The organism is Fundicoccus sp. Sow4_F4, from assembly GCF_052116145.1.
In the GTDB taxonomy this organism is placed as follows: domain Bacteria; phylum Bacillota; class Bacilli; order Lactobacillales; family Aerococcaceae; genus Fundicoccus.
On record NZ_JBQKLQ010000011.1, the window covers coordinates 1 to 55872 of the forward strand.

At 42.6% G+C, this 55872-nt stretch carries 49 protein-coding genes; 11 read left to right on the forward strand and 38 right to left on the reverse strand.

Features of this window, described 5'->3' with window-relative positions; all coding sequences use genetic code 11:
• Nucleotides 1–250 precede the first annotated feature (250 nt).
• The 4 genes from ACTQ5J_RS12625 to ACTQ5J_RS12640 form a co-directional block, all read right to left on the reverse strand.
• A complete protein-coding gene (locus ACTQ5J_RS12625) occupies nucleotides 251–1921 on the reverse strand; it encodes a Rib/alpha-like domain-containing protein (protein ID WP_441753481.1) in 1671 nt (556 codons plus the stop codon).
• A 165-nt stretch (nucleotides 1922–2086) separates the two neighbouring features.
• A complete protein-coding gene (locus tag ACTQ5J_RS12630; protein WP_441753483.1) occupies nucleotides 2087–4624 on the reverse strand; it encodes a peptidoglycan amidohydrolase family protein in 2538 nt (845 codons plus the stop codon).
• 971 nt (nucleotides 4625–5595) lie between these two features.
• Nucleotides 5596–5826, reverse strand: coding sequence for a DUF2922 domain-containing protein (locus ACTQ5J_RS12635; RefSeq protein ID WP_441753484.1), 231 nt, complete (start codon nucleotides 5824–5826; stop codon nucleotides 5596–5598).
• A 4-nt stretch (nucleotides 5827–5830) separates the two neighbouring features.
• Nucleotides 5831–6040 carry a DUF1659 domain-containing protein gene (locus tag ACTQ5J_RS12640; RefSeq protein ID WP_441753486.1) on the reverse strand — a complete coding sequence of 70 codons (210 nt, stop codon included), beginning with the start codon at nucleotides 6038–6040 and terminating at the stop codon, nucleotides 5831–5833.
• Between the two features lie 154 nt (nucleotides 6041–6194).
• On the opposite strand from ACTQ5J_RS12640, the gene ACTQ5J_RS12645 reads away from it, so the two are divergent.
• Complete coding sequence (locus ACTQ5J_RS12645) at nucleotides 6195–7241, forward strand: acyltransferase family protein (protein ID WP_441753487.1); 1047 nt, start codon at nucleotides 6195–6197, stop codon at nucleotides 7239–7241.
• A 258-nt stretch (nucleotides 7242–7499) separates the two neighbouring features.
• Nucleotides 7500–8399 (forward strand): hypothetical protein, encoded by a 900-nt coding sequence (locus ACTQ5J_RS12650; RefSeq protein WP_441753489.1) that lies wholly within the window; start codon nucleotides 7500–7502, stop codon nucleotides 8397–8399.
• 38 nt (nucleotides 8400–8437) lie between these two features.
• Here ACTQ5J_RS12650 and ACTQ5J_RS12655 read toward each other — a convergent pair whose 3' ends face one another.
• From ACTQ5J_RS12655 to ACTQ5J_RS12730, 16 genes are all read right to left on the reverse strand, one after another.
• Nucleotides 8438–9937, reverse strand: a complete 1500-nt coding sequence (locus tag ACTQ5J_RS12655) for a prolyl oligopeptidase family serine peptidase (RefSeq protein WP_441753551.1) — start codon at nucleotides 9935–9937, stop codon at nucleotides 8438–8440.
• A 167-nt stretch (nucleotides 9938–10104) separates the two neighbouring features.
• Nucleotides 10105–10488 carry an SMU1112c/YaeR family gloxylase I-like metalloprotein gene (gloA2, locus tag ACTQ5J_RS12660; RefSeq protein WP_441753491.1) on the reverse strand — a complete coding sequence of 128 codons (384 nt, stop codon included), beginning with the start codon at nucleotides 10486–10488 and terminating at the stop codon, nucleotides 10105–10107.
• Nucleotides 10489–10502: 14 nt separating this feature from the next.
• Complete coding sequence (gene phnE / locus ACTQ5J_RS12665) at nucleotides 10503–11312, reverse strand: phosphonate ABC transporter, permease protein PhnE (RefSeq protein ID WP_441753492.1); 810 nt, start codon at nucleotides 11310–11312, stop codon at nucleotides 10503–10505.
• Nucleotides 11313–11324: 12 nt separating this feature from the next.
• Entirely contained in the window at nucleotides 11325–12161 is an 837-nt protein-coding gene (gene phnE, locus ACTQ5J_RS12670; RefSeq protein ID WP_441753494.1) for a phosphonate ABC transporter, permease protein PhnE, read from the reverse strand.
• Nucleotides 12161–12934 (reverse strand): phosphonate ABC transporter ATP-binding protein, encoded by a 774-nt coding sequence (phnC, locus tag ACTQ5J_RS12675; protein WP_441753496.1) that lies wholly within the window; start codon nucleotides 12932–12934, stop codon nucleotides 12161–12163. Before phnC ends, phnE (ACTQ5J_RS12670) begins: the two co-directional genes overlap by 1 nt.
• Before the next feature lie 261 nt (nucleotides 12935–13195).
• Nucleotides 13196–14221, reverse strand: coding sequence for a phosphate/phosphite/phosphonate ABC transporter substrate-binding protein (locus ACTQ5J_RS12680; RefSeq protein WP_441753498.1), 1026 nt, complete (start codon nucleotides 14219–14221; stop codon nucleotides 13196–13198).
• A 1021-nt stretch (nucleotides 14222–15242) separates the two neighbouring features.
• Entirely contained in the window at nucleotides 15243–15827 is a 585-nt protein-coding gene (locus ACTQ5J_RS12685) for a YczE/YyaS/YitT family protein (protein WP_441753499.1), read from the reverse strand.
• 551 nt (nucleotides 15828–16378) lie between these two features.
• Entirely contained in the window at nucleotides 16379–17332 is a 954-nt protein-coding gene (locus ACTQ5J_RS12690; RefSeq protein ID WP_441753501.1) for an ROK family protein, read from the reverse strand.
• 8 nt (nucleotides 17333–17340) lie between these two features.
• Nucleotides 17341–17955 carry a DUF624 domain-containing protein gene (locus ACTQ5J_RS12695; RefSeq protein ID WP_441753502.1) on the reverse strand — a complete coding sequence of 205 codons (615 nt, stop codon included), beginning with the start codon at nucleotides 17953–17955 and terminating at the stop codon, nucleotides 17341–17343.
• A gap of 47 nt (nucleotides 17956–18002) precedes the next feature.
• Entirely contained in the window at nucleotides 18003–19652 is a 1650-nt protein-coding gene (locus ACTQ5J_RS12700; RefSeq protein WP_441753503.1) for an ABC transporter, read from the reverse strand.
• Nucleotides 19653–19726: 74 nt separating this feature from the next.
• On the reverse strand, nucleotides 19727–20602 hold the full coding sequence (locus tag ACTQ5J_RS12705) for a carbohydrate ABC transporter permease (RefSeq protein WP_441753505.1): 876 nt from the start codon (nucleotides 20600–20602) through the stop codon (nucleotides 19727–19729).
• A gap of 12 nt (nucleotides 20603–20614) precedes the next feature.
• Complete coding sequence (locus tag ACTQ5J_RS12710) at nucleotides 20615–21487, reverse strand: ABC transporter permease (protein ID WP_441753553.1); 873 nt, start codon at nucleotides 21485–21487, stop codon at nucleotides 20615–20617.
• Between the two features lie 216 nt (nucleotides 21488–21703).
• Nucleotides 21704–22750, reverse strand: coding sequence for a LacI family DNA-binding transcriptional regulator (locus ACTQ5J_RS12715; protein ID WP_441753555.1), 1047 nt, complete (start codon nucleotides 22748–22750; stop codon nucleotides 21704–21706).
• 63 nt (nucleotides 22751–22813) lie between these two features.
• On the reverse strand, nucleotides 22814–24922 hold the full coding sequence (locus ACTQ5J_RS12720; RefSeq protein ID WP_441753507.1) for a glycoside hydrolase family 3 N-terminal domain-containing protein: 2109 nt from the start codon (nucleotides 24920–24922) through the stop codon (nucleotides 22814–22816).
• Nucleotides 24919–26361: a 6-phospho-beta-glucosidase gene (locus ACTQ5J_RS12725; RefSeq protein ID WP_441753556.1), complete on the reverse strand. Its 1443-nt coding sequence runs from the start codon at nucleotides 26359–26361 to the stop codon at nucleotides 24919–24921. The genes ACTQ5J_RS12720 and ACTQ5J_RS12725 overlap by 4 nt, the downstream gene beginning before the upstream one ends.
• A 138-nt stretch (nucleotides 26362–26499) precedes the next feature.
• Nucleotides 26500–27243, reverse strand: coding sequence for a MurR/RpiR family transcriptional regulator (locus ACTQ5J_RS12730; protein ID WP_441753509.1), 744 nt, complete (start codon nucleotides 27241–27243; stop codon nucleotides 26500–26502).
• Between the two features lie 744 nt (nucleotides 27244–27987).
• Here ACTQ5J_RS12730 and ACTQ5J_RS12735 point away from each other — a divergent pair.
• On the forward strand, nucleotides 27988–28194 hold the full coding sequence (locus tag ACTQ5J_RS12735; RefSeq protein WP_441753510.1) for a hypothetical protein: 207 nt from the start codon (nucleotides 27988–27990) through the stop codon (nucleotides 28192–28194).
• Between the two features lie 357 nt (nucleotides 28195–28551).
• Here the strand turns inward: ACTQ5J_RS12735 and ACTQ5J_RS12740 are convergent, their stop codons facing one another.
• From ACTQ5J_RS12740 to ACTQ5J_RS12760, 5 genes are all read right to left on the reverse strand, one after another.
• Entirely contained in the window at nucleotides 28552–28830 is a 279-nt protein-coding gene (locus ACTQ5J_RS12740; RefSeq protein WP_441753511.1) for a hypothetical protein, read from the reverse strand.
• Between the two features lie 457 nt (nucleotides 28831–29287).
• Entirely contained in the window at nucleotides 29288–30322 is a 1035-nt protein-coding gene (locus ACTQ5J_RS12745; RefSeq protein ID WP_441753513.1) for an acyltransferase, read from the reverse strand.
• Nucleotides 30323–30480: 158 nt separating this feature from the next.
• On the reverse strand, nucleotides 30481–31050 hold the full coding sequence (locus tag ACTQ5J_RS12750) for a cysteine hydrolase family protein (protein WP_441753514.1): 570 nt from the start codon (nucleotides 31048–31050) through the stop codon (nucleotides 30481–30483).
• Nucleotides 31051–31395: 345 nt separating this feature from the next.
• The gene (locus ACTQ5J_RS12755; protein ID WP_441753516.1) at nucleotides 31396–32532 is read right to left on the reverse strand and encodes a glycosyltransferase; all 1137 of its coding nucleotides are present in this window, start codon (nucleotides 32530–32532) and stop codon (nucleotides 31396–31398) included.
• Between the two features lie 165 nt (nucleotides 32533–32697).
• The gene (locus tag ACTQ5J_RS12760) at nucleotides 32698–33363 is read right to left on the reverse strand and encodes a hypothetical protein (protein WP_441753517.1); all 666 of its coding nucleotides are present in this window, start codon (nucleotides 33361–33363) and stop codon (nucleotides 32698–32700) included.
• Between the two features lie 158 nt (nucleotides 33364–33521).
• Between ACTQ5J_RS12760 and ACTQ5J_RS12765 the strand changes: the two genes are divergently transcribed.
• Together ACTQ5J_RS12765 and ACTQ5J_RS12770 are read left to right on the forward strand one after the other, a co-directional pair.
• A complete protein-coding gene (locus ACTQ5J_RS12765; protein ID WP_441753519.1) occupies nucleotides 33522–34778 on the forward strand; it encodes a GHKL domain-containing protein in 1257 nt (418 codons plus the stop codon).
• Nucleotides 34778–35518, forward strand: a complete 741-nt coding sequence (locus ACTQ5J_RS12770) for a LytR/AlgR family response regulator transcription factor (RefSeq protein WP_441753557.1) — start codon at nucleotides 34778–34780, stop codon at nucleotides 35516–35518. Before ACTQ5J_RS12765 ends, ACTQ5J_RS12770 begins: the two co-directional genes overlap by 1 nt.
• 116 nt (nucleotides 35519–35634) lie before the next feature.
• Here ACTQ5J_RS12770 and ACTQ5J_RS12775 read toward each other — a convergent pair whose 3' ends face one another.
• Nucleotides 35635–35997, reverse strand: a complete 363-nt coding sequence (locus tag ACTQ5J_RS12775; protein WP_441753521.1) for a DUF488 domain-containing protein — start codon at nucleotides 35995–35997, stop codon at nucleotides 35635–35637.
• Between the two features lie 160 nt (nucleotides 35998–36157).
• On the opposite strand from ACTQ5J_RS12775, the gene ACTQ5J_RS12780 reads away from it, so the two are divergent.
• The 3 genes from ACTQ5J_RS12780 to ACTQ5J_RS12790 all read left to right on the forward strand — a co-directional run bounded on the left by ACTQ5J_RS12780 (nucleotide 36158) and on the right by ACTQ5J_RS12790 (nucleotide 38150).
• Complete coding sequence (locus ACTQ5J_RS12780) at nucleotides 36158–36853, forward strand: AzlC family ABC transporter permease (protein WP_441753522.1); 696 nt, start codon at nucleotides 36158–36160, stop codon at nucleotides 36851–36853.
• Nucleotides 36846–37172 carry a branched-chain amino acid transporter permease gene (locus ACTQ5J_RS12785; RefSeq protein ID WP_441753523.1) on the forward strand — a complete coding sequence of 109 codons (327 nt, stop codon included), beginning with the start codon at nucleotides 36846–36848 and terminating at the stop codon, nucleotides 37170–37172. The genes ACTQ5J_RS12780 and ACTQ5J_RS12785 overlap by 8 nt, the downstream gene beginning before the upstream one ends.
• Before the next feature lie 69 nt (nucleotides 37173–37241).
• Nucleotides 37242–38150, forward strand: a complete 909-nt coding sequence (locus ACTQ5J_RS12790; protein ID WP_441753525.1) for a glutathione S-transferase C-terminal domain-containing protein — start codon at nucleotides 37242–37244, stop codon at nucleotides 38148–38150.
• A 48-nt stretch (nucleotides 38151–38198) separates the two neighbouring features.
• Here ACTQ5J_RS12790 and ACTQ5J_RS12795 read toward each other — a convergent pair whose 3' ends face one another.
• Entirely contained in the window at nucleotides 38199–38579 is a 381-nt protein-coding gene (locus tag ACTQ5J_RS12795) for an iron chaperone (protein ID WP_441753526.1), read from the reverse strand.
• A 130-nt stretch (nucleotides 38580–38709) separates the two neighbouring features.
• Between ACTQ5J_RS12795 and ACTQ5J_RS12800 the strand changes: the two genes are divergently transcribed.
• Entirely contained in the window at nucleotides 38710–39657 is a 948-nt protein-coding gene (locus ACTQ5J_RS12800; RefSeq protein WP_441753528.1) for a nuclease-related domain-containing protein, read from the forward strand.
• Nucleotides 39658–41688: 2031 nt separating this feature from the next.
• On the opposite strand, the gene ACTQ5J_RS12805 is transcribed toward ACTQ5J_RS12800, so the two are convergent.
• Complete coding sequence (locus ACTQ5J_RS12805; protein WP_441753530.1) at nucleotides 41689–42618, reverse strand: helix-turn-helix domain-containing protein; 930 nt, start codon at nucleotides 42616–42618, stop codon at nucleotides 41689–41691.
• 110 nt (nucleotides 42619–42728) lie between these two features.
• Between ACTQ5J_RS12805 and ACTQ5J_RS12810 the strand changes: the two genes are divergently transcribed.
• A complete protein-coding gene (locus ACTQ5J_RS12810) occupies nucleotides 42729–42860 on the forward strand; it encodes a hypothetical protein (protein WP_441753532.1) in 132 nt (43 codons plus the stop codon).
• Nucleotides 42861–43075: 215 nt separating this feature from the next.
• On the opposite strand, the gene ACTQ5J_RS12815 is transcribed toward ACTQ5J_RS12810, so the two are convergent.
• The 9 genes from ACTQ5J_RS12815 to ACTQ5J_RS12855 all read right to left on the reverse strand — a co-directional run bounded on the left by ACTQ5J_RS12815 (nucleotide 43076) and on the right by ACTQ5J_RS12855 (nucleotide 52165).
• Nucleotides 43076–43246 carry a hypothetical protein gene (locus tag ACTQ5J_RS12815; RefSeq protein ID WP_441753533.1) on the reverse strand — a complete coding sequence of 57 codons (171 nt, stop codon included), beginning with the start codon at nucleotides 43244–43246 and terminating at the stop codon, nucleotides 43076–43078.
• A gap of 283 nt (nucleotides 43247–43529) precedes the next feature.
• Nucleotides 43530–44204, reverse strand: a complete 675-nt coding sequence (locus ACTQ5J_RS12820; RefSeq protein ID WP_441753535.1) for an ABC transporter ATP-binding protein — start codon at nucleotides 44202–44204, stop codon at nucleotides 43530–43532.
• Nucleotides 44204–45334 (reverse strand): ABC transporter permease, encoded by a 1131-nt coding sequence (locus ACTQ5J_RS12825; protein WP_441753537.1) that lies wholly within the window; start codon nucleotides 45332–45334, stop codon nucleotides 44204–44206. Before ACTQ5J_RS12825 ends, ACTQ5J_RS12820 begins: the two co-directional genes overlap by 1 nt.
• A gap of 248 nt (nucleotides 45335–45582) precedes the next feature.
• Complete coding sequence (gene argS / locus ACTQ5J_RS12830) at nucleotides 45583–47283, reverse strand: arginine--tRNA ligase (RefSeq protein ID WP_441753538.1); 1701 nt, start codon at nucleotides 47281–47283, stop codon at nucleotides 45583–45585.
• 432 nt (nucleotides 47284–47715) lie between these two features.
• A complete protein-coding gene (locus ACTQ5J_RS12835) occupies nucleotides 47716–48363 on the reverse strand; it encodes an SGNH/GDSL hydrolase family protein (protein WP_441753540.1) in 648 nt (215 codons plus the stop codon).
• Nucleotides 48364–49098: 735 nt separating this feature from the next.
• A complete protein-coding gene (locus ACTQ5J_RS12840) occupies nucleotides 49099–50307 on the reverse strand; it encodes a hypothetical protein (RefSeq protein WP_441753542.1) in 1209 nt (402 codons plus the stop codon).
• Nucleotides 50304–51110 (reverse strand): hypothetical protein, encoded by an 807-nt coding sequence (locus ACTQ5J_RS12845; protein WP_441753543.1) that lies wholly within the window; start codon nucleotides 51108–51110, stop codon nucleotides 50304–50306. The genes ACTQ5J_RS12840 and ACTQ5J_RS12845 overlap by 4 nt, the downstream gene beginning before the upstream one ends.
• Complete coding sequence (locus tag ACTQ5J_RS12850) at nucleotides 51094–51795, reverse strand: ABC transporter ATP-binding protein (RefSeq protein ID WP_441753544.1); 702 nt, start codon at nucleotides 51793–51795, stop codon at nucleotides 51094–51096. The genes ACTQ5J_RS12845 and ACTQ5J_RS12850 overlap by 17 nt, the downstream gene beginning before the upstream one ends.
• Complete coding sequence (locus tag ACTQ5J_RS12855; RefSeq protein WP_441753546.1) at nucleotides 51788–52165, reverse strand: GntR family transcriptional regulator; 378 nt, start codon at nucleotides 52163–52165, stop codon at nucleotides 51788–51790. Before ACTQ5J_RS12855 ends, ACTQ5J_RS12850 begins: the two co-directional genes overlap by 8 nt.
• Nucleotides 52166–52376: 211 nt before the next feature.
• On the opposite strand from ACTQ5J_RS12855, the gene ACTQ5J_RS12860 reads away from it, so the two are divergent.
• Nucleotides 52377–52757, forward strand: a complete 381-nt coding sequence (locus tag ACTQ5J_RS12860) for a RidA family protein (RefSeq protein ID WP_441753547.1) — start codon at nucleotides 52377–52379, stop codon at nucleotides 52755–52757.
• A 678-nt stretch (nucleotides 52758–53435) separates the two neighbouring features.
• Here the strand turns inward: ACTQ5J_RS12860 and ACTQ5J_RS12865 are convergent.
• Nucleotides 53436–55872, reverse strand: a 2437-nt coding sequence (locus tag ACTQ5J_RS12865; RefSeq protein ID WP_441753549.1) for a carboxypeptidase regulatory-like domain-containing protein, incomplete at its 5' end; no start/stop codon positions are given.

The window sequence follows — 55872 nt, forward strand, 5'->3', positions numbered from 1 at the left end:
ATCTCTTGTCACGCGTTTTCAGTGCTTGCAAAAGACGTGGCGGAAGATGACACGACGACTTATAGAGAGTTATGATTAACTCCCATAATAATAGCAACCTCCAGCTAATTAAGTCTATAAACTAGCGATAGAATCAATTAGCTGGAGAGTTTACCTCACGATCAAATCAGCACATCCTAGTAAGCCTTACCATGTCTAGAACCTCAAAAAAAGACGCCATACTTTTCAGTCGGCGCCTTGAATATATTGGTTAATCATTTCCACGACGTTTACGATAAGCTACTATAAGTGAAGCCACTCCCGCTAAAAGCGCTAAGCTTCCTAAGCCATAAATCAAGAGATTACTTGTTTCTCCTGTGTTTGGCAACTGTGGCTGATTAGTTAATTTACGGTAAACATAGGTGACTGTATTTTTCGTTTCATCTTTGTCAACGATGCCTTTTTCCTGACCAACAATTGAATCTAACGTGTAACCTTCAATCGCTACACGAGTTGAGCCATAAGTTGTGCCTATTTCACGGGCATTTATTTGTGAAGGTAATAGAAGATTACCTTCTGTGTCAACGAAATGCACGATGACACGGGCATGTGTCGCTACAGGCGCCTCAGTCTCAGTAACAGTAATTGGCACAGCGACTGTGTCCATTGATCCATCAGCGTATGTAATCATCACATTCGCAAAACTAGCCGCTGCAACGGTATCAAAGATGGTATCATCTTCCCAAGTATACTGGGCATCATTGGGTAATTCGTCGATATTTTCAATCGCATGTTTCGCCATCGGTACAATGCCTTTTTTGGTCGTTATCAGTGCCACCGGACGCGGTGTGTATAGTGACGCATCAGATTCTGGTGTTAACTCGTCCACAATTGTCACAACCACTGCTAACTCGTCGATTGATTTGTCAGGATAAGTCACTAAGACAAATGTTTCCACCGCTTCACCCAACTGCTTAAAGATACTGTCATCTTGCCAAGTAAATTGAGTATTCGTAGGTAACTCGTCAAGGTTAGCAATCGCATCAATCGCTAACGGTACAATACCGAGTTCAGTCGTAATTGCTTGAGTTGTCGGTGTATAACGTTCTGCTTCTGTTTCTTCTTCTGCCGGTTCTCTAACGCTCACCAAGACTGGCAACATATCACTTGAACCATCGCCGTAAGTGACAATCACATTCTCGTAAACTTCCGTTTTCACTTCGCTAAAGACGATCTCATCTTGCCAAGTCACGACAGCATCTGTCGGTAAATTTTCAAGATTAACAAGCGCATCGCCCGGCACGGGGACAACAGCTAAGTCTGTGATTAGATGGTCAATTGCAACGGGTGTGTATAAATCTGCTTCTGTTTCTTCTTCCTCCGCCTCAACTGTCACTAACAAAGACATCTCATCATAAGAGGTATCTGGGTAAATAATCTTGAGTGTTGCCGTTAGATGCTCTCCTGCTGTATCAAAGACAGATGGGTCTGCCCATTCATAGACGGTGCCTGCTGGCAACACCACAAGATTTATAATATATTGGGAAGCTTCTGGTACCTCACCTGCCGCTGTGACTATTAACTCGGTCGTTGCGATTGGTTCGTTTAAAGCCGCATCATTCAATTCTTCAACCACTTTAATATCTACTTCAAGCAATTCTTCGGTTGCATCCTCATAAGTCACCACAACCGTTGCCACCTCTAAATCCGCTACTGTATTGAAAACGGACGCGTCTTGCCATTCGAAAGTCGCTGGATAATCCCCCGCGTCTTTAATGGCTGTATTGGCTTCTGGCACTACATTCACTTGAGCGATTAATAGTTCTACTACTTCGGGTTCAAAGGTTTCTGCATGTGTCTCTTGTGCAACAACTGTCACATTACCTAGCACTAACACCACTGACAAGAAAACAGTTAATAGTTTCTGCATCACTGCTTTCATTTTGAAGACCTCCTTTATTTAAAGAACTCGATTCTTTCTCACCCTTATTATACCATTTCTTGAAAACGCATACACAGAACTTTTGATGAATAAAACTAGAAGAATGTATGACCATAACAAAATAGCTCCCCGCAGTGAGTTGCGAAGAGCTATTTGGACTGGCTTTTAATGGTTTGCGAATGCTTCGTTTAGGCGGTACCAATACGTTGGCATGCCCGCGTAGCTTGTATAACCTTCGATAGGAGTCGTCGAAATGCCATTATCACTGTAGTTCGCATGGATAATACTACTGTTGTTGAGGGCAAGACCCGTATGGCCGCCTGCACCTAGTGAACTACCTTTGTAACCTGCGACAAATAAATCGCCTGCTTGAACTTCGTCACGGCTAATTGGCGTCAACAGACTGCCTTCAAGCGCGTAAAGAGATTCAGTTGTCCCTGGCCAAGTACCATCGTCAAGGTAACCACCGGCCATCAAGGCGTAGAAAACGGCACTTGAGCAGTCGTAACTATCTGGCCCCATACGGTTCGTCATTGAGTAAGTCACTTGACCTTCTCTTTCCTGGAACCAGTCAATCACTGCTTGCTTATTAGCTGAATCGACCGCTTCAGTACCATTTGCTTCTTTATCCTTAGTGTCTTGCGGTGTGTCTGGCGACTGGTTACCGCTAGCGTTTGGATTTGACACGATAATTTGATCGCGTGGATGAATCACAGAGCTTGTAGATAAGTTATTCCACTCAGACAGTTGGCTAAGCGAGACGCCATACTGACGGGCAATCGCGTATAAATAGTCACCTCGTCCAACGGTATGTGTTTGTTGCGCTGCTTGTGTTGGCGTGTCAGACGGTATACTAGTATCAGTTTCCTTTGGCGCCTGGTCGCCAGCGTTTGATGTTGCGTTTGGATTCGACACTATTAAGTGTTGATTCGAATGGATTAAATTACCTGACAAGTTGTTCCACTCTCTTAAGTCGTCGAGTGAGACATTATGCCGTTGAGCAATTGACCACAAGGTGTCTCCACGTGAAATCGTGTAAGACGTTGTTTGTGGAGTATTTGCTGGCGTATTGTCTCCTTCAGCTTGTGGTTGATTGGGTGACGTGTTCGCGGCGAGCTTGTTAGAAGTCGTGTCGCTAGTTACTTGATTCCCTACATTCTGTTGACGTTTCTCATCACTCGTGCTTGTCGCATTATTTGGATTTGAAACAATTAAAGAGGCGTTAGCAATAATCATGTCACTCGACAGGTTATTCCAGTCTTTTAGTTGTGTAACTGTCACTTGATGACGGCGTGCCAATGACCACAAGGTATCGCCACGGTTAATTGTATAACTTGGTTTGTCATTAGTAGCGCTCGTCGTAGCCAGCGTTTGAAGTCTATCGGATGCTTGAGTCGTCACTTTTTGGCTAGACGTCGTACTGGTTGGATTGGGATTGCTTGATTCTTGTTTAGGCAAGGTCGTCACTGAATTTTCTGTTGAGTCAGATGACACAGACTGTGTTGGTTCGCTTTCGGCTGGTAATGACTTAGGCTCACTTTCTTCAGTTGCTTGAGATTGCTCTTGCGGATAAATATCTGATGAATCTTCAGTTTCTGACGAGCTTTCAGTGTTTATCGGGTTTTCTATGTTAGTTGGCTCTTCTATGTTAGTTGGCTCTTGCGCAACTTCTTCCGGATAAGTGTCTTCTTCTGATTCTATTTCTACGTTAGAAGGATCTTCTTCAGTTGCGTTATCCTCTTCCTCTGTGATTTCATCTGCAAACAGTTCCCCTGTCGTTTCTTCTTCAGTCAAATTAGCTTCAGGCAATTCAATCGTTTCAGCTTCTTCATTTATAACAAGGTCTTCTTCTAGATCTGTTTCACTGTTTTCACTCGGAAGTTCTGATGTTTCAACTTCTTCAGATGACTCCGTTTCATCTAATTCGTCAGCATCTTCTGCTTCTACTTCGTCAATAACAACAGGTTCTTTTACTTCTGGTGTAGCCACTGACTCTTCAACTTCAAACTCAACAATTGCTGTGTCGATTTCTGTATTTTCGATTGACTCTGCAATCGGTGTTTCCGCTTCATGTTCTTCTCCTGAGTCGTCGTAGGACTCTTCAGTCATTACAGTTTCAGGTGTGGTTTCAATAACTTCTGCTTCTACTGCTACTTCTGCTTCTGCTTCTGCTTCTACTGCTACTGCTACTGGCTCTGAAACTATTTCGATTTCGTCTAATACTACTGACTCTTCGCTAGGCGTTTCAACTAGTAAATCGACAGCTGAATCTGCTTCAATTTCAGTGAATGGTTCGTCTCCAACGGGAGCAGTTTCTTCGATTTCCACAACTTCTTCCACGACATTTGCAGAACCTGTGGCAGCAGATTCATCATTAACAACTTCTTTAATAATTTCTTCAGTGACAACTGCTTCAACTACAGTGGCTTCAGTTGGTTCAACCACTTCGGCTACTTCCGCGATTGTTTCTTCTATAAGAGAAGTCACTTCTTCTGACGCAGGCTCTGTATAAACCTCCGCCTCAACGACTTCCTCGCTTAGCGCTGATTGTTCGACAGTCCAACCTTCTTCAGGGATATATGCAACGTCTTCTTGTGCCGCAGCAATCGTTTGAGACGACGCTCCCACCATCATTGACGCAATCAAGGATGTCGATATCGTGATCCACTGTCCCTTGCGTTTATGCATCTTTTTCCTTTCCATTCCGCACACTCCTTTTGGCTGAATTAATACTGAATCCATCCTAACAAATGATTGTTTTAATTTGACGACTTCTAATTACAACGCGCTTACAAGCATGTCGCAAGCCAGTATCACAACATATTTGCATCTAGTTACATTCTATAAAGCACGTCCTATCAACCTTTTCAAACAGATAGAAACTAACTATCTGCTTCGCCTTAAAAAAAACTTATTTTCTATTTTACATAAACAAGTAAATTGTCTATTCAATAAATCAACAAACATAACCATCAGCTAGCCTTATCGTTAGTAATTGATGACAATGGCTTCTATATTACAATCCCATTTCGACACAATAGCGCTCAAAGCCACTAAACCGAAAGATAAATATGGTGAGCTTGGATACTTGCTAATATAAGTAGATATATTGGTGGTTAAAGAACATTGAACGTAAGAAAACACCTCCCCCTGTCGACTACTCTAAAACTAGCCAGAGTGAAAGCCAAGACGTACTCATCCCACTCTATCCGACTGTCTCCACTGCTACTATACTTATTTGCTTGGCTTGGCTTGGCTTGGCTTAGCTTCTTATCCACTTGTGCTGAACGGCTATCCTTTGCTGAGGAAGGGCTCGTCCAATATTCGGCTTCATCCAAGCTTCCAATCAGAACAAGCTTTCGGTCCTAACTTATTCTCGCTACTGTTCCCGCTCTTACTCATTCCCTCCATAAAAATCAGCGGTGTCCTTCACAAGCGTTCAGGATAATTTAAAAAGAACCGAATCTTTTTTTATCCTGCCGCCAAACGCAGTGAACACATCGCCTCTTTTGGATTTTTTTAATAGAGAAAACCCCTTAGCTAGATGCTTCTCAACTTCTTATCCAACAAAAAAAAGCCCCTCAGAGATCATTCCCCAAGGAGCCCATTTACTGTTATTCTCTTAATCAGCTGACCTAGCTAAATCACAGCCGGCCAAGAAGCCACTCTGTCGCTTACTCGTTATCTAGATCGAATAAAGGCGTTGTGATTGTCTCAACATAACGCGCCGCATGCTTAGCTGCATAAAGACCATAAGTATCCTTCTCAAAAGCGTCTGCCGCAATAATTTGCTCCATTGCCGTCTCCACCGTTTCGCGGTCTAAATTCTCGCGAGGATTGTTCAAACGTAAGGTACGACTTTTACCTTCAGCCGACTTAAATTCCATTTGTAATATTTTGTCCATTTAATTAACCTCCAACTTTCGCGTAATTCGTGCGTTCAACAACCACGATATCTCCCGTAGGATAGGCCGATATATTACTAATCGCCTCATGAATCATAGCCAATGTCTCCTCATTAACCCCCGCTTTTAAATTTGCGAATGACTGTTTCAACACCTTATCCGACCCGTCATTGAACTGAATCTCCAACGACGCTTTTTCAAATTGTCCTTGCATTGTGTAACCCCCTTTGTTTTTGTAAGCAGCTTACACACATATAAACGCAAAGAAAAGTAAATGTGTCCCCACATTCCCTCAATAAGGCAAATAAATTATCAACGTCAACACAATCTGGTAAACTACAAGTTCAATAAAAAAACGAGGTGTCATCATGCAAAACAAAACGCAAAACTATACAATCGACAAATTTAAATTCATTGCGGCAATCGCTGTCGTCTTAATACACGTCACAGCTTTTTTAGAAACTGAAGACCTAGCCACTTTTGCCAATTATTACTGGTACCGCCACTTACTCAATTTCGCAGTCCCATTCTTTTTCGCAACCACCGGCTACTTAATCGCTCAACAAACAGAAACAGTCCGTTACGTCAGAAACCAACTGACTAAAACACTGGTGATGTACAGCGTCTTCACCTTATTCTACATCGTGATCGACGGACTCATCTTTATTCCAGCCAGCCTAACCCTAGACAATACACTCGCACAAGCGCTTGGTCAGTATCTGAATACACTCACATTGACCAAATTCTTAAACGGCCAAATTGGTCACTATCATCTCTGGTACTTGTGGGCCTTGTTCCTTGCCAGCTTAATACTCTATCATTTACTAAAACGCGGCTTCAACGCCACACAAATACTCATGGCGGCCAGCGTTTTATACCTAGTCGCTCTCTACATCATTTCTAAAAATGCGCACGCAGACTTACTTGCCAACGGCGGCTTCCCTAAAGCACTTATCAGTCTAAGTGCGGGCTATTATATCAGCCAACGCAACATTACACTCAAAAGCGGCCTCGTCATCAGCAGCCTACTGATGTTAGCCTACCAAAGACTCAGCCTATCCGACATCCAATGTTTCGCCGGAGAAACCCTACTAATCCTAGCCATCGCCGCCTTGATGACATACATCAACCAAACACCCGGACGTCAAACACCACTCGCCAAACTTGCTAGCTACTCAATGGAAATCTATCTCTTCCACCCGATCTTACTGACAATATATTCATACACAACCAACGTCCAACCACAACTCGAAATCGAACACATCGGACTTAGAATCACACTACTCACGACCGTCACAATCGCCGCATCCGTCACACTCTACCCCAGCTTCAAACGCTACTACATCGACCCCACTGAAAAACACCTCGATCCAATCCTAGATACGCTCATCACAACACTCACACAGGAAAAATAAGCAACCAACCATGCGAGCATAAGAGACCCGACGGTCTCTTCCACCTGCCCAAAAGTCGCTCCCATGCCTAACGGACTCCAATGAAAGCACCCATTACATCCCTTCTAACCTCCTCTTTACCATAAAAAAATTGTTTATAAAACAACAAGAAGCACTAGCTATGTAAACGCTTTTATGTTATTCTATTCTCATAAATAAATAATTCACAAGTGTGTTTATCCATATAAAGCGAGCATGGTTTTGGAAGGAGACCGATGAATGGACAAATCCTTAAAGTATTATCATACCGGATTAGATAAAAAAATTGATTGCCGTTTGGCATCTCTGATATTATCACCGGACGCCCCACATTACGACGATCTACTTTTACAGTTAATTAAAAGCTCACATTTTCTCCCCAAGAAAGTGAGTGAGTCTTTTAGTCCACTTTATATTATTGATATCAGTTGCAAACATCCCATGCTTAGAAGTTTGACGATTGATTACCACGGAGATACTTGGGTTTCTTGTCAAACATCCGATTGGGTTGCCGAAGCCGTCTTTAGCCACCTTGGCTTTAAATACCGCTTCTGGTCAGAATTTTTACGTACCATCAACAAGAGTCCACGTACCACCTATCCATACGTGAACGGCAATATTATCTATCTCAGGTTTTGCCAAGCTAAACAATCCAATTGGCTGAATGTATCTAAATGCACTCACATCGACACCCCCACCTTATCCACCAATGACTCAGCACCCAAACAGGATTTCTTTCACTTTACCTTTAATTTCAGTGATGACTCCATGCGCAAATGTATGATATCACTCAAGCAACCAACCACCAAACTCATCAAGCAATTGGAATATGCTAATCATCTCTGCTGTCAGTGGGTCTATTATTTTACGACCTCACTGCCACAGTTACATTTGAATTTCCATGTGAATTTTGACAGTTTCCAAAACCGACAAGTATTTCCCAATAGCCAATTTACCAATTCTAGTCTTTACCTTATCAGTCCGCGACAGATTAAAGATTTCATAGCTTACAGCTGCGTTTGTGAACATTTGAACAAATCGCCCGGTCACTCTCAATCCAAAGAGCTCAACGAACTTTATACCCAGAAAGGCATCGACTCCCTCACACTCCGTAATGCCCTAGCCAATTATGGTCAATAAAAAAACACCTAGCTAAAAAATTGGCTAGGTGTTTTTATTTACAGTCTTTGCTCGTTCAACCAAGCAAAAATAGTTTCAAATTCTTCAACACCATCGGTGTCATCTATTACCTTATAAGAACCACCTAAAGTATCGTTTGATGGCTCATAACGGTTATCTTGTCGAATTTTGGTAGGGTTTTGAACCCCACGCACTTGGTTATTAAATAAATAAATCCATGATAAGTGACCATTGTACTTCTCATCCACTTCATCCAAACCAACCACCGTTTCAAAATATGAAAACCAGACATTTTGCGCTCCTTGCTTCAGGATACGACGATAAGTTGGTTCAACCGTCAAGAATGGTACCACTGTGCGATCGTTTGCGGCGTGGACAAACCAAATCGCTTCGTCAGCCAACTGACGAATTCGATCTTCAGTCAGACACAATGCTTCGCTAGCCTTGTAACGAATGTTACCGAAGCTGTCAGTTGTTGTTTCATAAGAGCCATTTTTATCGCGTTCAAAACCATAAAATGAATAAGCCTCACACACTGGATAAGCTGCCGCAAAAGTTTGCGGGTATTCCAACAACATATTGACCGTCATATAGCCGCCATTCGAACACCCACCTAAATAAATACGGTGACTATCGATGTTGTCATTACTGTCGACATAGTGGCGAATCGTATCCATCAAAATTTCTGTATAACGTGATTTCCCAGCGCCAGGTCCTGTTCGATCCTCGCCCTCATCCATCCAAAATGTCGGTGTCTGTACAACTAGAACATGCGCACCTGAGCGCAGTCCATTCTGAAATTGGTCCTGAATTTCTGGTTTTGCTAAAGCCGTTGTCTCGTTACCTAATAAGGCAATTTCAACATCCGTCCCACCTTCACCAGCGCCATGAAGCCAGACAATTAAAGGAAGTAAGTCGACCGGTTTCAAATTCTCGGGTTCATAGGCGGCGTAAGTCAAGCGTTGTTGCTCAAGTTGCTTAGTCGTTGGGTTAATATATTCACCACTGAAGGAATTGCGAATCTTAAATAAATCTGTATCTGGCGAAACGCGATTTTCAATGGCATTCACCCGAATTTCACCCTTGAGCGACTGATAATTATTAGCCGCCGTAAAAATTAAATCCGTAATACTGACGATATAAGTCGGAGCCCAGTTAAAAAAGCCTGTTTCTGTATCTAACTGAAACGGCAGGGCTTTATTGCCTGGCGCTTTGGTCAGATACTGCGTTGAAAGTTCTAGAGTAACATAGCGACTATCCTGATCTGCTCCAAGTTTTTGTCCCTTTGAATCTGAAGGATAAGCTGCTAGAATTGTTCGCTCCACATCGTTCGTTTTAACGAGTGCTTGTTCATAATCTACAGCCAAAACAAGTTGTGTCGTATTTAAAATTAAACGTGACACCGCCGGTCCCCATTCATATCCATTTATATAAAGTGTTACACCTTGGATAATACTCTCATTTGCAACGATTGTACCTCCACCTCCATCTGTTCTATACCCACTAGTATAATGAAAATCTGAGTAAATGTCATATATATAAGCCCTCTTTTATGGGATTGTTAATCGCCAAAAGGTCTAGACTCATTATTTTTTTGAGGAGACTCTTTTTTAAACAAGCTAACTTGTAAAAAGGCATCTGCAGTTTTGCGTCCTATTCTGCCTAGGAAATGGTCCGGTGATTTCAATAGGCGACTTTTAAGGGCTTAATTTTGGACTAATTCGATCGGTAAGCCGTCGGGATCTTTGAAAAAAGTGTAGAAAGCGCCTGTTAATTCATCCTGGCGAATGGCCTCTACGTCCACGCCGCGAGCTGATAGCTCAGCAACGGTGGCTTCAATATCGTTTACTGTAAAGGCTAGATGTCGCAGGCCAAGTGCCTCCGGACCATCCAAGCGAGTAGGTGCATTGGGAAAGGAAAAGAGTTCGATAAGGTAATCTCCGTTTAAAGCTAAGTCAATTTTCCAAGAATCTCGAGCCTCGCGGTAAGTTTCAGCAATGATTTCAAAGCCTAGTACTTGCGTATAAAAGTGTTTGGATACCGTGATATCCGACGCAATGATTGCGATATGATGAATCTTTTCAAACATCAACTAGATCTCTCCTAACCGCGTGCTAATTTCTTACGAATATAACTTGATGTAAACTCTACAATTAAAATTAACACAATCAGGCCAAGAAGTAAGGCACCTACTTCACTCCAACGATAAGAACTCATCGCGAAAATTAAAGGCGCACCGATACCACCGGCACCTACTAAACCTAAGGTCGTTGCGTCTCGTAAGTTCATATCGAAACGGAAAATTAAGGTAGATAGTAGGCTAGACCATAATTGCGGCAAAATTCCAAAGCGAACTTTCTCAAAAGTAGTACAGCCCATCGCATCTAAAGCTTCTAGAATGGACGTATCAATATCATCAATTGTTTCACTAAATAATTTAGTTAACATGCCAATTGAAGTTACTGATAAAGTCATTAAACCTGCGAAGGGTCCGGGTCCTGTTACACGGATGAACATCAAACCGTAGACGAATGCAGGAATCGTTCGAATCATAATCACGACTAAACGAGTGATTACAACGACTGGAAATGGCATCACCTTAGACGATGCTAGGAAACTCAACGGGAATGAGAAAACTGCCCCCACTAATGTTCCAAGAAAAGCAATCGCCATTGTTTCAAGCAACAAGTAGCCGACGGACTGTTTCGTGAAGTTAAATAATAATTCGGTTGACGGTGATAAAATCCCGCGGAAAATATTCCCGGCAATTTCAAGTCCGTTCTTTGTGATGTTTACACTTCCGACAGTTGTCGCTGACCACGATAATAAGCCAACTACTAATAATGTCCAAAGGATGCGTGACGTACGGTTCGTTTCTTTTCGTTCATACATTTCATTAATTTTATCAATCATTTACGCCACCCCCTAAGTCAGTTTCTTGCGCAGATAGCGGCTGATTGTTTCAATCACGGCTACTGCTACAAAGAGCGTCAAGAGAATCATACCTACTCGGTCATATTGACGCCAAGCGATATTCTCATTCAAGATAATACCTAAACCACCGGCACCAACATAACCTAGGATTGAGGCGTGGCGAACATTTCCTTCAAAAGTATATAAAGTAACTGATAGGAAACTCGGTAAAACTTGCGGTTGAATCGCACCCATGAAACTGTAAAGGCGGTTAGCACCCATTGATTCCATGGCCTCATAAGGCGACATGTCAACTGTTTCGATTTGCTCGTAAAGTTGCTTGCCGATGAATGAGAAGGTGAATAATGCGATGGCTAATGTTCCAGCAAATGTTCCTAAACCAAAAATATAAGTTAAAATTAAAGCTGACACTAACGTTGGTAGCGTTCGAATGACACTTAATAATAGCTTAACAACACCTGATAAGACTTTATTACGAGTTAGGTTGATAGAGGCCAACATTGCGGTTGGAATCGCTAATAAAGCGCCGATCACTGTTCCTAGAATGGACATTTTAATCGTGTCCATCAAGGGGCCAATCACTGAATCAAAGAATGTCCAGCGTGGTGGAATCATTGCGATTAAAATAGTGAAAAATTCGTGCCCACGTTTGGCTAGGGTTGAAAATTTGAAACCTGTTAATTCAACTGAATAGTAGACCGCGATCAATACCAAAAGAATAATGAATGGTGTGATCGAACGTTGCTTGTAAACTTGTTTACCATTTGGTAAAGTGATTTCTTTAGGTGGTAAGATGCGGTTACGCAGCGTTTTCTTTAATGGTTCCACTAAATTTCACCTACCATCTCTTCGATTGGATCTGGTTTTTGTCCTTTATAGATTTGGTCCAAGACGCTTTCTGTTACATCTTTAGATGGGCCATCGTAAACGATCTGACCGTCACGAATACCCACAATGCGGTCACAATAATCTAATGCTAATTCAACGTGGTGAATGTTGATTAGAATACTGATGTTGTCTGCTTGATTAATTTTTTTGAAGTCATTCATAACGACTGCTGCAGTGACAGGGTCTAATGATGCAACTGGCTCATCAGCTAAAATAATTGATGGGCTTTGGGCTAAGGTACGGGCTAAGGCTACACGTTGTTGTTGCCCACCTGATAGTTGGTCAACGCGTGTGTAAGCTTTGTCTAAAATGCCGACACGCTCAAGGGCAGCTAATGCTGTTAACTCTTCTTCTTTTGTAAAGTATCCTAAAAGAACTCGCCAGAATGGTAATTCTGGTACAAAAGCATTCAGTACGTTTCTTGCGACTTTCGCACGTGTTACCAAGTTGAAACCTTGGAAAATCATACCGACTTGACGACGAAACTGTCTTAGTGACTTTCCTTTCAATTGAGTGACATCAATGCCATTCACTTTTAAATCTCCTTCAGTCGTATCAATCATCTTGTTGATTGTACGGATTAAGGTTGATTTTCCAGCTCCTGACAAACCGATAATACCAACGAATTCGCCTTGCTCAATCGTCAAATCAATATTATTCAGTCCTAATACTCCGTTGTCATAGCGCTTGGAAACGCCTTTTAATTCAATCATGGACATCCTCTTTCTTCCTGTTTTTAGGCCAAGGCCAGACGGCTCCTTTTGCGGCTCCTTCTTCCAGAACCACTGGCTTACCATTCCTCATGCGACCAGTAAACATTCTACCATGACAAAGCGACAATTGCATTCAAAATATGAGAAAAAATCCGTCTTCGTCAAGCTTGGTGGAGTGCTTATTTTTATATGAAAAAGGGCATCTAACTTTTCAGTAGATGCCGCTTGTTTGGTATTTGTGTACGGGTGTGGAGTGTGGCTTTAGTTTGTACCTTCTAATAGGATTTTTTGTGCTTCACGTTCAGTATCGTAGTCTTCTGAAGTTGCTTCTTGGTAGCCTTCGTGGCTATAGATAGCGATGACTGCTTTACCTTCTTCTGTTTCAGCAATGTTTAAGAATGCTTGTTGGATCGCTTCTTTTAATTCGTCTGTCATAACTTCTGCATTTTTAGAAACAGAGACTGTATCGTTATAAATGTTTGGTGTAACACCGATAACATTTGTTTCTTCCCAGATGCTTGCTTCGCGTCCCATTTCTGTTTCCCATTGTTCTTCATAGTCACGGCGTAAGTCTGCAAAGCCAACCACTATGTCAACTTGTTCTGATGCTAGACGCGCGATTGATGATGCGTATGATTCAGATTGAACAGCTTGTGCTAAGTCTGAAACGCCTTTATCAAATTGTTCGTTCAACCAGATAGTTGGGTAGATGTAGCCAGATGATGATGAAGATGACATTACTGCCCAGTTTGCTGAGTTAAAGTCATCCCATGTTAATTCTTCGCCTGCATTAATTTTCGCTGCTAGTTCTTGGCCTTTTTCAGATGGTCCAGCAATCACAAGTGATTTATAGTAAGTCACTTGGTCTTCTGACGTTTCAGTTGCTTGGCCGTCGTTCCAGTCTGCTGGGTTTTCTGAGTCTTTTGCTAAACCAGCACGTGTTGATGTTAATAATACTTCAACATCGTCACTAAATAATACAAATGTTCCACCAGGGATTAAGCCGATTTCTGCTGTTCCAGCTGACATTGCTTCCCCTACTGCTTCGTAGCTTGTTCCTACCGTAATTTCAATTTCGCCAACATTGAAGCCTAATGTTGCTAATTCGTCGATTAACAATTGCTTCAACGGTTCAGTTGTAGTGATAATATCTTCAGGGTCACGTGATGGTACGAATGCCACTGTTAATTTATCAATTTCCTCTTGAGCTGAAACTTGAGCTGCTGGTGCAAGTACTCCTGCGGCTAACAATGCGATTAAACTAAAAACTGCTAAAAACTTTTTCAAATTTTTTCTCCTCCAAAATATCTTTCGATATAGTCTTGTTTACTGCAAGCACTATCATACCATCTGTTTGTAAATAAATTGTAAACTTTGAGTAAATTTCCTTATCCTTTGTAAAAGTTAAGTAAATTTTCTGTGAGTGAACCTTTTATCTTGGGTCAATGGTTGGACATTACTTCGACAACTTCGTCATTGTCTGTTGCAACAGTGTGTACAAAAAAACCGCGAACTTCCTATACTCCTAACGCCTCCTCACTCTTATACCTTCCACAAATACCAAGGCTTTTCGTCTTAATTCTAGCATGTTTCTTTTTAGATTGAAATAAAAAACTAGATTTAAAAGTAAATGATGAGTGAAGGTTTGTGTTTGTGGTGAATTGGTCAAGATCTCTCCCCCTTTCAAGGTCAGCCGGCCTCTCCTCATCAGAAATACATAGGGGAGTTCACCTTAGTTCGCGACGATTAAATTTAGAACCAGCGGCTTTAAATAGTCGTGACGAAATGCAATGAGTAACTCTTTATTTATTCTGAGTGTTACCGTTTGTGGATTAGAAATCGATTTTTGTTAGTGGTTAGATATTAGAGTATAGCTTATTGTGTTTGGTGACATGGACGGTTATTCTAGTCAACTATCTAAAAATATAAGAAAGACAGAATAACTTGATAAGTGGAATTTGACGAGTGATTTCTGCGGAGTGAATGATTTTGAATAGAAGCTTCCTATTACCGTGCCCTTTCAGAAATTGAGTGGACACGGTTTTTTCTCGAATGGGATCATTAAAACCTACTACGCGAGTCATTCGAGCTGAGGTCTTTCTTGAGTACGATAAATCTTTAGGAAAGTGTCAACCAAGACTAAAGCTGTGATGGTTCAGCTGGGATTGCCGCAAGAGACTTGTTCAGCATACTTGCCCCAAAGGTCGAACTATGCTGAGTTCGCCTGCCTGATTCTTTAATTTTAATTGTTAGTCCTAACCAAATAGGACCCTGCCAGTTTTGGGCGAGGTCCTGATTTATTGGTTGCTTATTTTATCTTATTGAGCATGTTGGAGAATAGGCCGATGAGCTTGCCATTGAATAAGGCACTGACAATTGAGCCGTAGCCGAAGGTTGCACCGAGTAAGATGCCTCCGATAATGAAGGATAAGTCCATTATGGTGCGGATTTTGGTGGCGGCGATGCCTGTGCGGCTTGTTAGAATCAGCATGGTGGCTTCGATGGTGCCTAGGCCAAGCATGGCGTTCATGTACAGTGCGATTCCGAATGAGAAGATGAGCGTGCCTAAAAGAACGACTAGTATGGTTGGTAATTCGCTTAATGCTTGCATTGGTTCCATCAGCATGTTGGAGAAGATGCCGGTAAAGATGCCGTTGATAAAGCTTCCGATGCCGATGTGACGGCGTTCAACGATAAATACGATGACCAAGACAACTGCGTTAAAGATACTAATCATGGTGCCGAGTGTGACTGGGATATGTTTGGTGACGCCGTCGAGGAAGGTGCTTAGTGGGTCCACTCCTTGTCCTGACAGGATAAATAGATTGACACCTATTGCCATCATCAATGTGCCTAAGATGACCACCAGTGTTTTTAGTGAGAATTGTTTCACTCTTTTCTTACCTTCTTTCAGATTCGTATGATTTTATGTTAGCTTGGCTTTGGGTTGTCTTTTTTTATTGGGCTACTTTGCCTCTCAACTCGATATTATAGCATAGGCATTAACAAATGGTTAGTAAAAATCCCGTTAGAATAGTTGGAATACGTTGAGTTTTGCTGGCTCTGGTTTGGGAGTTATTTCGAAAATGATGTTGTCATGCGGTGGCTTTTGCCAACTTTTATATTTTCTTAGCGAAGGACTGCGCAATGCCTAAAGATAAAGCTGATACTCACTGCCTTCTAAGCGAATATCAACAACAGCTTGTCTCCTTTATTTAACGCGTCGAGGCTCTCTTTCACTTTGAAACATCGTCGGCTTCTGGCTGGATGAGGGCTGCTTCTTGTAAATTTAAGAGCCACAACAGAACTTCTTTCTTCTCAAAACATCGCCCCTCCAACTATCTGCTCACCGATTCCCCATACAAACAAACGAGCGGTGGCTTCCCCTATTAGACAGGTTAGCGCCACCGCTCGTTTTCATTTAATTTTAACTAGCTAGACATTCTACGCTTTCAATAAGCCCATCACGCTTTGAAGTTGATAGACAGCACCGAGCATGCCGGCGTCGTTGGTTAACTTAGCTGGCTTGATCCCTGCAATCGTCTTACCCATTAAAAAGGCCACACTGTCATGACGTCGCTGAACCTTCTCAAAAGCAAGCGTCAACTCTTGAATAAACGTGTCGTTGGCACTGATGCCGCCACCGATGATGACGACTTCGGGATCAAAGAAACTCACCAAATTCAATAGACCAATCGAGATATTTTCATAGAAGCGGTCCAACACACCGCGGGCAATCGCATCGCCATTTGAGGCGCGCGCCATAATTTCACGAGCATCCATCGTCACTTCAACATCCGGCACTCCAGAAGAAAGTAAGGCTTCATTATAAGCAGTACAGATGCCACTAATCACTGTCGACGTAAAATTCAAAGAATGAGGCTCGATCCCGGCAGTAGGATCTTCTGGCAAACTTTGCGTGACCATATAGCCAAACTCACCGGCCATGCCATGAGCCCCGCTGTAAAGCTGATTGTTGATGACGATCCCGCCACCCATACCCGTGCCTAATACGACACAAATATAATTCGCCACACCAACTGCGTTCCCTAACCAATGCTCAGCAATCGCTACCGCATTACCATCATTAATCAAGTTAACCGGCAAATTGATGCGCGCTTCAAGCACTTCCTTCAAATTCACGCCATACATCGGCTTAATAGCCCCTGCTGTCAACATCAAACCGTTGGCCTTAATCGTACCAGGTGCGCTGATGCCTACACCCAAAATTTCCTTGCGCGTGTTGGCTTTATAAGCGTTGACGAGGCCTTCTAAGTCTGCCAATAAATCCTCTTGCGCATGACGAGTCGGCATAATGCCCTTCGACACAATCCTTCCATCTGCTGCCACCAGGCCATACTTAATATTTGTGCCACCAATATCAATCCCAATAAACATTTGACTCCCTACTTTCCATTCACATTAAACACTTTTAATTTGACAAAATATTCCGATACACGCTGCGCGTCCTGTTCGATTAACAAAAGGTGCAACCAAATCGGTAAACTAAACAAGACGAGTAAAATCATCAGTCCAAGCAATTGGTATAGGTACCAAATTGCCAAGCCCATCATGATAGGTATCCAAAAAGTCTTATAGAAACTCCAAATTGTCAGGAAGAAACTGTACTGGAATATTTTGAAAACACTAGTTTTTGGATGGAGAACATGAGCAACATATAAATTCAGATTGTACGTTAAAACGAAAAAGATAAAGCAGAGGCTGATATAATACAGGAGCCGTGAAGCCCCCGTATCAGCCATGCGTAAAGACTGGATAAAAAGCGCACTCATCAAGTGGAAGAAAAGATAAGGCAAGGTCACCCATATTTCCTGGCGGTAAGTTTTGAAAAATGCCCGAACCATTTGGCGCTCATCATGATGTGTGACCGACACCAGTGCCGTGAACGAGGCACCTATTGTCACAATGGGCAAACAGCCGATAACGAACAATGCATTTAGAATAATTAAACGATATAAACGCATACTGAAGGCATACAGCTTACCATCTATTGAAAACATCTGACTTCCTCCTCCTTAACATACCTACTCGTTAGTGCTGACTTTTGTTACTCTCCAGATAATTTCTCTAAGTTTTCCGCAATTTTTGCGTTTTGGTACTCTAAAATTTGGCTGTAGCCATAGTTTTCACGACTTGCTAGGAAATCATCCCAAATTTGGCGACCTTCTTCGGCACTAGGTGCTTGAATATAGGCAGCGAGCGCTTGCACTCTGGCAATATTTAACTGAGTTAAATTACGTCCTTCAGAACCAGTGGTTGGGTTCATATCTTCAGTTTCAAAACGTGGTGCAACTTTATCAGCCGCCCATTCAACCATTTGACGAATCGATGTTGCCGGTTTTTGACCCATTTGTATCGCATAGTTATCATCTAAGACAAACCAGTAAGAACCTAAACCAACTTCTTTGTCAAAACGTGCAATATCTGAGTTTCTTAAAGCCTCTGTTTCTTCTGAATACTCTACTTGTCCATCGACTAAGTTATATGTTTCTCCCTCTACACCAAAAGTTGCCACCATTGTACCATATTCACTGGCTAAGTAGGTTAATAACTCCATCGCTTTTTGTGGCTCTTCTGTCGAGGTAGTGATAAAGGTATTCGTCCAACCACCGATGTTACCACCAGAAAACGTAGGTTTGTCGCCATTCGCGTTTTGAGGACCATCCACTGCAATATACATTTGTTCAGGGTTACGTGCATTGTTGTCAGACATGAACTCGTTCAAGCCTTTTGTATTTGTGTGTAAGTAGGCGAAGTAGCGACCTTGACCTAATTTTTCTTTCATAGTGTTATCATTGTCAGAAAATTGGTCATCGGTAATAAAGCCTTCACTGTAAGCTTGACGTAGTGTTTCTAACCAAGCGATGTAATCTTCGTCGCTATCACGGTCATTGACTTGTCCGTCGACAGTTGGTGGAATGTTTAAGAAGTCTTGTAAAATACCACCCCAAGCACCATCCCCACCGTTAGCAATATCAACAGCGGTTGAACCAAACGCCACTAAATCAGCACCATCATCAGATTGAGGCATGTGCGCTTTGGCATCACGTAATGCTTGCAAGAAACCTTCCGGAGTCGTCATATCTGGACTACCAATTGCTTCATAAATATCTTGACGCACGATGAAGACTTGGTCGCCAAAGATGTTGCCATATTCATAATCTTTTTCTGTTGTTGAAAAACTTGGGTAACCATAAATATTACCGTCTTCTTGTGTATACCATTGTAGGGTTTCAGGCTTAGCTGCTTCGGCCATAAAATAAGGATCATATTTGTCAGACAAGACGTTTAATGGTAGCGCAAATTTGTCAGCTTCTGAAGCCACGGATAAGTTTTTATCAAAGGTCATCAAATCAGGCAAGTCGCCACCCGCAAGCATCGTGTTTAAGTTTTCATCATTACCAGAAATAAATTCAACTTCAATATTCATGTCTTCTTTAATTTTAGCTGTGACTGTATCGACACCCCAACCTGGCTGTGCATACCAGTCAAAGTTAACATACCAAGTTAATTGAGCCGGTGTTTCCGTATCATTCTGCCAGCTAGGTACCGTTGGATCAACTTCAAAACGTGATTCTGGTAAGTCGTCCACCGACATGGCACTAACATTTGCTAATGTTCCTGTAATTGACGTTGCAAGTAAAGCGGCGGATAAGAAACCAACACTCATTTTATTCATCATCTGTTTAAATTTCATTGATAGATTCTCCTTAAAATTCATAGTAGTAAAAGCCGTGTCTAGCGAAAAACAAATAAAAATCGATGGAAAGGTTATTCTTTGACACCCCCCAAGGTCATGCCTTGTATGAAGTATTTCTGCAGGAACGGGTAAATGACAACAACAGGCACTGTCGTTACAACCATTGTAGCCAGTTGTAAAGATTGTGAAGTCGTATTGCGAACGACATTGGTACCAGTTGCAACAGCAGGCGAGAGATTTTCCGACACAATGCGGTATAGTAACATTTGCAAGGGATATAAATCACGATTGTCGACATAAATATTTGCCACCATATAATCATTCCACTGATACACCCCATGGAATAGAGCGATTGTCGCCATTACTGGCAAGGACAGCGGCAGTATTATTTTGATAAAGATGGTCATTGGGTTTGCGCCGTCCATCATGGCAGATTCTTCTAGAGAATACGGAATCCCTCTGAAGAAGTTCATCATAATTACCATGTCATAGAAAGAAAACAAGACAGGAATAATGTAGACCCAGAAATTATTTAATAAACCTAAATTCTTGAATAGTAAAAAGGTTGGAATCATCCCGCCATTAACAAACATTGCGATAATCCCCATTTGCATATAAAGCTTGCGCCCGATTAAATCCTTACGCGACATCCCGTAAGCCACCAAAGCGTTCAGCACCGTATGCAACACAACCCCAATGACCGTCTTCATCACTGAAATCACAAACGCCTTATAAATCGCTGGATCCTCAAACACCGTATAATAACTTTCGAGTGAAAAAGCTCTCGGCCAGAAATAAATGCCACCTTTAATCGCGTCAGTCGCATCATTAAAGGATAAAGCCACAATATTCCATAAAGGCAAGGCAATAATAGCCAAGAAGAAAATCATGAACACCACATTGATCACATTAAAGACCTTCTCATCTTTCGAAAAATTGTTTTTCATCATTGCCACCTCCTAGAATACTGATTCGTCACTAAGTTTCTTAGTGAACCAGTGGCTTAACACCACTAAAATAAGTGAGAAAACAGACACGAATAGACCAACCGCGGTCGCATAACTAAAGTCACCCATTTGAATCCCCATCTTGTACACATAGGAATTGATGACCTCACTCGCTTGATAGTTGACTGAATTTTGAAGCACTAACGTCTGATCCAAGTTAGAACCCAACAAGCCCCCCACATTCAAGACAAACGTCAATGCAATAATATGACGAATCGACGGAATCGTAATTTTGAAAATCTGCTGCAATTTGGTAGCGCCATCAATTTTAGCCGCTTCATACAGCGCCGGATTAATTCCCGTCATGGCCGCAATATACAAAATCGTATTCCAACCAATCTCTTTCCAAATATCTGAAATCACCGCAATCGCCCAATACTTATCAGGATCCGTCAGAAAACGAATCGGTTTCTCGATTAAACTCAAATCCATCAGAATATTATTAACCAAACCCGTCTCAGACAACCAAGTAATAAACATTCCACCCAAAATTACCCAAGACAAGAAATGCGGTAAATACGAAACCGTCTGAACTAACTTTTTCAAACGCTGATTCACCAACTCATTAATCATAACCGCCAACAAAATCGCAGCCGGAAAACCAATTAACATCTTGAAAAAACTAATCCCCACTGTATTACGCATCACATTCCAGAACATCTGATCAGATAAAAACTCCTCGAAATACATCCAACCAACCCAATCAGCCTCAGCAATCGTCCCCAAAACTGAATAATCCTTAAAAGCAATAATAATACCGTACATCGGAATAAAATTGAACACAATTAACAACAGAACACCCGGCCAAACCATCAACTGATACATACTCTGATTCTTCAAGCGACTCCAACGTTTCTGACGCTTCGCTTCACGCGCTTCACTTTGACTAGCCAACACGCACAACCTCCTTTTAAAAATCCTTTAGAAAAAATAAGTCCCCAATTAGCGGCAGACACCCACAGCCTCACTGCCCAAACACGCTCGCAACAGTCATCTCCTACGAAGAAGCATCCACTACACTAGCGGCTCCTGCGCTGTTAGCTACTTTAAAGCTCGCGTGGAATTACGCATCACCATCTCCCCCGCTAACTCAAAGACTTCACCTTTTGCTTTACCTTCCATTAAATCAATCAAATGGGCCACTGCGGTCTTACCTTGTAATTCGATTGGATTATCGAAAGTCGTCAAACCGGGTGTGAAATATTGGAGCACCGCGATATTATCAAAGCCTGTCACACTGACATCTTCAGGTACTCGGTAGCCAAACTGTTTAAAAGCTTTAATCGCTCCAATCGCACTCAAGTCATTGCCGGCCACAAAAGCCGTCGGTAACTGTTGCTTGCGCTTTAAATAGTCTGTTAACACTTGTTGCGTATCCGCTTCAGAGAAATTACCTCGCAAAATATCTTCTTCTTTAATGGCAATACCGGCGGCTTGCATAGCCATTTGGTAACCTCTTAAACGCTCTTGACTATCATAGACCCCTTCGTGACTGCGGATAAACCCTATTTGTCGGTGCCCCAGTTCAATTAAATGCTCAGTCATTTGCCGCGCCGCTTGATTAGAATTAAAGACCACACTGCCCATCGTTTCCGACTTGATATTACGGTCAATAAAGACGGCTTTTACATTACGTTTCTGCAAGGTTCGCAAATCTTCTTCGGTCAGTAATTCTTCGAAACCGATGAGGCCATCCACCATATTGCCAAGAATATTAGTCATGACGAATTGCTTATTTGACGACATAAAGATATTCAAGTTATATCCATGTTTCCCCACTTCATGAGCGATCACGTCCGCAATCGAACTGAAGTATGGCGCTTCAATACTGTGTGTATAAAAACCAATCACTTTTGTTTGACCCAATTTCAATTGTTTACCCATCATATTGGGCACATAATTTAATTTTTCTGCCGCCGCTAACACTTTCTGTTTAGTCAAAGGCGTGACAACATCAACATCATTCAAAGCCTTGGAAACAGTCGAGATAGAAACGCCTGCTTCCTTGGCAACTTCTCTTATAGATACCTTCTTGATATTATCACTCCTTTGTCTAAATAATTTTATTTGGGTGTATGGTCGCGCGATTGTGTGATTGTGTTCGCCTCGTACATCGCTCGGCTGAATGGTGCCTACTTGATAACTCTAAACTTAGCCTTTGTAGTCCCAAACACCTATCAGCGGTGCGTCACTATCTAAGCCTAAATATAATTCAATGGCACCTGAATCAGCGCTTTCACTTAAGTCGCTATGGTAGTAAGCAATGTCCTTGTCGCTAATTGTTAAACTTAGTTGTTTACTTTCGCCTGCTGCTAAAACAACTTTCTCAAAAGCTTTCAATTCCCTTTCAGGACGGGCAATTTCTGTGAAGACGTCTTTAATATATAATTGAACGACTTCTTGACCAGCCATTTGCGAGTGATTGGTTAACGTATAGTTGACAGTCACTGCTTGGTCATCGACTTGTAAAGTCACCTCTGATATACGAATATCGCTATAATTTAAACCATAACCAAATGGATACAATGGTGTGTTTTCGTTATCTAAATATTTGGAAACATATTTTTGCGTATGATTATGTTCATTAATTTTACGCCCAGTCGATAACATATTGTAGCTAATCGGTAATTGACCGACACTACGCGGGAAGCTCATTGGTAATTTCCCTGATGGATTGACGTGTCCAAATAAAACATCCGCAATCGCATGGCCAGCTTCAGAACCAGGAAACCACGCTTCTAGAATGCTACTGCTATATTGTTGCACTTGTGTTAAATCAAGCGGCCGTCCATTAATTAAGACAAGGACAATATTCTGATTCCATTTGTAAACTTCTTTTAGTAAGTCCAGTTGATCTTGTGGCAAGCTAATGTGTGTCTTACTGCCTCCTTCCCCTGTTTCCTCAGAATGCTCTCCTAAGGCCACAATCACTTTATCGACGTACTTTAACTTCACATATTCATGACGTTCTTTAATTATTTCTACTTGCTTGCTTTGGGCTTGTAGACCAGTCGCAATAGTGATGCTGTCTTGTGGTTTACCAATCCATGACCAAGCGCCTAGTAAATCGTTCGACTCCGCAAGCGGGCCAATTAGCGCTAATTTATCTGCTGGTTTCAGTGGTAACAAGTTGTCTTTGTTTTCCAATAAGACCATTGACTGGCTCGCAATCTCTCGACTCGCTTGACGAAGGCTTGCTTGTAAGTCACGCACGCTATCTGAAGTCATATTCTTGACAGAGCGGTAGGGGTCTTCGAACAAGCCTAAGTCATTCTTCAATTCTAATACGTGCCGCACGGCTGAATCGATGAAGTCTTGTGATATCAGACCTTCTTTGACTAAATCGACTAGATGATGCTGGTAATTGTCCGTCATCATGTCAATTTCAACACCGGCATTGGCAGCCTTATAGGCAGCGTCCTTTTTATCGGCGGCTACACGATGGTTAATTAATTCGTGGATCGAGGCCCAATCCGAAATAATCAGTCCTTCAAAGCCAAGGTCACGGCGCAACACATCTTGTAATAACCATTTATTGCCTGAAGCAGGTACGCCACGAATCGTATTAAATGACGTCATCACCAATTTGACGCCGGCTTCAATTGCTGCTTTAAAAGCTGGTAAGTGGTTTTGGTAAAGCACTAAATCAGACATATCGACTGTGTTATAGTCACGACCGCCTTCTGCTTCGCCGTAGCCAATGAAATGCTTCACACAAGCCGCTAGCGTTTTGGGATCCAAGAGTGAATCGCCTTGGTAGCCTTCAACATATGCTTTCGTCAAGAGTGAGCTGAGCAAAGGATCTTCCCCATTACTTTCCAAAACCCGTCCCCAACGCGCATCGCGCACTAAATCGGCCATTGGCGAGAATGTCACGTTAACGCCAGCCGCAGTTGCTTCCTCAGCTGACAAGCTCGCCATTCGCTTCACTAGTTTGGGATCGAATGAACTGGCTAAAGCCAGTGGTATTGGGAAAATCGTTTCGTAACCGTGAATCACGTCCGCCATAAACATCAGGGGAATGCCGTGAGTCGCATTGGCTAAATAGGTTTCTTGAATATTAATGACTTCTTCTTTAGTATGCGTTCCAAGTATTGAACCGATTTGATACAGTTCAGTTTTGGTCATATCCATTGCTTGCATTGGACCAGTGACTTCTCCGCCTTCAGAAAAGAACATTGGACCTAATTGAACTAATTGCCCCACCTTTTCTTCTAAGGTCAAGCGACCTAGAATGTCTGTTAATTGACTTTTCTTCACTTATCGATCACTCCATTGTGTTTAATAACTGCTTGATACCAAGCAAATGATTCTTTTTTTGTTCGTTTCAAACTACCATTGCCTTGGTTATCTTTGTCGACATGAATAAAGCCATAGCGTTTTTCCATTTCTCCAGAACCAAAGCTGACAATATCAATCACGCCCCAAGGCGTATAACCGATGACCTCAACACCGTCGACTTGAATCGCTAGTTGCATTTGTTCAATATGCCGCTTTAAATAATTGACGCGGTAAGGATCATAAATCTTACCGTCAGCCTCGATTTTATCATAGGCGCCAAAGCCGTTTTCAACAATAAATAGTGGCAAATTATAACGTTGATGAAGCACGTTTAAGATATAACGTAAACCCGTTGGATCAATTTGCCAGCCCCAATCATTACTCTTGAGGTAAGGGTTGTTGACCACGCGTGTATTGGGATATTCACTGGCTGGATAAGCATGTCGCTCATTCGCCACTTCATCCACCGTCGTGACTGCATTCGACATATAATAACTAAACCCAATATAATCAACGGTCCCACTTTTTAATTCGTCTAATTCAGCTAAGCTATACTCAATGTTATATCCTTCGCGTTCCCACTTAGCTAAGGCATAAGCCGGAATCTCTCCTCGCACATGTACATCGCTATAGAAAAAGCGTCTGTCCATTACTTTCAAAGCTGCTAGTTGATCATTAGGGGCGCTCGTTGAGGGGTAAACCGGCACATAAGCCATCATACAGCCCATCTTAAACTCTGGATTAATCTCTCGAGCCACATTAATTGCCTTCGCACTCGCAATCAATTCGTTGAGCCCCGCTTGAAAAATGACTTCTTCCGCTCGTTCATGCGGCTCCAAGACAATTCCCGAATTCGTCCACGTATGTAAAGCATGTTGCCCATCCGCTTGATTATTGATTTCATTAAAAGTCATCCAGTAGGTCACTTTTTCTTTGTAACGCTTCAGCACAACTTCTGCAAAACGGACAAAGTAGTCGATGACACGCTTATCGCGAAAACCACCATAAGCTTGCGTTAAATGATAGGGCATTTCAAAATGCGATAAGGTTATGACTGGCTCAATACCATTCTCTAGCAACGTGTCAAACAATTTGTCATAAAATACTAATCCCGCTTCATTTGGTTCACTTTCATCTCCCAACGGGAAGATCCGCGACCAAGCAATCGAAGTTCTAAAAGCCTTCAAGCCTAGTTCTTTTAACAACTGGATATCTTCTGGATAACGATGATAAAAATCAATTGCTTCATGATTAGGATAATACTCGTTAGCCAGTACACCGTCTGTAATTTGACGTGCTGTCGTGTGACTGCCTGCCGTTAACACATCCGCAATACTCATTCCTTTACCGTCGGCTTGCCATGCTCCTTCAATCTGATGAGCGGCAACCGCTCCACCCCAAAGAAATTCTGTGGGCATTGGTCTTTCTCTCACAAATATTCACCTGCTCTCTTAACTTTGCATCATCATCATAAAATAAAAACGTTTTTATTGGAAGGGGTTTCAAGCATTACGGTACACGTACCGGTAAAATAATAAAAGAGTCAGCCTGGTACACTACGTACCAAAGTCTGACTCTGTTTTCTCCTTGACAAGGTCAATCAACAATTCCATTAAGTATAGAACTGGCAGTTGACTCGTATAATCCTCATGTTTATTAAATTTTTTGACGTTTACTTTATAATCCAGCAAATGATCGGTCATTAATGCTAAAGTGCTCGTAGACTGACTCGTCACCGCTACCGTGACACAGTCGAGTATCTCGTGGAAGGTATTGGCCACTTCCACTACTTCTGTCGTTGTACCAGATACGGATAGGAGTATCAGCACATTATCTGCCGTATTTCTCAATTTAGAGGTTACCGGATAGGTAAAGTCTGTTAGAGCGAATGTGTTATAACCAATCGAGGCTAACCGGCGCGAAGCGTATTCACATAGGTTACCCGATGCACCGACACCACAGAAAATCACATTTTCAGCAGGTACAATCAAATCAGAGATGAGATCTAGTTTAGTTGATAAATCGTCAGGAAAATTTTCAGCTGCTAGTAAATCTGGCCCATAATAGTTTAAAGCCGTGTGATTCTCCTCTACTTTAAAATCATTTTTAAATTCCGAAAAACTTTCATAACCCATTTTTCGGATAAAACGCATCACTGACGAAGCCGACGTATGTGACTCATTGGCCACTTCTCTCACTCGCATATAAGCTATCTTGGCGCTATTCGTATGTAAAAACTGATAAATTGCTCGATCTACTTCCGTTAAAGTATTAAAATCTATCTGACTAAAAAAAGACATGCTAGGCCACCTTTCAGTATAGTAGTTCTATTTTATCATAAATCGCTCAAATGAAAACGTTATTATTTACTAACCTGGATGGCATTTAAAACAATTTATTCTGTTTTATCAGCTACTGAAACAAGCAAGTCTTCAATAAAGAGGTATGAATGAACACGTCGTGTCGCTTCACGTCACGACTTTCTAGCCTATCTAAAACGCGTGTCATCAGGTGACACGCCGCCTTTTCCCATATTGCTAAGTAAATGAGCCATAAATTGCAGGATTTTCTACCCGTTGAGCCCAGAACAATGCGAATGATGAATGAACACGTCGTGTCGCTTCACGTCACGACTTTCTAGCCTATCTAAAACGCGTGTCATCAGGTGACACGCCGTCTTTTCCCATATTGCTAAGTAAATGAGCCATAAATTGCAGGATTTTCTACCCGTTGAGCCCAGAACAATGCGAATGATGAACAAACACGTCGTGTCGCTTCACGTCACGACTTTCTAGCCTATCTAAAACGCGTGTCATCAGGTGACACGCCGCCTTTTCGTTCCACAGATTTCTCTTGAGTAATCCCATGCAGAGTCGTGCTCTACAAGAGCACGACGATTCAGACAGAACACTAAATATAAAAACGTGCTGGTCAGATCGGCACTCCTTATGGTTTGTAAGTGTTGTCGTATGAGGATTGCGTATTAATAGTATCTGACGTGTGATTATGATAAATTTAAATCACGAGGAATGGAGGTGAAGACCGTGTCAAAAGATTATAAAAACGAACAGACAGATGCTTTAAAAGACGACTTAACTACCGATGCTATTCGACAAATGGCTCAAAAGGAAAAAGACAAAGCTTTTTCAACTTTCGAGAGTAACCGTAGAGAAAAAGCAAAGGCAGAAGAGATGATGCCTGAGTCATTTGAAGACAGCGGTGCAACTTCAACAGATGATGAGACGACTTAAACAAGTGAGTCAGTTTCATTCGAGTTTCTTGTTTTATACGCAAATAAATAAGGTTAAGGCGCTTAACATTCGCGTTTTAACCTTATTTTGGTGTCTAAATTTTTTTCGCAAAGGCTGTAGGATACTCGTTCGAAGATAGAGTCAAATTGAGTGTCATCAAAGTTAAGAAAGCTGTCAAATTATTTCTCCCTGACAGACTCTCCCTTAAGGGCACTTTTCTACTTCGCGTCATTAATAAATATAGACTGGAGACTTTACAGAGCGTTTCACTTTATAAGTTCGTCAGTTTTGGGAGGTGCGTGTGGGGCATGACGTCGGTTGATGCAGTCTTTTTGGAGGTCTTATTTTCAAAAAAAATTATCCTTTGGTCATGTTTTTAATAATTAATTCGTTTTGTTGATGTATGTCTTGCGTGAGTTCATGGTTTTTTAGGATGACGGTTACGATTAAAAAGATGAAGGCGGTATAGGCTAGGCACAGTAAGAGCACGGCGACTAGGGTTGGTAGGTCATATTCTTCGACGAAGTCAAAATCTTCGATGATTCTTGTGGAGTAGGCGGTTGAAAAAGCGATTGAGAAACTTAGTATGATATTGATTACCAACATCACGATGTTAAATCCTTTGAGGTATTTCATGGGGAACTTCCTTTCTTTGTGTCTTGGTCTTTCAGCATGGCCTGTTTAGCTGATATGAGTGCCGTGAAGCTGGCGTTTTGGACGAGGTGAGACATTGTTTCGCTGCGTTTGTATTAGTGGTCTCGATTAGCTGGTGTTAGGTTGACGTCGTTTAGTTTGTCAAGATTGTTGGCAAGCTAAATGGTGCAGTATCATAAAAGGATGCTTATTACCGGCATAATGAGTCTTTAGTATTTTAGTTCTTGCCAGAGCAAGTCTGGTAGCTGTTTCTAGCGACTTGTTAATTGATACAAGGGATAGTTGACATGGCGGTGAGAATGGTTTTTATTTTAAACAAAACCTCTCTCTTTAAGTGACCATTTGTTTAGGGATAGTTTACACTATTTATGTGTGTGTTCATAAGCTGAAGCTTTTGACGACAAAACCACCCAGCCTTGGCCGGGTGGTAATAGGTATGTTATTGGCTGGGACCGAACAAGCTATCTGCTCTATTATGTAGAAATTCAGTCAGCCGCTGGGCCAACCAGACGGTTGGAATGGCTATAATAGTCGTGACAGCCATTGAGGTCAAACCGACCAGTGGTGTTTGGAAAAATGCAATGCGGACATTGTCGCTGACGCGCAGAAAGTCCAGGTTGCGGGCAATAATATCCGAATAATAGTCGCCCATTATATAGTAGGCAAGTGTGTAATGTGCCAGAAAACTAGCGATGCGTGTGGCCGGATTTTCGCCGACTTCAAGTGTTTGAAAGAAGCTGAAAATCATAGCTGTCGCCGTAATAATCAATAGATTGTCATAAGTGCCGATAAAGGGGTCGTAGACGCCGCCGTCGGCCAGCCAGAAAATCAATCCGGTGTTCAACGCTAAAGCTGCCAACGTCACAAGCAGTTTCGTCCTCTGCTTCAACTGCAAAGGATAACGGCGCAAATAGCCGCCAAGTAAATAGTAAACCAAAGGATAAGCCGAGCGAATAAAGGTATGAAGATACTCGATATCAAAAGCTTTTAAAAAGGCCGGAAGCGCAACCAGACCGGTCATCAAGATCAATAAACCCGTTTCCTCCTGTTTTTTCAAGCTGCCCAACAAACGGTTGAGGTAAGGCGCTAATAAATATAAGCCGATATGAAAACTGACATAATAAGGAGGATTCAATACAAACTTCAACAAATCTTTCGCGCCTAGAGGCAAGTCATTGTAAGTGTGATTCAGAAAATAAGCGACCACTAACAAGAGCGTTGACTCCATTAAAAAATCCAACAAACGGCGGTAATGGCGCTGATTGATTTCATGGCGTGTCAACAGATAACCACTCGTTATGAAAAATAATGGCACGCAGGTCTTCAATAAACTGAGAAAAGTCGTCAACAGAAAGGCCGTTTCAGTCGTTAGCGACAGCTCCATAAAAGGCGTGCGCTCGAAATGATGCACCATCACGACGAACCAGGCAGCCATTAATTTTAATAAATCCAAAGAATAATTTCGTTTGCTCAATTTAGCACCTTCTTTTTAGAGTAAACTTCATTATACAAAGTTAGCCACACAAGACCAATACAAAAGCATAACATTTCGATAACAAAATATGATCGATAGTTTATCGACCAAAATAAAAACTTGCAGACGATGCCAGGCACCACCCACAAGTTGTTTTTTTAGTCGATCACCACTGTATGGAAACAGCGGGTCATATGTTCTAGCATAATCTCGCCTAAGGCAGTAAAAGTTGCGACGCCGCGACGGTGTGTCACCGTCTTGAAGCCTTCCGCATCCGCCCCACTGATCGTATTAAAGACGCATATGTCCGTCGTCACACCCACTACATGGACCGTTTCGACGCTAACTTTACGCAAGTCGGCGGCCAAGCCAGTTTGAAAGAACGAGTTGTAGTTCTCTTTGGGATAATAGCTAACGAGCGTTTCGTTTTGATTAACCTGGTACCATTCAGCTAATTCACCGTATAACGCTTGTCCTTTCGTATCCACGACATTATGCACCGGCCATAAGTTGAAATGCGGATCATTGGGCTGATGAGCATCCATCGCAATAACGACTGGCATACCAGCTGCTAGAAAGTCATCGGCTAGTTCACGAATATAAGGGACAATCGCTTGGGCGGGTTCCCCTACTGTTAAGCCGCCGTCTGTTGCGACAAAGTCGACACTCATGTCGACAATAATTAAAGCTTCCTTGTTAGTCGTTTGGTTAGTTGTTTCTTTTGTCATCTCACCACTCCTAAAATTGAAATCGTTTTATCTATTATACCACTGATAATGGGTGGGTGAAAATAAAAACAAGTTGGGAATTGGACTGGAGCTGTGGTGATGATTTTTCGAGAGCCGACTCGGGGTCACCAGACTTGGAGTCAGCCGGAGTTCTCGATGCCAACAATGCTTCTCAAAACCATAGGTGTGGCGAACAAGTCGCCACGATTTAAAAGTCGAGTCGCTCTGCTTCGAATCGTCGAGAACTAGAAGTTCGAGACTCCTTTGTTAGTTATAACGAACAAGAAAGGTCTAGCACGCGCTAGACCCTTGTTAATTACGTTACATGGTTTTAATTGGCGTTACTTAGATTCGGTAAGAACTGATGTTGCCTTTGAGAAATTCTACATACAAGGCGGCCGAGGTGGCACTCGTAAATTTCTTCTGTTCGAATTTTTCTTGAATTAATTCAGATGAAACGTCTGCCGGCTGTTGATTAGCTAAAATCACCTGCACCCAAGCTTCAACATCTTGAGCACCATTGTCAATCGGGAGGAATTCAACGAGACCTAAATCTAAATCCGTTTCACATGTCTGAATATCGGATAGCAAAATTTTCTTACCGGATGCTTGTGACTCAATCGCAACCGTTGAAAGACCTTCGAAATGAGACGGCAAAACCATGAGGTCCATCGTTTGATAGAGTTCTGAAATATCATTACGACGCCCCATAAATTTAACATAGCCTTCTAGCTTGCGCTCAGCAACCGCCTGTTTAATCTCGTCTTCAAGCTTTCCTTGTCCGAAAAATAGCCATAAAAAGTCGAGTTCAGTTTTTGCGAGTTCTTCAATGACCTCAAGACTGAACGCATGATTTTTGACTTCGTGGAAACGTGCAATTTGGCTGATGATAAATTTGTGTTGATTTTCTTGGCCGTAGGCTTCGCTTTTAAGACTAGCGGCCTTATTTTGCCCGAGAAAGTTGTGTATGTTGATGCTGTTCGGGATGTGGACCACGTCGTTGTTTTCAAGGGCTTGGCGACCAAAAATGTTTTCAGTGGCGCCTAGGCCGCAGGATAATTTGTAGTCGGCCATCCAGCGATTAATGTAACGTCGTGCATTGTTCGTATTATCTGGTTCCGCCGTGTGCGCGTGAATTGCAAATTTCAGGCGGTTTTTCTTGGCCACTAAGTAGAAAATCAGCGCCAAATCCATCCCATAGTTGCAATGAACGAGGGTGTTTTTGGGTAATTGTTTAAAAATCGCGTTCGTTTGTTTCACGGATTGCATGAGACTTTCTTTAACCGGGTTTGGGACTTTGTAAATTTGACCACCGGTCGCAGCAATGGCTTGTTCTAGGCGTGCGCTCGGTGTATCAAAGGTCAGGATATCGATTTGGACGTCTTGATTTGCCAGCGCCTCAGCTTTATCTAGTATAAATGAAGAGATTCCTCCACCAAATTCCGACATGATGTGAATGACTCTTAATGGTTTATCTGGCATGGTCAGCCTCCTCTTAAATAATCATCTTACATTTTACCGTTAAACAGGCTGATATACAATTGCTGCGAAAGCTTTAGTTTTGATGACCCAAGGTTCGCTGAATCTTTTCAGCAAAATAGCCAGACAAAGTGAATATCACTCCAAGTCTGACTATTAAAAATTATTCTATCTCACAATTTCTATGAAATCACGCTTCGAATAAGTCACGCCATAGTCATCAGTAATTGTGCTGCCATCGGTATTATCTTCGTGCTCAAAGCGGAAGAGTTTTTGATTTCCTAGCTCAACAAGCCACAGATCTTGAGACCTTCTGATAGTCGGAGCATTAATTTGGATGTATTGATAGAAAACCGGATTCTTATAGTTAAAATTCAAATAACTATAGTCGATACTCGGAATCTGCGCATCGATCATTGCATCGATTTCCTCACGTCTCATAGTTGGTGTAATTTTTTCAGCAACTTCTGAATAGATTTTCGCATAATCTGGAATATGTATATTATTTTTCTCATACCATTTTGCGATATCTTCAGCATCCATTGATGGATCAATCATACCCGTTAAGCCATCCTCCAATAATCTACCCACCTGTATTAACTCTGTATATCGCTCCATATTCCTAGTTTCCGAATTTCTAAGTTCTTCGTGACGTACGACCACTTGGACACCATTTTCAAAAAACACAAAGCCCCAAATAGCTCGGTTCTCATCCGTTAGATAAATACCTTCATATGGGAATTCCTCCTCAGCTTGAACACTGACACTAGAAAGATTGGCAAAAACGGGCATTAGGCAGAGTAAACATAACATTGTTCTCAATAATTTTTTCATTTATATCCCCTTCCTTTATTTGCTTTGTCACACAATTCAGCTTAAACTTATAGTACTACAACCTAGTTATACTATACTTTAAATAAGCAAGATGAAGGCTAAATGATCATAAACCATTTATTTTTCATCATAATCCTTTACGAGGAGGTTTTTATTTTTTGGATACTTACTTAACCAGTCGCTGGCTTTTGTACCTAGCCGCCTTTTTCCTACTGAATACTAAACTCGGTTGGCTTAAAAACGGTTTACTGACAGCCAGCATTTTCTTAACGCTACAACTCAGCCCAATTTTTAGGGATGCCCTAGAGCCATTACTTATTTTTCTTTGCCTATTTTTACTGACCTACTTACAACTAAAAACAGTCAACCGGGCAGTCACCTTTGCGACACTCCCGCTAATCAATTTAGCAATCAGTCGTTTTTTATTGCAAACTCAATATTTTCGAGGGCTTTCACTATGGGTTTCATTCTCTGTTACGCTTGTGATGCTGATCATACTTAGTTTTTCAGAACATCAGCTCTTAAAACGCTTGTCTCAAAAAGTAGATAATCTGATTTACTTAATACCTTTGGCTATTTTCTTAGGCCTTTATTATCTGCAAATGCTCGACCTTTTCGACTACCTCTTTATCGGACACGATACACGTCTAGAGATTTTCAATGGTATTTTGGTAGCTGTCATGATACTCTTTGTTTTTACGTTAATTTTAGTTCAACACAATGAAGCACAAGTTATTTACCAAGAGCAATTAAAAGCTCGTACTCAGATTGACCGTGAATACTTGCAGCTGACGACACAACAATACAATGAGATGCGAAAATTTCGCCATGACTACCAGAATATTCTCTTAAGTATCGAGGGCTTTATTCGCGAAGAAGCTTGGCAGGAGTTGACTCGCTATTTCCAAAAGGAATTGAGCACGCAATTGGCCACTGATAATCAGCAATTTGAGCGCTTGATATTACTTGAAAACGCCAATCTGCGACAAATTCTTTATGCCAAATTGGCCGCTGCCCAAGTCATGAACGTCAATGTACAGCTGGAATTGACTGAAGCGATCGCGATTCATCACCCTGACCAGTTGACGCTTAGTCGTATGCTTGGGATTGTTCTGGATAATGCGATCGAAGAAGTCGCTAATTTAGATAAAGATGCCAGTGTGACGGTAGCTTTCATTAAAGAGTCAGATGCTACCATCCTTTTGGTGGTCAATGATTGTCGCTCTCAGATGGAGCCTTTGCTTATTCTGGCAAAGGAAGGTTTTTCGTCGAAGGGTGATGGACGTGGCTTTGGTTTGGCTAATTTAGCTTCTTTGCAGGCGCGAACGGATATCCTGGTCAATACGGAAATTGTTAGTGGAATTTTTAAGCAGGAGATTATTGTGCCTGAGTGGAAGGAGGGTGTTGGGCTTTGATGCCGATTTTTATTTGTGAGGATGATCCAAGGCAGCGGGAGCAGTTGCTGGAGATTGTTGAAAATTATGTCATGATTGAGGCGTTAGATATGCGGGTCGAATTGGCGACAGCGGATCCTTTTGAGTTAGTGGCTTGTTTGGCTGATAATCCTGGTCATGTTGGGATTTATTTGCTTGATATTGATTTAAATAGTGAGTTGAATGGGATTGAATTAGCCGCGAAGATTCGTGAGTTTGATGATTTAGGGAAGATTATTTTTGTGACGACGCATGCTGAGTTGGCTCCGGTGACTTTTCGCTATAAGGTCGAGGCTTATGATTATATTGTTAAATCTAGTCATGAAGAGTTGAGGCAACAAATCATTGCCTGTTTGAAGAGTATCGATGAGCATAAGGCTGTGAGTGCTGAGGCAAAGGGGCAGTTTGTATTCAAGAGTGGATCCAAGACACGTGTTGTTAATCATCAGGATATTCTCTTTTTCGAAACCATGCCCACACCGCATGTGATTGGGCTGCATACTCATCAGGCTTTCTATCAGTTTTATGGCCGTTTAAAGGAAATTAACCAGGCAATTCCCTCCTTGGTGCGAGTCCATAAATCGGTCTTAGCTAATCTCGAGACGGTAGTAGCGGTCGATGCGGAACGTTATTTACTAGAGTTTTCGGATGGTCAGACTTGCCCGGTTGCTATTAGTAAGCTTCGTAAAATTCAGAAAATGTGGCAGGCGCAACAAGGATAAAGTTAAATGAAAACGTCGAAGGCTTTGGGTAAGTGAAGGCCTTCGACGTTTTTGGTCGGCTTTATTATATTGGCAATAATGGCAATGGGGTTGTAGCTGTTTATGTGAGTACTGGCTTATAACTGACTTTCTGCCCACTCTTTTAATAAGACGACGTGATTGATTTTAGGATTTTTGGCAGCATAAAGAAAAGTCACTGGCTGATTCTTTAATTCTTCTTTTATTTTTGCGATAAATTCTTCGCTAAAGGGATTATCATCTAGCTCACTTTGGTAAGCAACTGTGAATTCTTCCATGCGTTCAGCCTCATGATTAAAGGCCTTGCGACTTTCCTTCGATGGTGTGATATCTTTGGGCCACCAATCATAAGGCAAGTCTTCTTTCTTTACACCTCGTGGCCATAATCGGTCAACCAATACTCGGAAACCGTCTGATTTGGCCGCTTCTTCGTAGACGCGTTTCATTTGAATTTGATGCATCTTGTTCACTCTTCCTTTCGGCTCATTTGCATTTTTATGGTGACAAACCGCCTGCTCTTTTATGGTAATCGTTTTCATTTGCAAAAGCAATTGACCGCCTTTAATTTGACAGGTAAGATAGATATATTGATTAAAATTAAATGAGAGAAAGGGGTATTGAATGAAAGATGCTCTTAAATTTGCATTTCCTTTAACAATCCCAATTATGGCTGGCTATATATTCTTAGGTATTTCCTTTGGTATTCTTGCGACAAGTAAAGGCTTGCCGATCTATTATCCTGTCATTATGGCGATATTTATTTATGGCGGCTCCATGCAATTTGCGGCCATCAACTTATTATTAGCAGCCTTTAATCCGATTAGTGCCATTCTATTGACGATTATGGTTCATGCGCGACATATTTTCTATGGGATTACTATGTTATCCCCTTTTAATCAGCTGAAAGACGGTCCGCGAAAATTCTATACAATGTTTGGATTGACGGATGAAACCTTCTCCCTCTTAGCCTCTCTCGAACTGCCAGATAATCAAGATGAAAGTTGGGTTTACTTTCTAATAACCCTATTGAACCAGTCTTATTGGGTCATTGGTTGTGTCATCGGTGCCCTCATTGGCAGTCATTTAAGCTTTAATACTCAAGGAATTGAATTTGTCTTAACTGCCCTATTCGTCACAATCTTTATTGACCAGTGGTTAAGCGCTAGCAATCATCGTCCAGCCTTAATCGGTCTATTCGGTTCAGCGGTGAGTTTGATGATCTTCGGTGGCAACAACTTTATGATTCCAGCCATGCTGGCGATTCTTGTGCTATTCAGTATAGAGTATTATCAGGAGGTGAAACCATCGAATGACTAATCAACAGATGTTACTTACAATCGCTTTAGTCGCTTTGACGACCGTCGCCTTACGATTCTTGCCTTTCTGGTTATTCCCTGCTACTAAAGAGCCACCTGCTCTCATTACCTATTTAGGAAAAGTCTTGCCCCGAGCGGCGATTGCTTTACTGGTGGTATATGCAGTGAAAGATGTTTCCCTGACCAGCGCTCCACACGGTCTTCCTGAATTGTTTGCTATACTTGTTATTATTGGTATTCATGTGACCAAGCGCAATAGTTTGTTGTCGATTGCAACCGGCACATTTGTTTATATGTTTTTAGTTCAAGTTGTTTTTTAATTTCAGTCTTCGTGTGATCAGCCATTCGGCCAAGTTACCACTAATGAATCGTAAAGAAGGAGTGTTTTTGTGACGACCTATTTCAGTAAGTCTTTTGGTGATGCTTCAGACCAGTTACCAGTCGAAGCGAATCGCTATCGTTTAGTCTGGGCAGTCTCTTGTCCCTTTGCACAAAGAGCCGCTATTGCGCGCCAATTATTAGGGCTTGAGGACATTATTTCTTTAGCCACTGCTCACCCTGTCAATCATGGACAAGGTTGGCAATTTTCTTTAGACTCTGGCGGCGTGGACCCTATTCTAAACGTGGCGTCAGTGCCGGCTTTATATCAAGCAACTGCACCTAGCTACGAAGGTCCCTTTTCAGTACCAGCGCTTGTTGATACAAAAACCCAACAAATGGTACGTAAGGAATCGTTGGACATTGTTCGAGAGTTATCAACCGCCTTCAAACCTTTACATACTGCGAAAGCACCTGATTTATATCCTGAGGCTTTACATCAAGAAATTGACGAATGGAATGACAAGCTTTCGGCGGCCCTTACGATTGGCGTGAATAAGATTGGCTTTGCGCAGGATCAAGCGTCTTACGATGAAGCCTCCGATGCTTTCTTTACTGCTTTAGAAGAGATTGACACGCGTTTAGCAAGTCGTCGTTATTTCCACGGCGATCAACTAACAGAAACAGATATTGTGTTATACACACCTTTAGCTCGTCTGGAAGTTTTCTATGCGCCGGTATTCGGTGCCAACAAACAGAGCTTGAGCGACTTTCCACATCTGTGGGCTTACTTACGCCATCTGTATGCTATACCTGCATTTCGAGAGACCACTGACTTTGACGCATTTAAAGAAGGCTCTTACTTAGGCAAAATAGGGCAGGAACGTTTGACGCGTTTGGTGGTTCCTGCTGGTCCCGACATGTCACATTGGTCAACTCCACATGAACGCTCGGATGATACTTACCATTTTTGGAGTTAATACTAAAAACCGACAAGCCTGTGTTTGGGCTTGTCGATTTTTAGTTTGCTAGCAATTAATGTCTTGACCATCCCGCCACATCGCGACCGCGTTTTGGATAAATTGTTCGATACCACTCTCGTCTAGCTTCTGCGTTTTTCGCACGCGGACGCACCCTTTTCCAAGATTGAAGCCTTGTAATAAGGTTTGTGAGTCTGGTACCTTTTCAATATCGCCCACATAGACACTCACGTAATGCTTTTGGGCATTCAAGGCCATAAACTGCTCTTCGCCCATGCCATAACTCAACATTTTATAGGCCAAGCCTTCTGTTGCTTCCGGTGCTGCTGTTTGAATCATCTCACGCAAACGCAATAATTTCTCCTTGCGCCAATCGTCTTCTAAAACCGCCAAATACGCCTGCGGCGTCGTCACATCGTATTGAACCATGTTGCTCGCCTCCTTTTTATTTAGTATACCACTAAGGGCAAATACTTATAAAAAATTTAAGCTTTATAAAAGCATATTTTGACTTCTAATACGTATTTATATGTAGGAAGACAATAAGGAGGTAGAAGCAATGCAAGATCGGATGATGTGGTATGAATTGATGGATCAGCGTGAGGCTTTGGATAAGGATGGGCGCTTCGATTACCAATTATTATTGAATGGGGACCGAGGTGAAAGCGAGTTGGTGCGCTTATTACTGGAGCAAGGTTTCGAGGATATTTGGTGGCGCCGTAATTTGTGGCTAGCAAGGCAAGTTGAGTGCGATGTGATTTTGGTGACGTATGAGAAGATTTACGTTTTGAATGCCAAAAACTACTATGGGGAGTTTATTTACCGTGACCATGTCGCCTACTTCAATGGCAAACCTCTACAAAATGATCCGATTGGAAGTTTCCAACTATCTTTGGGCCGTTTGAAGAAATTATTGCGTGAGGCTGGGATTGATGTGGCAGTTGAGGGGCGTTTGGTATTCATGAATCCTGATTATAGCGTGGACTTTGATGATTCTGTTAGTGTTGAGTGCGTGTCGCGTTATAACGTTTTGAAGTTGCTGGCGGAAATCGATACAAAAGCTCGGCATGTCGGCCGTCAACATGGATTGCATCCTGAAGCCGTGGGTGCGAAGCTTTTGGCTTTGGAAAGTGATAGCAAATATAATCTGCCTATGGTTCAGGATGTTCAAGTGGAGAAGATGGCTGCTGGCTTCGTGTGTCCGAAGTGTAGGAGCTGCCGGGGGATGACGGTGAGTATCAACCTTGTCACATGTCGCTGTAGACAATACACTGTTTCAAAGCGTGTTGCCGTCTCAGAGGCTATCAATGAGTACTGCCATATCTTTCATCACCGTGAAAGTTTCACTTCATTAGAAATCTACAATTTTTTAGGTGGACAGGTGAGACGCAGATACATTTCTCGCCTACTCAAAGAACAATTTAAACTAGCTGCTTTTGGCTCAACTACAGCCTACGTCAATCCTTATTATAGAAATCCAAATAAGTATGATAAACCATTTAGATAGACTATCGATATTTATTTATTTATTTTTTGGGTGACCCTGGCGAGTCTTAGCAAAGGATGGCAGGTAAACACGGAGACTCTGCCAACCCTCAGATAAGGATGGCACTCGGTAACGGGAAGCAGGTCGACTCTGGGCGAAGGATGGCAGATGAGCAAGGAGATACCGACGACTCTGGGCGAAGGATGACAGGTGAGCAAGGAGATACCGACGACTCTTGGCGAAGGATGGCAGGTGAGCAAGGAGATACCGACGACTCTTGGCGAAGGATGGCAGGTGAGCAAGGAGATACCGACGACTCTTGGCGAAGGATGGCACTCGGTGAGCAAAAGCAGGTCGACTCTGGGCGAAGGATGGCACTCGGTGAGCAAAAGCAGGTCGACTCTGGGCGAAGGATGGCAGGTAAGCAAGGAGACTCTGCCGACCCTCAAATAAGGATGGCACTCGGTGAGCGAAAGCAGGTCGACTCTAGGCGAAGGATGGCAGATGAGCAAGGAGACTCTGCCGACCTTCAAATAAGGATGGCACTTGGTGAGCGAAAGCAGGTCGACTCTAGAAGAAGGATGGCAGATGAGCAAGGAGACTCTGCCGACCTTCAAATAAGGATGGCACTCGGTAACGGGAAGCAGGTCGACTCTGGGCAAAGGATGACAGATGAGCAAGGAGATACCGACGACTCTCGGCGAAGGATGACAGGTGAGCAAGGAGACTCTGCCGTCCTTCAAATAAGGATGGCACTCGGTGAGCGAAAGCAGGTCGACTCTAGGCGAAGGATGGCAGATGAGCAAGGAGATACTGCCAACCCTTGGCGAAGGATGGCAGGTAAACACGGAGACTCTGCCAACCCTCAGATAAGGATGGCACTCGGTAACGGGAAGCAGGTCGACTCTGGGCGAAGGATGGCAGGTAAGCAAGGAGATACCGACGACTCTCGGCGAAGGATGGCAGGTGAGCAAGGAGACTCTGCTGACCCTCAAATAAGGATGGCACTCGGTAACCGAAAGTAGGTCGACTCTTGGCGAAGGATGACAGGTAAGCAAGGAGATACCGACGACTCTGGGCGAAGGATGGCAGGTAAACACGGAGACTCTGCCAACCCTCAGATAAGGATGGCACTCGGTAACGGGAAGCAGGTCGACTCTGGGCGAAGGATGACAGGTAAGCACGGAGACTCTGCCACCCCTCAAATAAGGATGGCACTCGGTAACGGGAAGCAGGTCGACTCTGGGCGAAGGATGGCAGGTAAGCAAGGAGATACCGACGACTCTCGGCGAAGGATGGCAGGTAAGCAAGGAGACTCTGCCGACCCTTGGCGAAGGATGGCAGGTAAACACGGAGACTCTGCCAACCCTCAGATAAGGATGGCACTCGGTAACGGGAAGCAGGTCGACTCTCGGCGAAGGATGACAGGTGAGCAAGGAGACTCTGCCGACCTTCAAATAAGGATGGCACTCGGTGAGCGAAAGCAGGTCGACTCTAGGCGAAGGATGGCAGGTAAACACGGAGACTCTGCCAACCCTCAGATAAGGATGGCACTCGGTAACGGGAAGAAGGATGGCAGATGAGCAAGGAGATACCGACGACTCTCGGCTAAGGATGACTGGTGAGCAAGGAGGCTCTGCCGACCTTCAAATAAGGATGGCACTCGGTGAGCGAAAGCAGGTCGACTCTAGGTGAAGGATGGCAGATGAGCAAGGAGATACCGCCAACCCTCTGACAAGGTCGGCAGGTAAACACGAAGACACTGACGACTCTCAGACAAGGATGGCACTCGGTGACCAAAAGCAAGCTGACCCTTGGCGAAGGTCGACAGTAGGCCCCCACCCCCATGCTCCACGCAGCCAAGCACATCCCCCATCAAAAACCAGCGGTGTCGTTCCCTTCGGTTCACGACGATTAAATTAAAAGCGCACTGACATAGAATCGTGCCGGCCATAAGCCGGCACTCCTTTTGCTTTTAAAGGTATTTCTGCATGAAAGAAACACCTTTCACCCACAATTCCTCCAACACGCTCGCTCACCATCCAACATCGCCTAGCCTCCCGCATTCCCCCTACGATACTCGCGCGGTGACACTCCCGTCCGCTCGCGAAACATTTTCGCAAAGTAACTAGAGGACTTAAAGCCACAAGCCAAACCAATTTCAGTCATCGTCCAATCAGTAGTCACCAACAAGTCCGCCGCCGCTCTCAAACGAAAATCCATCAAATATTGTGAAGGTGTTTGTTGCAGAAATTTTGCGAAATATCGCTGACACTCGCGCACGCTGATTCCTGCCACTGCCGCCAAGTCAATCACTTGAATAGCCTCGCTGTAATGCTCATGGATCCAAGACAGCATTTCCTTCAAACGCAATTCTTGAACCGTCACCACCCGCCTAGTACTCCCAGATTCACCTTTACTAGCGGATAACAACAAGCGCGACAAGGCATGACGCACCTCAAATTCATAGCCAAACGCTCGCTCACTAGTTGCTATAAATGCTTGATCAAACGCCTCAAACGCTAGTGCAATATTCCGCTCATCTTCGCCAACACCAATCCCAACACCAACCCGGTTACTTCTAGCCAAGACCCACACCGGCGCGCCACCCGCCAAATAAGGTTGAACATATTCCAAATCAAATACACTCCCCGGAGCGCCTGCCACAATTTCTGCATCAAACACCATTGAGCGATATCGACAATCCCCGTCGCCGACACATACCAACCCATGCATTACATTGGCATTCAAGAAATATGCATCCCCAGCTGCTAACTCATACTCACGCTCCAGCAAAGTCAACTTCACCTTGCCCTCGTCCAACACAAAGGCCTCCAACTCCCCATGCCAATGAGGCGGGATTTCTTCACCAATATAATCTCGAATATTTCGCTGATACAACTCTAAAGCAAAGCCCACCGTACCACGCGTCAATAGCTCTTTGCCTTCTCGGTTAACAGGAATCGTCAATTTTTCTTTCAAAACATCACCCCTTGTCGCATTTATTATAGTATAAGGCGTTTTATTGAAAGTATCAACCTAATAACTTCGTTATTATTACATTATAGAAAACATACCAAAGGAGGTTCTAGATGACTAAATTACTCCGTACACTCAAAAGCTTAACACTAACAAACCTCGCCCACTTATTGGACGAACAAGCTTGTCGCCCTTATAAAAAACAATTCGCCAACCTAATTTTCCAGACCAAATACGACAACTAATCACACAGCGACCGCCTGTCAACTAAACTGACAGGTTCTTTTTAAGCACACAAAATAAGGCCACATACCGCTCACGCTAGAAATCGTTCGAAACATAAACGAGCTAACTCTCTACCGCTCCAAACTTCCCCTTCTTGCCACGAATAGTGAACCTCCCTTTGGAGTAGCTCTCTTTTTCACGCAAAAAACACCAGAATTCTTCATGCCTTCTCGCATTAGATAACTGGTTTTATGTAATCAATCAGATTCATCGTGACGCTCAGCTGCTTGATCTTTTCTCCATAATTGGCGAATAAAATAACCGACACTAAGACCGTTAAAATCCCAATCACTTGACTCAAGGACAATTGTTGCTTCAATAAGAAAACGGTCAATACGTTTGCCACAAGGGGCTCAAGCGCCGCTAGTATGTTTGTTAAGGATGGTTCAATTTAATTAATGCTAGCTAAAACCAAAGTGAAAGCCAAAGCCGTTCCAATGATTACTATAAAAGCCATATACAAGATGACCTTCCAATCCAATCGCTCACCAAATACTCAACCATCTTTAGATGCAGTCCGTCAAATTGAGCCATAAGAAATTGATTAGCAATTCCAGTCCGGTTCAATTAGCCAGATCCCATCTTTTTTCACCAAAAAAACTGCCCCTTAAAGGACAGTTTTTCAAAAATTACTCTTCAGTTAATATACCATCTTCCATGCGATAAACACGGTCACAATAAGATAACATTCGCTCGTCATGCGTCACCATTATGGCCGCTTTATGGCGCGCCTTAACTTCTTTGGCAATCAGGGAAACCACTTCATGAGCACGTTTCGTATCCAAATTCGCCGTTGGTTCATCCGCTAAAATAATACTTGGATTGTTCATAAACGCACGCGCAATAGCGGTTCTTTGACGTTCACCACCTGATAATTGATGGGGATATTTTTTCATTTTATTACCTAAGCCAATATCATTCAACAACTCTTGCGCAAAGTCGCGATCTGCTGTAACTACTTTCCCTGCCATTTTCTTAACCACTAATAATTGGTCGATGACCGGTAAATAAGGTAATAGATTTGATGTTTGTAATATAAACCCAATTTTCGATAAGCGCACTTTCGACAATTCTTTCTCAGAAATCGACGCAATATCTACTCCATCAATAATTACTTGACCACTTGTTGCTTTCAATAAAGCGCCAGCAATAGACAGGAACGTACTTTTTCCTGAACCGGACGGACCAATAATCGCAATGAACTCTCCTTTTTCTACACTCAGACTTAACTCTTTTAAAGCCGTCGTTGTGAATTCACCCTCTTGATAAACTTTGGTGACATTTTGTAATGATATTTCTGCCATTATTCTGCCCTCCCTAATGCTGTTATTGGATCGATTTTTATAATACTGCTAACTGAAAAGAGTGACCCTAACAAGCTTGTCCCTAATAATGTTAAACCGTATAACACAACATGCTCGGTTAATAAGTTAAAAGGCATGCCCTCAGGTAAAATCATTTGAGTTAAATACGTTAAACCAATTCCCAACAGAATCGAAAGACTTGTTAACAAGAAAACCTGCGACACGACCGTTAAAATCACGAAACCGTTACTTGCTCCAATTGCTTTCATCACACCAAATTGTTGTGTCTTTTGAGTCGTTAACACATAGAAAAAGACTGCCACAACAAAAGCCGAAATAAAGACCAGTAACCAAAGCATCAAATTAATCGTTCCACTTTCAGCTGAATAACCTGGTACGCCATTTAATGCTGCTTTCTTATCGCCTACTTCAATCCCGTCAATTTGCTCAGTCAGTTGCTCTGCCGTGAGGCCATTCACTTGAATAAAAATGCTACTTACCGCTTCTTCAATTCCCATATCAGAACCAGGAACAGCATATTTAACCTCACGCAAAGTGTCTAATGGCAAATAAATTGCTGGCAAGTGATTCAATTTTTGATTTTCAATCATTCCCACAATTTCAAATTCTGTCTCACTACCATTCAAGGTTAATGTATCACCAATCGCAAAACCTTCTAATGCTAAGGAATGATCCACTATTACCTGCTTTTCTTCGTCAGCATTCAAGGGTTTGCCTGACACAAGTCGCGGCTCTATAAAGCTTCCAGGCTCTATCCCAATAAACATCACACTTGTTTTCTTATTTGCTGCTTCTTCATCAGCCAACGTCCCTTTTAAGACTGCACCGATTGCTGTATTTAAACCAGCCGCTTCAGTCACGCCGTCTAACTGAGACACTTCATCGACCATCGCACCTGGCAAAGTAGACTTCGACAAGGTAAACTCTGCTTCTTCTTCAAAAATTGCTAAATCCATTGGCGAGTAACGAATCGCAGCGGTCCCTAAATCAGATAAACCATTTCCTAAACCAGACAACATAAACACTAACCAAGAAATTAACACAATGATAAACCCAATCAACAGAAAGCGTTTCTTGGAAAACCACAGCTCTTTACGGGCTAAAAACATAGGACATCCTCATTTCTTACTTTTAAGTATGCTTTAGTATACAACAAAGTGACACACCTGTCACTAATTATTTTCCGCGACAATAAATAAATAGCCCTCCCGAACAAAATAGGGTCTATAGCCTGTTCCTATCAAATTGGACAACAAATCCTCCAATCAGTTTCGTGTTATTTAAGCTCAAACTAAATCAAAAAAAAGAGACCGCAACCAACCGGTCACAGCCTCCAAACTCCCTCTAGACTATTAAATTACATTTCTTCCGGAGCTTCAATTCCTAATAAGTTTAAGGCATCTTTCAAAACAATCGTCATGGCTTTAACTAAAGCTAAACGAGCATCAAGTTGATCATTCTCTTCAAGAATACGTGTATTTCCGTAATATTTGTTGAATAGTTGCGCTAAAGAAACAGCATATTTTGCCACTTGTGATGGCTCGAAACGCTCGATTGCATTCTCAATAATTCTTGGGTAATCGATTAATTTTTTAACAATTTCCCAGCTGTAATCATCAGTTAAATCAAAAGTTAGATTCGCTAAATCACCGGTAATCTCTTTGCCGTATTTACGGATGATTGATTTAGAACGCGCATACGTATATTGGACGTAAGGACCTGTTTCTCCTTCGAACTGAACGATGTCCGCTAAATTAAAATCAAAACTATTCATACGCTCTGTCTTCAAGTCGTGGAATATAACCGCGCCAACACCTACTTGATGAGCGACTTCTTCTTTATTAACTAAGTCAGGGTTTTTAGCCGTGATTTGTTCTAGAGCTAAATCAACCGCCTCTTTCAAGACTTCCTCTAATAAAACAATTTTACCTTTACGTGTCGATAATTTTTTACCATCTAAGGTAATCAAACCGAAAGGCACGTGAACAATATCATCCGCCCACTCGCGACCTAATTTAGTCAATACCGCTTTTAATTGCTTGAAGTGAGCTGACTGCTCATTTCCAACCACGTAAACGTTTTTCGCGAAATCATAGTTTTCCTTGCGGTAGTTAGCAGCTGCTAAATCACGCGTCACATATAAAGTCGCACCATCAGATTTTTTAATTAAAGCTGGTGGTAAGTTCAACTCTTCTAAATCAACAATTGTTGCCCCTTCATTGACAGTGGTAATCCCTTTTTCTTCCAACTCATCAATAATCGGTTGCATTTTATCATTGTAGAAAGCTTCCCCATTAAAGGAATCAAACCCAATATTTAACATCTTATAAACTTTATCAAACTCAGCCAAAGACTCATCCTTGAACCAAGTCCATAGACGAATCATTTCCTCGTCGCCATCTTCCAAACGTTTGAACGCTGCGCGCGCTTCTTCTTCTAACTCAGGCTTTTCTTCAGCAACCTCGTGGAAATCAACATATAACTTGACTAATTCTTTCACAGGATCCGCCGCAATGACCGCATCATCGCCCCACATTTTATAAGCAACAATTAACTTACCAAATTGCGTTCCCCAGTCACCTAAATGGTTAATACGAATCGGCTTATAGTTCACTTTCGCTGCAATATTCGCAATCGCATTCCCAATCACCGTCGAACGCAAATGCCCCATCGACATCGGCTTAGCAATATTTGGACTAGAGAAATCGATTGTCATATTACGACCTTCACCAATATTTACATCGCCATACACACTACCAGCAGCCATTACCTCTTGAACAAGCGCAGCCCCAACAGACTCACGCTTTAAACTGACATTAATATAAGGTCCAACCGCAACCATCGCCTCGAAATTAGTCTGATCCAACTCAGTCACTAAATCCGCCGCAATCTGCGCCGGCGCCTTACGAAACACACGCGCCAACTGAAACACAGGAAAAGCCAAGTCACCATGACTCGTATCCTTAGGAACCTCAATTAAATTTAAAATTTCATCCGCTGACAAATGCTCCGCCAAAACTGGCGCCAAAGCATCGACAAACAATTGCTTAGTATTCATACTATTTCCTCCTTGAATAAAATATAAAAAACCCCTAGAACAACCCAAAAACAGGCGCTCTAGAGGCGTTTGAATGTTTAGATCATACGCGGTACCACTCTAGTTCCGCCGACACAAAAACCGGCGCTCAACATTGATAACGGAGCAAGACTCCGAACCAGGTACCCAAACTCCCTCGTCATTACCTAAAAGTGCGCTTCAATCGCTGCATCATGCTGGCTCTCAACAACCCAACTCGCTGTAAACTCCACAACCATCTACTCTCTTTCAGAGGTCTGATTTTAACCGTTACTCATTTTATCAAACAAAGCCACACCTGTCCATAACAATCCAATCCTAAAGACATTCTTAACAAAATAAGCCACTAAAACACTAAACGTCTCACCACACTTGCGCCCTTCTACGCCACCCAATTGACATCCCAGATAAGCCCTATGCTAAAGCCGACACCACTTGTTCCAACCACTCAGACGCAATCACCCCATGGCCAACACGTGTCGGATGCACCCCATCTTCAATCGTAAAATGCTCAGCCGGCGACACTTTCACCAACTGCTTAAAATGCTCGTGTAAAGGAATATACTCTGCCCCAAACTCTGCTGCGACAGCTTCAATACTCGCCGTCATCGGCATCAATTCTTGTTCCCACTCCAAATGGTCTTGCGGTAGTGGCAATAAGAAAGGCTGCAATAATACAATCTGTAGTTTCGGGTTTTCTTGACGTGCCTGGTTCAGCAATTGACGGTAGGTCTTTTTAAAATTGGCCAGATAAGCAGCATCGATCGGTTGGCCTGCACTACGATGATGCCAAATATCATTTATCCCAATCATCACCGATAAGATATCCGGCTTCAAAGCCAGACAATCCCTCTGCCAACGCTCAGCCAAATCATGCAGCTTATGACCATTAATCCCACGGTTCATCACTTCCAACTGCAAATCAGCATAGCGTCCCAATAACAAACTCCCCGCCATATGGGCATAACCATTCCCCAAATCATAATGATTAGAATAATCACGCCCCGCATCGGTAATGCTATCGCCAATAAATAAAATACGCTGCCCTTGTTCCAATTTCATCGCTGACACACTCCTTGAATATATTAAGTAGATTTTACCACAAATCTTTGAGCCATCAGTAGTTTCTGCTAGTCCTCTTTAGCCAAAATATTAGCACTTATCTTGAATATCAGACTGGAGGTGATATAACGAGGGCCAACCATCACCCGGAGGTGATAGAACAAACCGCTACATCACTCAGAGGTGATAAAACAAACCGCTACATTACCCGGAGGTGATATAACAAACCGCTACATCACCGGGAGGTGATATAACAAACTGCTACATCACCGGGAAGTGATAGAACAAACCGCTACATCACCGGGAGGTGATATAACAAACTGCTACATCACCGGGAGGTGATAGAGCAAACCGCTACATCACCGGGAGGTGATAGAGCAAACTGCTACATCACCTCCTGGTGATGTAATGAACGCAACCATCACTCAAAGATGAATTACCATAGCCATAGGCTTGTCTTCTACTAAGTTTCTTAAGCCAGTTAGTTGGCTACTTAATCAATGAAGCCAGAATCTTATCTTGCAGAAAAAAACAGCGGAGTCGTTCCCTTCGGTCCACGACGATTTTATAAAAGCACTGGCTCTTTTTAAATCGTCACGAACGCAGTGAGTGACACCGCCTGTCTTTTCAATGCTTGCTGGGGTTGGTGATGGGGAATAATCCTCAGCGAACCACATACCTTAAATTTCTACAAATGCAAAAAACCGCCTATACAGACTAGGCGGCTTGATGTCACTATCTCACGTACAATGGATTCATTCTAATGTCTTGATCTGTTTGAAGATGAAAATCAGCCTGGTAAACCACTTCACCCACAGATGGGTCAAAGGCTTTTAATCGAACAACTTTATCATCGATGGCATAAGATTGATAATATATGCCATGACGAAGTGAATAATTGAAATCCCTTGCATCATAAGTATGGATACTTTCAAATTCATTAGCCACATATTTAAAGATTTGTGCTACCGGCGCCTCAGACATATCAACTCCGAAGTTACCCTTTTGACTCGATGCATACATAAATAAATCCTCGCCATGCATCATCATGTGTCCGAAACCGTAAGTTATCCCGTCAATTTTTAATTTCAGTTCATCTTGAGTGATAATTTGTGTGTCATGCGTTTGAGCATCCATTAAGACAACGCCTTCCACAAGAGCAGTAGAATCGCCATAACTAGCGGTACGCGAATAACTATCAGTTAAGTAAAACAGATAATCCTTCGGCGCAACAAGCTCATCTTCTAGATAAGGACTCGCTAAATATTGGTCGCTTTGTCCGCTAAAATCAACATTCGCTTCACTTACGCTTAATGCCGGCAAAGCAATTTGAAGTTCGACAAGAGTTTCACCATTATAATCATTCACATCTTTCAATAGGAAGTTAAGTTCATTTTCACTTGGTTGAGCAAAACTTAGTATCTCTGCTAAATTAGACGGTTGCGTTTGAAGCTCGTAATTCAAGGTCTCAAACGTTTTAGCCACTGAATCAATCACCACTAATTTTAAATGACTTTCGGGCTCCCTATCTTTATGTCGGGTTTGGACCCCTACCCAAACCTGCAAGTCCCCCGCCGTTTGTAATAAACGCACGCCATCTAAATTGGGACGGTTATAGAGAGGGAACTCTTCGATGGCTAGTTGTTTTGCATTGGTCTGTCCTTTTAACAGAATTGCCTGTGACAGATTCACCTGTGACAGATCGCCCATAAAATTGCTTTCTCCATCAATCCAATCGAAGCCTACGCTCGCTGGCGACCTATTTTGTTGAGTGTCATCATAAAAGAAACTGCCCGAAACCGTCTTACCATCTAAAACCGACGCATCTCCCATTTCATTCATCACTATCACTTCGTCGAAAGCAAGCTTGGGTGTCAGCCATAAAACTAGACAAGTAAAAACGGTCATTAAGCTTAAACTAATCGCCATCAGATGTTTTTTCATATTCGGGCCTCCTTAGGGTTGAATGTTATTTGATGAAGTAATATAAAGAGGTTCATCAAGGTTCCTAGTACGATAACATTTGCTACAACCACAAAGCTTTCTAATACGGTTAAATTCAAACTTATCAAAATAAGTCCCCCAACAATCAGCAGCAATAAATTGGCCAAGCCGACCGCGACTGCGAATAATACAGCCTTCACTTTACTTTCTGCTTGCTTAAATAGAAGAGTCACCATCACTGAGAATACGATGAGAACCCCCAACGAGATTGCTCCAAAACTCAGCAAGCTACCGCCGACGGTCATTGGCATGAAGATTTGCGTCATCGGTAACATTTGCGCGTAACTATAGTACCAAGGAATGCTCGCATAGGTACCGGGATTCATAAAGCTAGCGCCTAGAAAATTTATCGCCCAAACCATCAATAATTGAGTGAAAAAGACGCCACCGACCATCAATAACAGACTGACCCATTTGGCTAGCACAATCACAAAACGGTTACCAGGTAAGGTCAACAAGCGGATGATGAAAGTACTACCGCCTAGCCATTCACGTGCCCAAGTGTAGGCCGAATAAATAGCTAGCAAGCCAACCGCTGCTATCAGTAAGAGTTGATAAAAGCCACTAAAATCGATCAACTCACCCAAGGTCACCATAGAATGGCGTTGAGTATCTTGATTGAATCGATAGATTGTAAAGAAGGCAATCACCAGCTGACTGATCACCACTAACCCGATTACAATGCCGTAAAAGACGCGCGCCCGTCTCAATTCATCACTCAATAAATTAATAAATTTCTTCATGCCCGTACACCTCCTTCATGACATCCACAATGCTCAAGCCCTCATTCAGCCGGACTTCTTCTGGATAAAATTCACGCACCACACGCCCCTCATCCAACATCACCACTTTATCGACTAGATGTTCAATCTCTTGAATCTCGTGTGTCGCCAGTAAAACGCCTTTGTTTTCCAAGAGCTCAGTCGAAAAGATACTCGCAATTCGGTCACGCGTTAGGACATCAATGCCTGAAAAAGGTTCATCCAGCAACAAATAATCACTATCCAAAGACATCGCCATCAACAAGTTCGCACGGGCAATATTGCCTTTTGACAAACTGCCAATCACATCATCTCGTTTCAACTTAAAGAACTCGACCAAGCGAGAGGCTTTCTTTTCATTAAAAGACTGATAATAAGTTGCCTGATAATCCAAAGCCTCTTGAATCGTCATCTGCTTTAATAGAATATTCTTGTCTGGCACATAGGCAATTCGGTTGAAATCCTGAACCGTGACAGCCGGTCCATTCAGTAACACCTCGCCTTCTTGATAAGGCGTCAATTGCATCATCGCATTCATTAAAGTTGTCTTACCGGCTCCATTCAAGCCGATCAAACACGTGATTTCATTCGGCTGAACCGTAAAGCTCACCCCATCTAACACCTTTTTCTTCCCGTAAAACTTGCTTAACTGTTTGATCTCAAGCATCCTGTTCACCTCGCATGTTTTTGGCGTATTCCACTACATAATTCACCAGCAGCTCTGGCTTAACCTTCAACGGCTCGATTTCCTTAAAAAAGACCGAAAGAGCCGCTTCAATCATGGACTGCCGCAAGCCTTCAATCGTCTTTAAATCATCCGTCACCTGACTTGGTACATTATTTCCTGTCATAATTAACGCCTCCTCTTCCAATTCCTTCAAGGCCCGCTGGACAGTATTCGGGTTCACCTTATACCGCTGGGCCATCTCCCGCCTTGACGGCAATACCTCACCGGGCTGATACTCGCCACTGACAATCGCTTGTTTCACAAGATGCTTCAACTGCTCATAAATTGGTATTCGCTTATCGAATTCCATTGGGCACCTCCTCTTTAAAGTGTACCAACCACTTAATACACCCTCTAACTGTATTATACACACAACACACTTTCACCACAAGCAAAATACGCCTTTAAATCATTTGGCTATTTTGACCGAGTTTTTATAAATGATGGCCTGACTTGAATAAGGACTTTATGAATCGCTATCAGTTATACTTAACGTAGAAACTAATTGAGGAGATGACAGTATGGTAAGAAAAATTTATACAGCAAGCAATGCAAGTTCGTCGGGCCCTTATTCACATGCGGTAGATGCAGGAGATTATGTCTTCTTTTCGGGACAAACAGCTAAAAACGCCAGTGACGCGCCGGATTTAACGGGTGACATTGCTGGCCAAACCCATCAGTGTTTTGCGAACCTATTAAATGTGATGGAACAGGCGGACTTAACAACAGACGACGTAGTTAAGGTCAACGTCTATCTAACAAGTATGAAAAACTTCACCGCAATGAATGACGTGTACGAAACCTATTTCACAGCGCCTTTCCCAGCCCGCACCTGTGTCGCAGTTTTAGAACTGCCACTTGAAGCGGAAGTAGAAATAGAAATAATTGCTAAGCGTTCGTAGGCTTTATTTAAAATTTGGCGCGACGCGTCTAACAAAGACAAAGTCAGTGTCAGTGCGGCCACGACGATTAAAATTAAACCATAAGTTTTTCTAACTTCGTGTCGGCCAATTGGTCGGCACTTTTGTTGTTGCTTACTATCTTGGTGACTTCATGCAATGGCTGTAAAATAGCGACGTGGTGTTAGTCCTTCAAACGCAACGTTGCGGTAATTCTACGTGGGGTTAAACTACCTAAAGAAATATAAATTCCTCTTGGCCCTTCTTAGAGGCAGCCGGGTTTTTGGCGTTCTTTCAAAAGGACTTATCCTTAAAGTATACATACGACACATGCTATGCTTAAAAAAATTGTGCGATGTTTACCTAGATGACTTAAATTCATATTTTTAGAATAGTGAACGCTCGTTGAAGCCTGTGGTCACGCTAATGCGCATGAAGTATTGTGTCTTACTTATTTCAGTCTGTCCGTTTGCGATTAACTCTCGTAGTAATCGTAACTTCCACGTTATTATGATTACTTTAATGTATCTGACTGCTTTAACCGGTTTCATGTTAGCTGATTGGGCACTGTGTGTTCAATCGTCAGTGACCACTTCTTATGAACAAAAAAGTTTATTAAAGCAAATAAAAATCAGCAAGCTCCTTAAAAGGGAACTCGCTGATTTTCTAAATTTTATTGACTTATTGTTTATTTGTCCCACGTTTGCGGACAACTAGCGTAATTCCTAACAAGCCTAGAAGAACTGCTAGTGCTACTAACCAGACATTTCTAATTTCACCTGTGTTAGGTAGGTTTGCTTCAACATCTGTCGTTTTAGATACAGAGATCGAAGTCGATACCGATTCACTCGTGGTATCGCTTGAAATTTGACTACTTGTTTCGCTAGACGATTCACTTTCAACGGCTTTTTCTCCGTAAACAATTGCGAATCTACCTAACTCTTGCGTACTAAAGTTCACTTTCTGATTGAATAATGAGAAAGTCAAGGTCGATGTATTCGCACCTGAAATTCTGACTACTTTCAGTTGACTTGTGACTGGCTGAGTTGGCAATTTAACTTGGGCAACTCTCGTCAACTGAACTGGCGCATTGTTGCGGTCTAACAAGACCACTTCATAAACATCAGCATTCATATTCTGTAACGCAGCGGGTAGTGGATCGAGTGGTTGAGGTACTTTTGTCACCTGTAATTTCACCACTTTACCTGCATCAGCCGGGTTGACTAATACTTCGACGCCCGTCGCATCATCCACGTAACGCTGAGTTGCCTCAGCTACTTCAGACTCATCCGCTTCAGATTCCTGAGATTCAGACGTCGATTCAGACGATTCACTTGAACTTTCCTCAGGCTTCGTTTGTAAGACGACTGTCTGCGTGACTGTTTGATTGGCTGCAACCGTTAGACGCGCAGCCGTCGTCTCTAATAAATAACCTTCTGGCGCTTGTGTGACTTCAAAACTATATTCGCCAGGTACCAAATCAATGAAACTCGCCACCCCAACTGCATTCGTCGTGACCTCTATCTCGCCTATTTTGACCTTGGCATTTTCGATTGGTTCGTTTTGTGAATTGACAAGTTTTAAGTCGATTCGTCCAACTTCTGGTTTCTTGTCAACTACAAGACTTGCTTCGAACGTATCAGCTTCAGCAATCTCAGCTCTTTGTTCTTCAGCATCTTCAAGTAAGCTATAAGCCTCAGGGACTTCCGTTACTGAATAGTAGTAATTGCCTGGTTCCAAGCCTTCGAAAGTTGTTTGACCGTTGCTATCTGTTGCTTGTGATAAGCCACCGAATTTAACCGTCGCCCCTTCAACTGCTTGGTCCTGTTGATCGACCACCGTAATAGTCGCTTGCCCTGGTTCAATGATACGTTCCACACGGATATCTTGCGTGATATCTTCCGCTTCCGTCAATGTCACTTCCCCTTGATGGGCGCCTTGGTAGCCTTCTGGTAAGCCTGTAATGTCATATGGATAAGTCGCCGGGTTCAAGTCAGCTAAACTCACTCGACCTTCCGCATTCGTCGTTAAGGTTTGGTCATTCAGTAGAATTGTCGCCCCTTCAACAGGTTGATCTTCTTGGTCTAGGACACGAAGATTTATTTGACGTGTCGTGATTTGACGATTGACTGACAAGTCTAAGCTTTCGGTTGCGCCTTCAGTCATCACCACTTCTTGTGGCGCCAAATCATGCGAATAACGCTCTGGTAATTGCTTGATCGACACTTGGTAAGTCTTCGGTGTCACTTCATTGAAAACAGCTTGTCCTTGCTCATTCGTTGTTGCTTCAGTCCCTTCAGCTAACTGAATGACTGCCCCTTCAACGGCTGCCTCCGTTTGATCCATCACAACAACCGATAATTGACCTTTGGCTAATGTACGACTGACTTCAATTGCTTCTTCAGCCGTTTGGTCTTGACTAATTGTCAGACTACCTTCGGCTTCACCAGTATAACCTTCTGGTAAAGAAGTTAATTGGTAAACATACTCTTTACCCGCTTGAAGCTCAAGAATAATCGCTTGTCCTTCAGCGTTAGTGGTAAAGTCCTTCTCGTTTAAGCGAATGACCGCTCCAACGACTGGTTGTCCTTCTTGATCTTTGACCGTAAAGGTCACATTGCCATAACGCGGATCACGTGTCACAGAAAGTGTTTCGCTGATTGTTTCTCCAGCCACCACTTTAACTGTCCCTGATAGCTCTCCAGAATAACCTTCAGGTAAAGCTGTCACACTATAAGCATGGTCCCCCGCTGGTAAATCCGTTGCTTGTGCCACACCATCAGCATTTGTCGTAATCGCCGTATCATTTATCGTAATCTTGACACCTTCCAGTTTACTCTCGCTTTGGTCGAGGACTGTAAAGGTCGCATTCCCAACAGTTGGCGCTTTGGTGACACTAATGGTGGCAGTTGCTGTTTCAGCCGCTGTCACTGTTAAGTTGCCTGAACCTTCGCCTGAATAACCTTCAGGTAAGCTCGTAAGAGTATATGCATACTCGCCCACTGGTAACTCACTAATGGCCGCCACACCTTCTGCGTTAGTTGTATAGTCTTGTTCAGCAATCGTTATAACCGCGCCGGCTACAACCGCCTCGTTTTGGTCGACTACTTTAATTGAA

Bases quoted from the DNA above. Each gene is read 5' to 3' on its own strand.
- ACTQ5J_RS12625 (WP_441753481.1), bottom strand. From the start codon at position 1,921: ATGAAAGCAGTGATGCAGAAACTATTAACTGTTTTCTTGTCAGTGGTG.
- ACTQ5J_RS12630 (WP_441753483.1), bottom strand. From the start codon at position 4,624: ATGGAAAGGAAAAAGATGCATAAACGCAAGGGACAGTGGATCACGATA.
- ACTQ5J_RS12635 (WP_441753484.1), bottom strand. From the start codon at position 5,826: ATGGACAAAATATTACAAATGGAATTTAAGTCGGCTGAAGGTAAAAGT.
- ACTQ5J_RS12640 (WP_441753486.1), bottom strand. From the start codon at position 6,040: ATGCAAGGACAATTTGAAAAAGCGTCGTTGGAGATTCAGTTCAATGAC.
- ACTQ5J_RS12645 (WP_441753487.1), top strand. From the start codon at position 6,195: ATGCAAAACAAAACGCAAAACTATACAATCGACAAATTTAAATTCATT.
- ACTQ5J_RS12650 (WP_441753489.1), top strand. From the start codon at position 7,500: ATGGACAAATCCTTAAAGTATTATCATACCGGATTAGATAAAAAAATT.
- gloA2 (WP_441753491.1), bottom strand. From the start codon at position 10,488: ATGTTTGAAAAGATTCATCATATCGCAATCATTGCGTCGGATATCACG.
- phnE (WP_441753492.1), bottom strand. From the start codon at position 11,312: ATGATTGATAAAATTAATGAAATGTATGAACGAAAAGAAACGAACCGT.
- phnC (WP_441753496.1), bottom strand. From the start codon at position 12,934: ATGATTGAATTAAAAGGCGTTTCCAAGCGCTATGACAACGGAGTATTA.
- ACTQ5J_RS12690 (WP_441753501.1), bottom strand. From the start codon at position 17,332: ATGTTTATTGGGATTGATATTGGTGGCACAAATATTAAGTATGGCCTG.
- ACTQ5J_RS12695 (WP_441753502.1), bottom strand. From the start codon at position 17,955: ATGTTTTCAATAGATGGTAAGCTGTATGCCTTCAGTATGCGTTTATAT.
- ACTQ5J_RS12700 (WP_441753503.1), bottom strand. From the start codon at position 19,652: ATGAAATTTAAACAGATGATGAATAAAATGAGTGTTGGTTTCTTATCC.
- ACTQ5J_RS12705 (WP_441753505.1), bottom strand. From the start codon at position 20,602: ATGAAAAACAATTTTTCGAAAGATGAGAAGGTCTTTAATGTGATCAAT.
- ACTQ5J_RS12710 (WP_441753553.1), bottom strand. From the start codon at position 21,487: ATGTATCAGTTGATGGTTTGGCCGGGTGTTCTGTTGTTAATTGTGTTC.
- ACTQ5J_RS12725 (WP_441753556.1), bottom strand. From the start codon at position 26,361: ATGCCCACAGAATTTCTTTGGGGTGGAGCGGTTGCCGCTCATCAGATT.
- ACTQ5J_RS12730 (WP_441753509.1), bottom strand. From the start codon at position 27,243: ATGTCTTTTTTTAGTCAGATAGATTTTAATACTTTAACGGAAGTAGAT.
- ACTQ5J_RS12740 (WP_441753511.1), bottom strand. From the start codon at position 28,830: ATGAAATACCTCAAAGGATTTAACATCGTGATGTTGGTAATCAATATC.
- ACTQ5J_RS12750 (WP_441753514.1), bottom strand. From the start codon at position 31,050: ATGACAAAAGAAACAACTAACCAAACGACTAACAAGGAAGCTTTAATT.
- ACTQ5J_RS12755 (WP_441753516.1), bottom strand. From the start codon at position 32,532: ATGCCAGATAAACCATTAAGAGTCATTCACATCATGTCGGAATTTGGT.
- ACTQ5J_RS12760 (WP_441753517.1), bottom strand. From the start codon at position 33,363: ATGAAAAAATTATTGAGAACAATGTTATGTTTACTCTGCCTAATGCCC.
- ACTQ5J_RS12770 (WP_441753557.1), top strand. From the start codon at position 34,778: ATGCCGATTTTTATTTGTGAGGATGATCCAAGGCAGCGGGAGCAGTTG.
- ACTQ5J_RS12775 (WP_441753521.1), bottom strand. From the start codon at position 35,997: ATGCATCAAATTCAAATGAAACGCGTCTACGAAGAAGCGGCCAAATCA.
- ACTQ5J_RS12780 (WP_441753522.1), top strand. From the start codon at position 36,158: ATGAAAGATGCTCTTAAATTTGCATTTCCTTTAACAATCCCAATTATG.
- ACTQ5J_RS12785 (WP_441753523.1), top strand. From the start codon at position 36,846: ATGACTAATCAACAGATGTTACTTACAATCGCTTTAGTCGCTTTGACG.
- ACTQ5J_RS12795 (WP_441753526.1), bottom strand. From the start codon at position 38,579: ATGGTTCAATACGATGTGACGACGCCGCAGGCGTATTTGGCGGTTTTA.
- ACTQ5J_RS12800 (WP_441753528.1), top strand. From the start codon at position 38,710: ATGCAAGATCGGATGATGTGGTATGAATTGATGGATCAGCGTGAGGCT.
- ACTQ5J_RS12810 (WP_441753532.1), top strand. From the start codon at position 42,729: ATGACTAAATTACTCCGTACACTCAAAAGCTTAACACTAACAAACCTC.
- ACTQ5J_RS12820 (WP_441753535.1), bottom strand. From the start codon at position 44,204: ATGGCAGAAATATCATTACAAAATGTCACCAAAGTTTATCAAGAGGGT.
- ACTQ5J_RS12825 (WP_441753537.1), bottom strand. From the start codon at position 45,334: ATGTTTTTAGCCCGTAAAGAGCTGTGGTTTTCCAAGAAACGCTTTCTG.
- argS (WP_441753538.1), bottom strand. From the start codon at position 47,283: ATGAATACTAAGCAATTGTTTGTCGATGCTTTGGCGCCAGTTTTGGCG.
- ACTQ5J_RS12835 (WP_441753540.1), bottom strand. From the start codon at position 48,363: ATGAAATTGGAACAAGGGCAGCGTATTTTATTTATTGGCGATAGCATT.
- ACTQ5J_RS12840 (WP_441753542.1), bottom strand. From the start codon at position 50,307: ATGAAAAAACATCTGATGGCGATTAGTTTAAGCTTAATGACCGTTTTT.
- ACTQ5J_RS12845 (WP_441753543.1), bottom strand. From the start codon at position 51,110: ATGAAGAAATTTATTAATTTATTGAGTGATGAATTGAGACGGGCGCGC.
- ACTQ5J_RS12850 (WP_441753544.1), bottom strand. From the start codon at position 51,795: ATGCTTGAGATCAAACAGTTAAGCAAGTTTTACGGGAAGAAAAAGGTG.
- ACTQ5J_RS12855 (WP_441753546.1), bottom strand. From the start codon at position 52,165: ATGGAATTCGATAAGCGAATACCAATTTATGAGCAGTTGAAGCATCTT.
- ACTQ5J_RS12860 (WP_441753547.1), top strand. From the start codon at position 52,377: ATGGTAAGAAAAATTTATACAGCAAGCAATGCAAGTTCGTCGGGCCCT.